General features: G+C 48.6%; 39 protein-coding genes. 12 read left to right on the top strand and 27 right to left on the bottom strand.

What is annotated here, in order from left to right; all coding sequences use genetic code 11:
• Window positions 1-49: 49 nt before the first annotated feature.
• Together CHL74_RS16605 and CHL74_RS09335 are read right to left on the bottom strand one after the other, a co-directional pair.
• Window positions 50-292, bottom strand: a complete 243-nt coding sequence (locus CHL74_RS16605; RefSeq protein WP_176452214.1) for a hypothetical protein — start codon at window positions 290-292, stop codon at window positions 50-52.
• 183 nt (window positions 293-475) lie between these two features.
• Window positions 476-3259, bottom strand: a complete 2784-nt coding sequence (locus CHL74_RS09335; RefSeq protein WP_094880893.1) for a calcium-translocating P-type ATPase, PMCA-type — start codon at window positions 3257-3259, stop codon at window positions 476-478.
• A gap of 256 nt (window positions 3260-3515) precedes the next feature.
• On the opposite strand from CHL74_RS09335, the gene CHL74_RS09330 reads away from it, so the two are divergent.
• Window positions 3516-5396 carry a RelA/SpoT family protein gene (locus tag CHL74_RS09330; RefSeq protein WP_254923261.1) on the top strand — a complete coding sequence of 627 codons (1881 nt, stop codon included), beginning with the start codon at window positions 3516-3518 and terminating at the stop codon, window positions 5394-5396.
• Between the two features lie 63 nt (window positions 5397-5459).
• Here CHL74_RS09330 and CHL74_RS09325 read toward each other — a convergent pair whose 3' ends face one another.
• Both CHL74_RS09325 and CHL74_RS09320 read right to left on the bottom strand, forming a co-directional pair.
• Window positions 5460-7271: a chloride channel protein gene (locus tag CHL74_RS09325; protein WP_094880891.1), complete on the bottom strand. Its 1812-nt coding sequence runs from the start codon at window positions 7269-7271 to the stop codon at window positions 5460-5462.
• A 1-nt stretch (window position 7272) separates the two neighbouring features.
• Window positions 7273-7842: an L-threonylcarbamoyladenylate synthase gene (locus tag CHL74_RS09320; RefSeq protein WP_094880890.1), complete on the bottom strand. Its 570-nt coding sequence runs from the start codon at window positions 7840-7842 to the stop codon at window positions 7273-7275.
• A gap of 150 nt (window positions 7843-7992) precedes the next feature.
• On the opposite strand from CHL74_RS09320, the gene fmt reads away from it, so the two are divergent.
• Complete coding sequence (gene fmt, locus CHL74_RS09315) at window positions 7993-8976, top strand: methionyl-tRNA formyltransferase (protein WP_094880889.1); 984 nt, start codon at window positions 7993-7995, stop codon at window positions 8974-8976.
• A gap of 98 nt (window positions 8977-9074) precedes the next feature.
• On the opposite strand, the gene CHL74_RS09310 is transcribed toward fmt, so the two are convergent.
• Together CHL74_RS09310 and CHL74_RS09305 are read right to left on the bottom strand one after the other, a co-directional pair.
• Complete coding sequence (locus CHL74_RS09310; protein ID WP_094880898.1) at window positions 9075-9764, bottom strand: porin family protein; 690 nt, start codon at window positions 9762-9764, stop codon at window positions 9075-9077.
• Between the two features lie 166 nt (window positions 9765-9930).
• Complete coding sequence (locus CHL74_RS09305; RefSeq protein ID WP_094880888.1) at window positions 9931-11070, bottom strand: AAA family ATPase; 1140 nt, start codon at window positions 11068-11070, stop codon at window positions 9931-9933.
• 149 nt (window positions 11071-11219) lie between these two features.
• Here CHL74_RS09305 and CHL74_RS09300 point away from each other — a divergent pair, with 149 nt between their 5' ends.
• Entirely contained in the window at window positions 11220-12503 is a 1284-nt protein-coding gene (locus CHL74_RS09300; protein ID WP_094880887.1) for a Y-family DNA polymerase, read from the top strand.
• 484 nt (window positions 12504-12987) lie between these two features.
• Here the strand turns inward: CHL74_RS09300 and CHL74_RS09295 are convergent, their stop codons facing one another.
• From CHL74_RS09295 to rfbA, 9 genes are all read right to left on the bottom strand, one after another.
• On the bottom strand, window positions 12988-13389 hold the full coding sequence (locus tag CHL74_RS09295) for an MmcQ/YjbR family DNA-binding protein (protein ID WP_254923260.1): 402 nt from the start codon (window positions 13387-13389) through the stop codon (window positions 12988-12990).
• Complete coding sequence (locus CHL74_RS09290; RefSeq protein ID WP_094880896.1) at window positions 13377-14936, bottom strand: ATP-binding protein; 1560 nt, start codon at window positions 14934-14936, stop codon at window positions 13377-13379. The genes CHL74_RS09295 and CHL74_RS09290 overlap by 13 nt, the downstream gene beginning before the upstream one ends.
• 100 nt (window positions 14937-15036) lie before the next feature.
• The gene (gene cls / locus CHL74_RS09285; protein ID WP_094880886.1) at window positions 15037-16467 is read right to left on the bottom strand and encodes a cardiolipin synthase; all 1431 of its coding nucleotides are present in this window, start codon (window positions 16465-16467) and stop codon (window positions 15037-15039) included.
• A gap of 38 nt (window positions 16468-16505) precedes the next feature.
• Window positions 16506-17075 (bottom strand): 7-carboxy-7-deazaguanine synthase QueE, encoded by a 570-nt coding sequence (locus CHL74_RS09280; RefSeq protein WP_094880885.1) that lies wholly within the window; start codon window positions 17073-17075, stop codon window positions 16506-16508.
• A 15-nt stretch (window positions 17076-17090) separates the two neighbouring features.
• The gene (gene queD, locus CHL74_RS09275) at window positions 17091-17426 is read right to left on the bottom strand and encodes a 6-carboxytetrahydropterin synthase QueD (RefSeq protein ID WP_094880884.1); all 336 of its coding nucleotides are present in this window, start codon (window positions 17424-17426) and stop codon (window positions 17091-17093) included.
• Window positions 17427-17543: 117 nt separating this feature from the next.
• Window positions 17544-19532 (bottom strand): DNA primase, encoded by a 1989-nt coding sequence (dnaG, locus tag CHL74_RS09270; RefSeq protein WP_094880883.1) that lies wholly within the window; start codon window positions 19530-19532, stop codon window positions 17544-17546.
• A 22-nt stretch (window positions 19533-19554) separates the two neighbouring features.
• Window positions 19555-19986 carry a BT0820 family HAD-type phosphatase gene (locus CHL74_RS09265; protein ID WP_094880882.1) on the bottom strand — a complete coding sequence of 144 codons (432 nt, stop codon included), beginning with the start codon at window positions 19984-19986 and terminating at the stop codon, window positions 19555-19557.
• Window positions 19987-20124: 138 nt separating this feature from the next.
• On the bottom strand, window positions 20125-22656 hold the full coding sequence (locus CHL74_RS09260; protein ID WP_094880881.1) for a GumC family protein: 2532 nt from the start codon (window positions 22654-22656) through the stop codon (window positions 20125-20127).
• Between the two features lie 78 nt (window positions 22657-22734).
• The gene (rfbA, locus tag CHL74_RS09255) at window positions 22735-23613 is read right to left on the bottom strand and encodes a glucose-1-phosphate thymidylyltransferase RfbA (RefSeq protein WP_094880880.1); all 879 of its coding nucleotides are present in this window, start codon (window positions 23611-23613) and stop codon (window positions 22735-22737) included.
• A 250-nt stretch (window positions 23614-23863) separates the two neighbouring features.
• Between rfbA and CHL74_RS09250 the strand changes: the two genes are divergently transcribed.
• The 4 genes from CHL74_RS09250 to rny all read left to right on the top strand — a co-directional run bounded on the left by CHL74_RS09250 (window position 23864) and on the right by rny (window position 26840).
• Entirely contained in the window at window positions 23864-24496 is a 633-nt protein-coding gene (locus CHL74_RS09250) for a hypothetical protein (protein ID WP_094880879.1), read from the top strand.
• A gap of 110 nt (window positions 24497-24606) precedes the next feature.
• A complete protein-coding gene (locus tag CHL74_RS09245) occupies window positions 24607-24909 on the top strand; it encodes a hypothetical protein (protein WP_094880878.1) in 303 nt (100 codons plus the stop codon).
• A gap of 28 nt (window positions 24910-24937) precedes the next feature.
• Entirely contained in the window at window positions 24938-25234 is a 297-nt protein-coding gene (locus CHL74_RS09240; RefSeq protein ID WP_094880877.1) for a cell division protein ZapA, read from the top strand.
• 67 nt (window positions 25235-25301) lie between these two features.
• The gene (gene rny / locus CHL74_RS09235; RefSeq protein ID WP_094880876.1) at window positions 25302-26840 is read left to right on the top strand and encodes a ribonuclease Y; all 1539 of its coding nucleotides are present in this window, start codon (window positions 25302-25304) and stop codon (window positions 26838-26840) included.
• A gap of 62 nt (window positions 26841-26902) precedes the next feature.
• On the opposite strand, the gene CHL74_RS09230 is transcribed toward rny, so the two are convergent.
• The 3 genes from CHL74_RS09230 to CHL74_RS09220 form a co-directional block, all read right to left on the bottom strand.
• Entirely contained in the window at window positions 26903-27382 is a 480-nt protein-coding gene (locus CHL74_RS09230) for a LexA family protein (RefSeq protein WP_369597364.1), read from the bottom strand.
• Between the two features lie 132 nt (window positions 27383-27514).
• Window positions 27515-28819, bottom strand: a complete 1305-nt coding sequence (locus CHL74_RS09225) for a hypothetical protein (RefSeq protein ID WP_141241282.1) — start codon at window positions 28817-28819, stop codon at window positions 27515-27517.
• Window positions 28820-28982: 163 nt separating this feature from the next.
• Window positions 28983-29609: an epoxyqueuosine reductase QueH gene (locus CHL74_RS09220; RefSeq protein ID WP_094880874.1), complete on the bottom strand. Its 627-nt coding sequence runs from the start codon at window positions 29607-29609 to the stop codon at window positions 28983-28985.
• A 62-nt stretch (window positions 29610-29671) separates the two neighbouring features.
• Between CHL74_RS09220 and CHL74_RS09215 the strand changes: the two genes are divergently transcribed.
• Window positions 29672-30472 carry a TrmH family RNA methyltransferase gene (locus tag CHL74_RS09215; protein WP_094880873.1) on the top strand — a complete coding sequence of 267 codons (801 nt, stop codon included), beginning with the start codon at window positions 29672-29674 and terminating at the stop codon, window positions 30470-30472.
• 14 nt (window positions 30473-30486) lie between these two features.
• Here the strand turns inward: CHL74_RS09215 and CHL74_RS09210 are convergent, their stop codons facing one another.
• The 9 genes from CHL74_RS09210 to CHL74_RS09175 all read right to left on the bottom strand — a co-directional run bounded on the left by CHL74_RS09210 (window position 30487) and on the right by CHL74_RS09175 (window position 36201).
• Window positions 30487-30894 (bottom strand): PIN domain-containing protein, encoded by a 408-nt coding sequence (locus CHL74_RS09210; protein WP_094880872.1) that lies wholly within the window; start codon window positions 30892-30894, stop codon window positions 30487-30489.
• Window positions 30891-31160: a hypothetical protein gene (locus CHL74_RS09205; protein WP_094880871.1), complete on the bottom strand. Its 270-nt coding sequence runs from the start codon at window positions 31158-31160 to the stop codon at window positions 30891-30893. Before CHL74_RS09205 ends, CHL74_RS09210 begins: the two co-directional genes overlap by 4 nt.
• Before the next feature lie 77 nt (window positions 31161-31237).
• The gene (locus tag CHL74_RS09200; RefSeq protein WP_094880870.1) at window positions 31238-31645 is read right to left on the bottom strand and encodes a hypothetical protein; all 408 of its coding nucleotides are present in this window, start codon (window positions 31643-31645) and stop codon (window positions 31238-31240) included.
• Between the two features lie 347 nt (window positions 31646-31992).
• The gene (locus tag CHL74_RS09195) at window positions 31993-32373 is read right to left on the bottom strand and encodes a GxxExxY protein (RefSeq protein WP_254923259.1); all 381 of its coding nucleotides are present in this window, start codon (window positions 32371-32373) and stop codon (window positions 31993-31995) included.
• A complete protein-coding gene (locus CHL74_RS15805; protein WP_176452213.1) occupies window positions 32357-32521 on the bottom strand; it encodes a hypothetical protein in 165 nt (54 codons plus the stop codon). The genes CHL74_RS09195 and CHL74_RS15805 overlap by 17 nt, the downstream gene beginning before the upstream one ends.
• A gap of 44 nt (window positions 32522-32565) precedes the next feature.
• The gene (locus CHL74_RS09190) at window positions 32566-34692 is read right to left on the bottom strand and encodes a Tex family protein (protein ID WP_094880869.1); all 2127 of its coding nucleotides are present in this window, start codon (window positions 34690-34692) and stop codon (window positions 32566-32568) included.
• A 235-nt stretch (window positions 34693-34927) separates the two neighbouring features.
• Entirely contained in the window at window positions 34928-35509 is a 582-nt protein-coding gene (locus CHL74_RS09185; protein ID WP_094880868.1) for a hypothetical protein, read from the bottom strand.
• 10 nt (window positions 35510-35519) lie between these two features.
• Window positions 35520-35849, bottom strand: coding sequence for a protein-export chaperone SecB (locus tag CHL74_RS09180; protein WP_254923258.1), 330 nt, complete (start codon window positions 35847-35849; stop codon window positions 35520-35522).
• An 88-nt stretch (window positions 35850-35937) separates the two neighbouring features.
• Window positions 35938-36201: a recombinase gene (locus CHL74_RS09175; protein ID WP_094880866.1), complete on the bottom strand. Its 264-nt coding sequence runs from the start codon at window positions 36199-36201 to the stop codon at window positions 35938-35940.
• A 1531-nt stretch (window positions 36202-37732) separates the two neighbouring features.
• Here CHL74_RS09175 and CHL74_RS09165 point away from each other — a divergent pair.
• The 4 genes from CHL74_RS09165 (at window position 37733) to CHL74_RS09150 (ending at window position 41846) form a co-directional block, all read left to right on the top strand.
• The gene (locus CHL74_RS09165) at window positions 37733-39001 is read left to right on the top strand and encodes a hypothetical protein (protein WP_094880864.1); all 1269 of its coding nucleotides are present in this window, start codon (window positions 37733-37735) and stop codon (window positions 38999-39001) included.
• Window positions 39002-39112: 111 nt separating this feature from the next.
• Window positions 39113-40390, top strand: coding sequence for a leucine-rich repeat protein (locus CHL74_RS09160; protein WP_094880863.1), 1278 nt, complete (start codon window positions 39113-39115; stop codon window positions 40388-40390).
• Window positions 40391-40487: 97 nt separating this feature from the next.
• The gene (locus tag CHL74_RS09155) at window positions 40488-41060 is read left to right on the top strand and encodes a hypothetical protein (RefSeq protein ID WP_094880862.1); all 573 of its coding nucleotides are present in this window, start codon (window positions 40488-40490) and stop codon (window positions 41058-41060) included.
• Between the two features lie 147 nt (window positions 41061-41207).
• On the top strand, window positions 41208-41846 hold the full coding sequence (locus tag CHL74_RS09150) for a WG repeat-containing protein (RefSeq protein WP_094880861.1): 639 nt from the start codon (window positions 41208-41210) through the stop codon (window positions 41844-41846).
• Window positions 41847-41870: the final 24 nt, after the last annotated feature.

Here is a 41870-nt window from a genome sequence, read left to right as displayed (position 1 = left end):
GAATCACTCAACTCCAAGCTTAAGGCATTTAGAGGCCAACTGCGTGGAGTTAGGGACATACCGTTCTTTTTCTATCGTGTATCGTTGATATTTGGGTAGGGATGCCACGGACTTTATCGGATGAGCCGAGAAGTCTTGCCGATTCTAACTTATCATATTCAGAATCACTCCATTTCTTGCTTAATGGCAATATTGCAGCATAACGCATTAACTCGATTTCCTGCATCATATATCCAGTTTGCTTTGCAACAGACATGGCGCGTTTGTACAGATACTTCTTGATGATGTTCATAGTCTCTTTTTTTTGTTTATGAATTAAAGAGTGATAAAGTAACCGTTTGCTTTCATAAAAGTTTGGCTTTTTTATAGTATCGGACAGAAAAAGAAATAAGGAGTTAAGCCACATGCTTTATAGCTTGAGATTTTAGCTAAAAGCAAAGGCTTAACTCCTTAAGACTATAGGAAGCGAAGATGCTTAGGCGTGATGTTGTCTTTGAACCATACATCTTCTTATATCCGGCATGATGAGAACGGGCGATGTGATGAGCAGCAGCCATCCCCAATCGTTTAGTGACAGAGCGGAGACGTTGAACATTTCGCCCAAGAATGTCACGATAAGCACCTGTCCTATCAAGATGACCAATGCAATGTAAATGAAGCTGGCGCTGAACGAGCTTTCGGCTTCCTTGTCCTTTCTGAATGCAGCGGCGATGTCCTGGATAAGACTGCGGGAGGTCTTGAAATACTTGGCATTAAAGAGATTCCAGAACTGCAACAGCACGAAGAACGTGAAGAAGACGCTTAGCTCGTAGGTGCTCAGATGTTGCTTGTTCTTGCTGAAATCGAGCATTCCGGTGACGAAGAGCTTGAGCTTTTCGGTGTCGAAGAGGTCGGATACGGACGAAATGTCGCAATGCCATAGCAGCTGCCACAGTCCTGCCAGAAGCAGGAAGAACGTCAAGCCGACGCCTACGGTCTGCCATGCCATGCTCTTTGTGATGATGTGGCTTTGCGGATTTCGCGGCTTCTCGTTAAGCACATTCTTGTTGGCTGGCAATGATGACAATGCCATAGCAGCGAACGTGTCCATGATGAGGTTCACCCACAGCATCTGTGTGACGTTGAGCGGCGAGTCGAGACCAGTGAATGCTCCGATAAGGACGATAAGGCATGCGCAGATGTTGATGGTCATCTGGAACAGAATGAATCGCTGTATGTTCAGATAAAGCGAGCGTCCCCAGATGATGGCCTTGACGATGCTGCCGAACGAATTGTCCAGAATGGTGATGTCGCTCGCCTCTTTCGCTCTTGACGTGCCGTCGCCCATAGACAGACCCACTTGAGCCTTGCTCAGAGCGGGAGCGTCGTTAGTGCCGTCCCCCGTGACAGCCACCACCTGATTCTGCTTCTGCAGCAAGGTCACCAGTCGTGCCTTGTCGTCAGGACGAGCTCGTGAGATAATCTTGAAGTTCTTGTCCGCAATGAGCGTCATGGCTTCATCGTCCGACATCTTTTCGAAGGCGTCGCCGGTGACGGTCTGGTTATGCTCGTCATTGTCCAGCAAACCAATCTGTCGTCCTATCTCGTTAGCCGTGCCTGAGGTGTCGCCCGTAACGATAATCACTCTTACTCCAGCCTTCTGTGTGCAGTCTGTAATGGCTTCACGTACGTCTTCACGTACAGGATCGGCAATGCCGACAATGCCGTCGAAGGTGAGCGGACTCCACTTACCGTCCTCTTCGTGCTGTGAAGCGAACGCCAATGTGCGCATGGCTTTGGCTTGATATTCCGCCAAGGTCTGCATCACGTGCGCCTTGTCCGTACTGCCGGCTATGGCTTCGCACATGTTGAGCAATACCTCCGGCGCACCCTTCACGTATCTGACATGCTGTTCGTCCTTCGGAATGTCTTTGCCTTCGCGACCATCGAACTCCATTCTCATATACTTCTTCTCCGTAGAGAACGGCTCGCCCTGTCCTAAGCCGTAAAGATGGCGAAGGGTTTCGTAGTTGACGCCTTTGGCTTTCAGCCACAAAAGCAGTGCTCCCTCAGTGGGATTGCCCAATGGCTTTTCCTTGCCGTTGTCGTCGATGGATATCTCGGCAGTGGAGTTGAGAGCCACGTTGAGCTGTATTCTGTGTTCGGCGTTATCTCCATAGAACTCGTGTGCCACGACCGTCATCTTGTTCTGCGTGAGTGTTCCTGTCTTGTCCGTGCAAATCACGGTGGTGGCGCCCATCGTTTCGCAAGCGTGCAGCTTTCGCACAAGATTGTTCTCTTTCAGCATCTTACGCATGCTGAGAGCCAGACTGACGGTGACGCTCATAGGAAGTCCTTCGGGAACGGCAACGACAATCAAGGTGACGGCAAGCATGATGGAACCTAAAGCAAAGTCGGCTATTTCGATCAGCGAATGGTTGTTGGCGGCATTTCCGTCGAAGAAGAAAAAGTAGACCATGCGACCGATGACAATGAGTATGGCAACGATGAAGCTGAACTTGGATATCATCTTGCCCAAAGTGTCGAGCTGCTGGTTGAGCGGCGTCTCCACCTCTTTGCCCTCATGCGTCTTAGCCACGCCCTTTCCTTCGATGGTGTCCATGCCAATCTTGCTGACATGGAAGATGGCGGTGCCTCCGATGACGGTGGAACCGCGCAGTACCATATTGGAAGGGAAGGTGGCTTCCTTGTCAAACTCTTCCTTGTAAGCTGACTTTCGGGCGTATTGCTCTCCCGTGAAGTTAGATTCGTCCACGATGAAGGAGTTGGTCTCGTCCAGATATCCGTCCGCAGGAATCTCGTCACCGTTCTCAAGATAGACATAGTCGCCGACGCATACGTCATGCTTCTTCACCTCACGTATACGTATCTGCTCCTTGCCGTCCTCCATAAACTTACGGTATACCTTTATGGGACGTTGGTCCTTGACGGTGTTGAGCACCTCAAATTCTTTCTCTGCTTTCACCTCGAAGATGAATCCCACGCCCGTGGCAAGCAATAATGCGGACAGGATGCCTATCGGTTCGAACAGTATCTTCGTGCCTTTATCCATATAGAAAGCCTCATACAAAGACACTATTACGGAGAAGAAGAACACCACTAACAACACGATTATCAGTGGATCCTTAAACTTCTCCAGATAAGCTTTCCATAAGGAATCTCTTTCTGGTGGCGGGATGAGGTTCTTTCCTCTGCCGTCAGTCGTCTGCTGTGAATTGTCAACCAGACATTGATGTAAGAACGATCTTTTCTTATGCATTTCTATATAAATGTGTTTTTTTTTATTATGATGCAAAGGTATGAAAAATCAAAGTCTAAACTACATTTAAACCATAAAAGTCGCTTAATTTTAATATTATTGTTACCTTTATGAAACATTTAAAAACTACGACTCAATGAAATATGAAAAAAACTTGATAGTTTTTGTGGTTATTTCTTGCTCTATGTTGTCATAAACGATAAAGACAAAATAGAGAGATGTAAACTGAAAACAACAACTTTAAAAATGAGTGATTATGACAATGACAGACATGTACAGAAAGAAGATACAGGCCGACGTGGATGTTATCTTCTCGTTGTTGGCTCAACGTGTGGACGAGAAGCAGTTGGCATTGACGCGTGAAGCATACCGATTTGCCGAATTCGCGCATCGTGATCAGAAGCGCAAGTCAGGCGAACCATATATCAGTCATCCGGTGGCTGTGGCACGCATCATAATTGAGGAAATGGGATTGGGAGTCAATCCTGTAATGGCTGCATTCCTCCACGACACAATTGAGGATTGCCCTTATTCTATTGACGAAATCCGTGAGCGTTTCGGCGATGATGTGGCGTTCCTTGTAGGTGTGGTGACAAAGCTGAAGAAGGAGAAATATAAGCATTCCAAGCAGGTGGACAACTTCCGTCAGATACTCTCATCTGTGGAGTACGACGTGCGTGCCATCTTGCTGAAACTGGCTGACCGCCTCCATAATATGCGCACGCTGAGCAGCATGCCTTCCGCCAAGCGTATGAAGATAGCTTCGGAAACGGAGTATTTCTATGCTCCTTTGGCTAACCGTCTGGGTCTGTATGACGTGAAGAGCGAGCTTGAAAACCTGTCGTTACGTTATCGCTGTCCAGCCGAATACCAGAAGCTGGAGAAGCTCTTGGCGGACCTGCAAGAGTCGGAAAAGCCTACCGTGGACGCCTTCATCGCCAAGGCGCAGGAGATATTGGACGCCAATGGGGTGGAGGTTCGTATAGAGTTGCGTATGCGTTCGCCTTACAGTGTATGGCGCAAGATGCAGACCAAGGGCTGCGACTTCTATCATGTTGACGGCAAGCATTATGTCCGCATTATTTATAAAGCGGAGGGTACGAAGGAGGAGAAGGAGGTCTGCATGCAGATATACAGCTTGCTGACCGAGTATTTCAAGGAGATGCCGTATTCCGTTGTAAACTATATCAACACTCCAAAGGATAACGGATACAGAAGCTTCCACATGAAGCTGCTCAATATGCGCGGCAAGTGGGAGGAGGTGCACATATCTTCAGAGCGCATGGTTCGTAATAACCGTCTCGGTTGTACGGCTGAGCGTACGGACGAGAACGTCATGGAATGGTTGCAGAACTTCAAGGAGGTGCTTAAGGACATCGCTTTCCATTCCGACGATAATGACTATCTGGAATATGTGAAGTCTACGTTCTATAATGACAACATCATTGCGTTTACGCCCAACGGCGATAGTGTCAAACTGCCAAAGAACGCCACGGCTCTGGATTTTGCCTTCGACATACATTCCGAAGTGGGACTTCATGCTGTCTATGCACGTGTCAACGGCAAGCTGTGTTCGGTGAAGACGGTGCTCCATCGTGGCGACTGCGTGGAGATAGGGGTGGACAAGGACGCGAAGCCTGAGGCTGACTGGTTGGGTCATGTGCTTACTTACAAGGCAAAGAGCAATATCAGCCGCTTCCTTTCCAACCGTCCGAAGTTGGAGTATCAGCGTTGTCAGTGCTGTCATCCTCTGCCGGGAGACGAGGTGGCAGGCTTTAAGGACGCTGACGGCAACATCACGCTCCACAAGAGCAACTGCCCGGTGGCAATAAAACTGGCTTCGCAGCAGGGCGACTCTATTGTGGATGTCTGCTTTGAGGAGAGCGAGGATTTTCTCTTTCCTGTGCGTATCTGCATCCGTGGTGTCGACCGTTTTCATCTTCTTACTGATGTGGTGGCTTGCATTACGGAGCAGCAGAATCTGTCAATCTCAAAGCTTGTCACGGAGACCAAGGACCGTATAGTGGAGACCATAGTGGACTTTCAGGTGCATTCCGCCAAGGAACTGCAACATGCCATCGACAGCATCGAGCATATTAATAATGTGGACGAGGTGGCAAGAGTGGACATTGAGTAACCGAAAATGAAAGTGGCGCTTCAGGAGAATAATCCTGAAGCGCCACTTTTCATTTCGGTGTGCTTATTCGGCTGAGAAGTCAGCCACCATCTTGCGGTACATGCTGTAGGCACGTGTGCGTGAGATGTAGCCCGTGAGGTGTCCGGCGTTGTTTACCACGGGAAGATAGCGGGTGCCCTTAAGGTCGAACTTTCGCATCACTTCCTCCATCGAGTCGTTGACGCCCACCTTTGCAGCGACGGGCTGCATGAGTTGTCTTACAGTCAGCTTGTTGTAGAGTTCGGCGCGGAACATCACGTGTCTTATCTTAGTGATGTCAATCTCGCCGAGTATGCTTCCGGCATTGTCGAGCACGGGGATGAAGCTGGTGTGGCTCTTCGATATGGCGTTAACCAGTTTGCCGAGCGGCATGTCGGGCTGAACGGACGTGAACTCGTGCTCCACTACGCTTTCCATGCTCATCAGCGTGAGCACCGAACGGTCAGTATGGTGGGTGAGCAGCTTTCCCTCGCGAGCCAGTCGCATGGCGTAAATGCTGTGCGGCTCGAAGATGCTGATGGTCATAACGGAGCAGATGCTCACAATCATGAGCGGCATGAAGAGATTATATCCGTTGGTGATTTCGGCTATAAGAAAGATGCCCGTGAGCGGGGCGTGCATCACTCCTGCCATCACTCCTGCCATGCCAAGCAGCGTGAAGTTCTTCTCGGGGATGTAGACGCCCACCTGATAGATGTTCCAGAGGCGTGCGAAGAGGAATCCGCTGAATGCTCCCACGAAGAGCGAAGGTGCGAACGTACCACCGCAACCGCCTCCACCGTTGGTGGCAGCCGTGGCGAATGTCTTGGTGAGGACCACAAGGGCGATGTAGAGGATGAGCAGATGGCCGTGACCATAGAAGAGCGAGTTCTTGAGCAGCTCTTCCCAGTCGGCTTCACTAACGCCGTTGAGCAGGATGTTTATGGCGGAATAGCCCTCGCCGTAGAGTACGGGGAAGACGAAGATGAGCGAGCTGAGCAGCACGCCTCCCAATGCCAACTTGGCGTAACGCTTTTCCTTCAAACGTGCGAAGAGACCCTCGCAGGCTCCCATGGAGCGGATGAAGTAGAGGCTGACGAGTCCGCATACCACGCCGAGCACAATGCTTGCCGGTATGCGTTCGATAATCCATTCGCCGTCCAGATGGAAATTGAAGAGTGAGTCGCTTCCCATAAACATATACGTAAAGCACGTGGCGGTGACCGCTGCAGTAAGGATGGGCAGAAGCGATGCCATGCTGAGGTCCACCATCAGCACCTCCAGCGTGAACACCAGTCCGGCTATCGGCGCCTTGAAGATGCCGGCGATGGCAGCTGCCGCACCGCATCCCACAAGCAGCATCAGCGTCTTCTTGTCCATGCGGAAGTACTGTCCGAGATTGGAACCGATGGCTGAACCGGTAAGCACGATAGGTGCCTCGGCTCCTACTGATCCGCCGAATCCGATGGTTATGGCAGATGCCACCACTGACGTCCAGCAGTTATGGCGTTTCAGTCGCGACTGCTTGGAGGAGATGGCATACAGGATGCGCGTGATACCGTGCGATATGTTGTCCTTCACCACGTATTTGACGAATAAGGAAGTAAGATAAACGCCAATGATAGGGAAGATGAGGAACGTCCAGTTGAACGAGTCGGACGTGATGCCCGTTCTGAGCAGCGTCTGTATCTCGTGTATCAAGGAGTGGAGCAGGAAGGCAGCCACCGACGCGAGAAATCCGATGAGGAACGCCAGTATGATTGTGGACTGGCGTTCGGACAGATGCGTGGTGCGCCATTTATAGAGGCGGTCTGCCAGCGTCTCCTTAGGCTCGTTTATTAAGACTTCGGGTTCCATGTCATTTTCTGATGATGGTTACTTGTCCGTCTCGTGTGAGCTTGATGATGCTGCTCGGTGTGTGAGGCTTGTGCTCCTGACGTCTTGTCCAGCAAACATAGTCGACAGCTTCGAGCAGTTCGGGCGCGATGTCGCCATAGTTCTGTGCAGCAGGTTCGCCGCTTATGTTGGCGCTGGTGCTTACGATGGGCTTCTGGAAGCGGTAGCACAGCTCCTTGGAGAACGGCTCGTTGGTAATGCGCATTCCGATGCTTCCGTCCTCGGCTATGAGGTTAGGCGCGAGGTTTACGGCGCCGTCCAGTATCACGGTGGTGGGTTTCTCCGCCAGCTCCATGATGTCCCATGCCACATCGGGCACGTCCCTAACGTAGCGTTGCACGCGGTCAACGGAGTCGGCGAGGCATATCAGCGCCTTCGAGTCGTCGCGGTGCTTTATGGCATATACCTTTGCTACGGCTTCGGCGTTGGTGGCGTCGCAGCCAATTCCCCATACGGTGTCGGTGGGATAGAGTATCACTCCACCCTTGCGCATTGTCTCTACAGCGTTCTTGATGTCTTCTTTCTGTGTCATCTCTGATATTCTGAATTTTATGTTGTTACTTCAAATGAATGTAAATACAAAGTTACGTTTTTTTTCGTTTTGTGAAAAATAATAAGGCAACGTTTATTTCCCACCCTTGTTTTTTCGTAACTTTGTACGAAAGAATAGATATAAAACAAGATGGAAAAGAAAGATTTGCGTATTGTCTTCATGGGAACACCCGACTTTGCTGTCGGCTCATTGAAGCGACTTGTGGAAAACGGATATAATGTTGTGGCTGTGGTCACTCAGCCTGATAAGCCCGTAGGACGTCACGGTTCGGTGCTGCGTGCATCGGCTGTGAAGGAATATGCCCTGGAGCACGGGTTGCCCGTTCTCCAGCCGGTGAAGATGAAGGATGAGGCTTTCCTTGAGGAGCTGCGTGGCTATGATGCCGACCTGCAGGTGGTGGTGGCTTTCAGAATGCTGCCAGAGGTGGTGTGGGCAATGCCCCGCTTCGGCACCTTCAATGTGCATGCCGCCCTTCTGCCGCAGTATCGCGGTGCTGCCCCGATAAACTGGGCTGTCATCAACGGCGAGACAACGACAGGCGTGACGACGTTCTTCCTCGATCATGACATCGATACTGGTAAGATAATCATGCAGCGTGAGTTCGCCATCCCCGACGATGCTGACGTGGAGTATGTATATGACGGTCTGATGGAGCTTGGTGCAGGTATCTGCCAGGACACCGTGGACCTCGTTATAGAGAAGGACGGCGACGTTCCTGCACAACCGCAGCGTGAGGACCTGCCCTTGCATGCGGCGCCGAAGATATTCAAGGAGACTTGTGAGATTGACTGGACGTTGCCAGCCAAGCGTGTGTACGACTTCGTGCGCGGTCTGAGTCCGTATCCCGGCACGTGGACAACGCTCTCGCCCCGTGGTGAGGCGGAAGGAAAAAATGCTGCGTCTGTATTGAAGGTCTTCCGCACGGCAAAGACGAATGTTGCTACTGGAGGAGCCGCTCCCGGCACGTTAAAGGCAGAACACGGACGTCTGCTCGTTGCCACAGGAGACGAATGGCTTGAGATAGTTGAGCTGCAGGCTGCAGGAAAGAAGCGTATGGCTGCCCGCGACTTCCTCAACGGATTTAAGAATGTGGAAGAACATAAGGTGAATTAGGAGTTTTGATTTATTCAATTTACAATTCAAAACTCCTAATTGCATAAAACACAAAAGCGGAATCCCGGCTTTGGGGATTCCGCTTTTGTGTTTTATGCTTAGAAGTTTACTCCTAAGCTGAGTGTCCAGCATCTGTTGTGTGATGCGTCGAACTCGTCGTGAGTGATGTTGGAAAGTCCGATGTCGTAGCCGAGATCAACGTAGAACATGTCGTATGCGGCACCGCAACCGATGCGCAGACCACCGTCGAAGCGCTGGAAATACTTGTGTGAGAACGAGCTTTCGGAAAGGCGGTCGCCATAGTTCTTGATCTTTCCTCCGACGCCACAGGCAAGGTAGCCGCCGAAGAAAGGCTGTACGGAGAAGTCGCCGTCAATGTCGATGACATACTTTGCCACGATAGGAATCTGGAGATAGTTGAGGTCGTACGTCATCTTCTTGCCCTCGAAGACGTTCTTTCCGCCCTTCTCAACGTAGAAGAGTCCGGTTTCGAGGAAGAGGGGAGTGGTGTCGGACAGTCCGAATCCTATCACGGCTCCAAGATTAAGACCCGTCTGCGAGTCGCCTCCGTCGAGAGCCTGGTCGTCTGAGTTGACCGTAGAGAAGGCTGGTCCGAGACGCAGTCCGTAATAGACGTCGCCCGTACCGATTACGCCGTCATGATGATGATAGGTATACTCCAGTCTGCCGGTGCTATTGTTGTAATAGCGGCTGTCACGATAGGCTTGTGCCTGTGCTGACAGGGTGAGGGTGATAATCGCCATTGCGATTAGGAAAATCTTTTTCATAAGCGTTTTTTTACTGTTTGTGGGAATGTTTATACATCTCTCTTTGAGCTGCAAAATTAGTATTTATCCTTTAGCCAGCAAAAGGATATGCCCTAAAAATCGGGGGAAAATCCCTATATACCATTTCTTTGGATTTTTATACGACGATTATTTTATGCAATCTCCGTCAATAGCTCCTCCTTAGCCATAAGTTCATAAAGAGGTCGTAAACGACGTATCCCTCAGGCTTACGATATACCAGTTCTTTCTCTTCGAGCACTTTCAGCGCCGCCTTTGCGCTGCTTGCTCCGCTAAGCCCGTGCGCCTTAATGAACTTTCCTGACGTGGGCTGCGAAACGATTCCTTCTTTGGCAATAGCCTTGAGCAGGGCAAACTGATTCTCCGTGAAGAACTGCACCATGCTTTCGTATTGCGCTTCGCGTCCGGCAAGAGCCGCAAGGATGGCGCTGTTGGCTTGCTGTATGCTGTCCACCTCCGTCTCGTTCTCGTACAGACGGTTCATAATGGTCTGCACATACCAGGTGTGTCCCTCAAACTCGTCATATATATACATAAACACTTCCTCGCTGAGCGCTCCTCCCTTCTTCACGAAGAAGTTGCGGCAGAAGTCGTAATAGACGTCACTCTTAAGAGGCTTCAGCCCCATCATCTCCGTGCTTTGATAGAAAGGATGTTTGGGCGAGCCGAATATTTCTGCCATAAGATGATGTTTGCTGCCTGAGAAGATGAAGTGGACATGCTGCGCAAACTGGATGTAGGAGCGCAGCATTGCTTCGGTGCCGCTTTCGGGATATTCGCCAATCTGCTGAAACTCGTCGATGGCTACGTAGACTTCCCTGCCGCTTTCGTTAAGATAATTGAAGATGCTGCGAATGGTAAGGTCTTCCTGCGACTGCTCCACGGTGATGCTCACACTTGGTTCGCCGGTGAGCGGGTCAAGGCTGAAGACAGGACGCAGCGATGCGAAGAACGTGAGCACCTTGTCCTTCAACGATGCGTTCTTGCGTACAAGGTCGTTGATGACGGTTATGCCCAACTGCTCCACAAAGTCGCGCAGGTTCTTCGTGGCGTATATGTCAACATACAGGCACACGGCGTCCTTATCGGCTTCAAGCAGATGATAGAACGTGTTCTTTATAAGTCCGGTCTTTCCGATTCTTCGTGGTGATATGAGCGTCACGTTCCTGCCGTTCCTGAGATGAGAAAGGAGCGTGGCTGTCTCTTCCTTACGGTCGCAGAAATATTCCGGACTTTCGTATCCCTGCGACACAAACGGATTGGTCAATGGTCTGAGTATGTGTGTCATAACGTGATTGCATTAATGTTGTTACAAGAATGTTGTAATGCAAAGGTAGTGAAAACCGTGCGCATTACAAAGCGAAACACGTGAGACTTTTGATTTTATTGCAATAAATCACCCTCACTATACGTTATTAATATATACGTATAACCAGCATGAAATATTACGCCATTTGCGACTGCGACAACTGCTATGTCAGTTGTGAGCGCGTCTTTCGTCCCGACCTTGAAGGCAAGCCGGTCGTCGTTCTCTCCAATAACGACGGCTGCGTTGTCGCGCGTAGTGCTGAGGCGAAGCGGTTGGGCATAAAGGCTGGCACGCCTTACTACCAGCTCGGAAGGATGTTCCCAGGTGTGAAGATTGAGGCGTTCTCGTCCAATTACGAACTCTACGGCGAGATGACGGGGCGCGTGATGACCATCATACGCGATATGGCACCGGAGTGTTTCCGCTATTCCATAGACGAGGCTTTCGCCGTGCTCGACGGGTTTAACGTGGACGAGCTGCACGAATGGGGCACGGCGCTGCACGACCGTGTGATGCAGTCGGTGGGCATGCCGGTGAGCATCGGCATCGCACCCACGAAGACAATGGCGAAGATGGCGTCACACTATGCCAAGAAATACGCCGGATACGGTCATTGCTGTGTCATCGACACCGAGGAACGGCGCATAAAGGCGGAGCAACTCTATCCCATCGGGGAGGTGTGGGGCATAGGCAGACGTTATCAGGCACGGCTCGAGAGCATGGGCATAAGGACGGCGTACGACTTTGCCTCTCATGCCCGATCGTGGGTGAGCGCCACGTTCCGTACCGTAATAATGGAGCGCACGTGGGCTGAGCTTAACGGTGTTGACTGCATTCCGGACGACATTCCTGCCAAGAAGAAGAGTATATGCACGAGCAGGAGTTTCCGCGATATGACCTCCGACTTCGACACTCTCCACACTCACATCGCCAACTTTGCCGCCCGTTGTGCGGAGAAGGCGCGTCGGCAGCGGTCGGTGGCTACGGTGGTGGGCGTCTTTGTGGACACCAACCACTTCCGTACTGACCTGACGCAATACTGGAACATGACGGAACAGACGCTCCGCATGCCGTCAGCGTCAACCATCGAAATCGTGAAAGCTGCCACGGCATGCCTGAAGCGCATCTATCGTGCTGACGTGATGTATAAGAAGGCGGGCGTGATATTGATGGGAGTGGTTCCGGACAACGCCATTCAGACCGACCTCTTCACCTTCGATGCTGACCGTCACAGGCAGATGCAGAGCCTGGACAGTGCCGTAGACAGACTTAACAAGGTGGAGGGTACGGAGACGGTGGTGCTCAGTTCGCAGCAGTATGGCAAAGGGCAGAAGTTTGCGGATGCTATCAGAAGGGAGCGTAAGAGCCAATGCCCGACAACAAGGTGGACGGACATTATAAAGCTGAAATAGGAAAGACTAAAACAAATAAAATATCAAGAAAATGACAAAATTCAAAATTCCTAATTCGGACGGCATGCCGTCCGCTATGCAAATATCGTCTAAACGGTAAAAACATGTTACAAAATAAAAATTGATTCTAGAGTTCCGATTTGCTGTTTTTACGGTGTTTTGTTGTGCAAACAGCACCCGTGCTTAACAATAGCGCACTTTTACACTACAATAGTGCCACTATTAGAGTGTAAAAGTGGCGCTATTGCATGATAAAAGTGGCACTATTGTAGTGTAAAAGTGGCGCTATTGTAGCAAAAAACGGCTTTTTTGCGAGTCTGATTTCATAAAGTTTCTTCATAAAACCGCATAATCCACTGTGTATGAATATATTGTCTCTAAACGCTCAAAACTCAAGAATTTCGCACCAAAGATTTTGTTGTGCGCCGGGCTAATAGTATTGAGCATCAGAAATGCAAATATTGTCTTTGTCAGAACCGCCGTCCTAATTCGTCTTTTTGAATTTTTTTTCTCTTACAGCTTTGGGCAGCTTGCTGACGATCAGTTCGTACGACTCTTTTATTAATGTCATCACGAGTTCTGGCTCAAGCTGCTCATAGAAGACGTCGCTCCAGTGTTTCTTGTTCCAATGAAAGGCAGGAGTGACGGCTTCGTATTGTTCGCGCAGTTCCTCGTTTCTCTCAGGACTCAGCTTGCATGCGAATCTCCTCATCCCGTCCCTCGTCTCATATCGCCCGCTTCCCAGCCAAAGGCAAAGAAAAATCTTGCCTTCAACACGGAAGGTGACGTTGTCGTCGCCAAACGGCTGGTCTTCTGTCACGCCGAATAACGACAGCGTGAAGTCTCTGACTTGTTCGATGTCCATAGCAGTTGTTATCTTATCCATTCCATCATGATGTTCTTATTGGTGTCCACTTCGAAGCTGATGCCCATCTTCACCACCTTCTTGTCACTCATAGCAAAAGCCTTGTCATAATGCTTAGCGTTTATTTGGTCAAGAGCATCCTGTGCAGACTTTCCGAACTTCAATTCCATAATATATATGGTGTCGGACGTTTCCATTGTTATGTCAGTTCTGCCGTTGAATGTATGTTGTTCCACCTGAATGCGAAAGTGTGAGAGCAGGGCAAAGATTATATACATGGCTTGCTGATAGTGGCCTTCGTAGTCAGTGTTGGCACAATAAGGAACTGTCTCCCAGAATGTCTTGAGAAGCTGCATCGCGTCGTCAATCATTCCACGTTTTATAAGAGAGGACATTCTGGCAATAACCACCCTGCCCGCGTCTGTATCGCGGTCAAGATAATAAGGTAAGAGGTTTTCGTACAATCCTATTCTTATTTCCATGTTAGGAATGTCGAGATGGTAAAGCTCGGTTTCCTTGTCGTAGTCCTTGATTGTCACATATCCGCTTTGGTAAAGCAATGGTGTGATGGTGGCCATTCGTTCCGTAGGAGCATCGAATGCTGTCTTAGGAGCATAGAAGTCGCCTATTTTAGATGGTGCAACATCATATTTACGGAGCATTTCCAACAAGTAAGTAGGAGTTCCTGAGGCAAACCAGAACGCTTCGATGTTTTGCTTGGCGAAACAGCTTAACAGGCTGAACGGATTGAATACGTCAGGCGAAGGCCACGTGAAGTGATAGCCATCATAATATTCTTTCAGCTTGGCTATTGTCGATTCTCGGTCAGCTCCCATACTCTCAGCCAGTCTGTCGATGTCGTCGCTCATCTGTGTGAGCAACTCGTCTTTTGTGATGCCGCAAATGCCTGAATATGGAGTGTCCATACTTATGTTTGCGATATTGTTTAATTCGCTGAATATGCTAAGTTGTGAGAATTTTGTAATGCCGGTAAGTAATACAAAACGCAATTTAGGGTCGCAGTCTTTCAGCGGACTGAAGAAATTACGCATCACGCTTCTCAATATTTCGAGGCTGTTGTCTTCGTGTACCACGTCAAGCAATGGAGCGTCGTATTCGTCAATCAATACCACCACCTGTTTGCCCGTAATCTCGTACACCTTATTTATAAGATTTAGGAGGCGTACGTTTGGGTCCGGCGAATCGCATGTAATGCCAAAACGTTCTTCGTTGTTGTGTAAGAGGAATAAGAGATAGCGTTCAAGTTGTTCTTTCTCCATGTGCTTGCCACCTGCAAAACTAAAGAGAAGAACAGGATATTCTTTCCATTCTTTCTCCAGTTTCTCGATGGCAAGACCTTCGAACAATTCGCGCTTGCCCTCAAAATAACTCTTTATGGTGGAGACAAGAAGCGACTTGCCAAAACGGCGCGGCCTGCACAGGAAAAAATACTTGCCGTCCGTATGGGTTATACGGTAGACGTATTCCGTCTTGTCGATGTAGAGGTTGTCGTTTCTGCGTATCTCCTCAAATGTCTGAATGCCTATCGGATATAATTTTCTTGCCATAATGGTGCGCTTTATTGTCTGTGTTGTCAAAGTTAAGCATTATTCGCGACATTGCCAAATATAATAATGTTTCCAAATGTAAAAAGGTATGTATTCACAGTTATAGCAGCGGAGCCAGCAGACGGAAGAGCGATTCGGTTAAGCGGTGGAGGTATGGTCGGTGTCTTAGGGTGTCTACGTCGTTGAAGTCGACGGATTGTGCCTCGTCTGCCATATACAGCTCTTTTATGCGCAATGCCATTTGGCGGTCGTAAAAGAAGACGTTCGACTCGAAATTGTTCTCGAAGCTGCGGAAGTCGATGTTGGTGGAACCGCACGTGCTGACTTCGTCGTCGGCTACGAGCAGCTTGCTGTGATTGAATCCGCCCTCGAAGAGCTTTATCTTCACTCCCGCTGCAAGCGTCTCCACCACATACGACAGGCTTGCCCATTCAAGGAGGTGGGAGTCGCTGTGGCGCGGCACCATGAGGCGGACGTCCACGCCGGCGAGAGCGGCGGTGCGCATGGCGAAGAGCACGGGCTCGGTGGGCAGGAAGTAAGGCGACTCCATGTAGACGTAGCTCTTTGCCTCAAGCAGGATGCGCACGTAGCCCTGCATGATGTCGGGCCAGGGCGCAATGGGGCTGCTCGTCACCATCTGTGCCAGGCAGTCGTTGCTGATTTTCCACGGCATCGGAGGATAATACTTGCGGTTGGTGACAAGTGTGCGGTCGACGAAATACCAGTCGACGAGGAAGGCGCGTTGCAGGGCGTAGACGATGCTGCCTCTGAGTCGCATGTGCGTGTCGCGCCACGGCAGCGTGCCGTTACGCATGCCTTTCACGTAGCGCAGGGCTATGTTTATGCCTCCGGTGAATCCCTCTATGCCGTCGATTACGCAAACCTTGCGGTGGTTGCGATAGTTCACTTTGCTGGTGAAAGCAGGGAATTTCACAGGCATGAAGGCGCAGACGTCAATGCCAGCCTTCTTCATGCGTTCGAAGAAGGCACTCGGCACACGCCAGCAGCCCACGTCGTCATAGATGACGCGTATCTCGACGCCTTCCTTTGCCTTCTGTATGAGTGCGTCGGCGATGAGGCGGCCCAACGGGTCGTCGTCGAAGATGTAGGTCTCAAGATGGATGTGATGTCGGGCGCGGCTGATGGCTTGCAGCAGCGCAGGGAAGAATTGATAGCCGTCGGTATAGAATTCCGCTTCATTGTCCTTGAAGGGTAAGGCGAGGCTTTGGTTGGTGAAGAGGCGGACAAGCGACTGGAATTTGTCGGGCATACGCAACTCGCGCTGCTCGACAAATTCCAGCATCTGCCGCTTTGACAACTGGTCGAGCGACCGCTGTGAGATAAATCGCATCTTCCGCGTGTTCTGTCCGAAGAAGATGTAGAGAATGATGCCCGCAACAGGGACGAAAAGGAGCACCATCACCCAAGCCATCGTCTTGGCTGGTTGACGGTTGTCCATGAGTATCGTAACAATGATGCTTACGATAACCATGATGTAGATAAGCAGGAATATCCAGTGGATGTATATCATATCCTTTACTTCTTTCCGGCGAGCATTTCTTTTGTTTTTTACTTGAATCCGGCAAGCTTATGTGTCTGTAGTGACAGACGCCATTCGGGGTGTTGCAGGATGTAGTCGAGGCAGCGCTGTATGATACGTGCGTTGCGCTCCGCGTCGCCGACGTCGCATGGCTGCAGATAGCGATAGCGCGACTGTATGCCGTGGTCGTCGGGGGTAGTGGTTGTCTCCTCGAATATCACCTTCAGCTCGTCGCAACTTTTTATGTTGGTGACGCCTTTCGGGGAGCATGTGGTCCAGTCGATGCCTGCGGGGACGGGATGTGTGCCGTTGGTTTCCATGGCTATTTCGTACCCGTGGGCATGCAGCTTGTCAATGAGGGGCTTGTCTGCTTGCAGCGACGGCTCGCCTCCGGTGAGAACCACGAAGCGCGAAGGGAAGTCCTTGATGCGCTCGATGATGTCGTCATCGGTCAGTTCGTCGTATCGGGAGAAGTCGGTGTCGCAGAACGGACATTTGAGATTGCATCCCGAGAAGCGTATGAAGATGGCGGCGCGTCCTGTGTTGTGACCTTCGCCTTGCAGCGAGTAGAAGATGTCGTTAACTCTCTTTTTGTTCATCTTTCGTTCCTCCGTCTATTCTGTTGCGTCATAAATGGCTTTGTTGCCCTCGCTCTCCTGCACCATGCAGCGGTAACACTGCGGAATCTGCTCCGTCACCCAGCGTGCGATGTTCTCTGCCGTGGGGTTGAAGGGCAGCACTTCGTTGAGGTTGGCGTGGTCGAGGCGGTCGCTGACAAGGCGCTTGATGTGCGTGAAGTCGACAACCATTCCGTCCTTGTTGAGTTCACTTGACTTACAGTAGACTGTGATAATCCAGTTGTGACCATGCAAGTTCTGGCACTTGCTTTCGTATGAGAGTTTCAGGCAGTGACATGCCGAAATCTCCATGGTCTTTTCGATGTAATACATATAAATACGTGTTGTTTTGGTTTGATATTCATGGCAGCGCAGGATTACTCCGACCTGCGCCGCCAAGTGTATGCTTTTTTATAGTCTTTATTATCCGGCTTTTAATGGCCTTTCCCGTCAGACGATGATGTTGTTGCCGAGCAGCTTAGCCACCTTCGACCTCAATTCGTGCATCATCTTGTATTCCTCAAGCAACTGCTGCAGACTGACGGGATCGGCTGCGGCTTGTGTTATCTGACTCTGAAGCTGCTTCATTCGCTGCTCCACGTAGTCCATGCGGAAGTCGTTGAGCAGGTGTTCGGTCTGCTTGCGAAGGTCTGTGATGCGGTTTTCTGCCTCCTCTCGCTTCTCCTCATTGCTCTTCTCTTCGTCCTGAGACGTCTTCTTACGTTCCTCAAGAAGGCGATACTGGTCCATACAGATGGACGTTGCCATGCGCGAAATCTCGATGTCCTCATGGTTGAGGAAGAACTGTTCGGCTGAGAACCCCTGGTCCTGACTGTGCTCCACGGCGTCTTTCAGTACGCGAGCAAAGAGAGGATTCTGGAAGCTGAGGCCGTCAATGCTGAGGTTATAGTCGATGTATTGGGCGATGTTGAGGCTGACGGTCTGACCGTCCTCCGTCTCCACATTGTCGAATATTACGGTTTCGCCATGACGGATGATCAGTTCGGCAAGCATACGCTCCACCTTTGATGCCTGCTGCACAGGGGTGACGTCCTGCACCACTTGCGGTTGTGCTGTCGCTTGCTGCTGTGCTTGCGGGTCGCGTGCCGCATCTGGGAAGCGGTTCTCGCGGTTATTGCGTATGAAATTGTTCAGGGTGTTGATGAGTGTGGCCTCGTTGATGCCCATTCTTACGGAGCAGTCGTGGAGGTAAGTGTCGCGCAACACCTGATTGGTGACGAACGATATGCTTCGTACTACGGAATTGATGGCCTCCGACCGTTTCAGCGGGTCGCGCTCGTTCTTGAGCAGAAGGTCTGTCTTGAACTGTATGAAGTCGGTCTGATGTTCCTCTATGTACTTACGGAAGTCAGCCGCCGTATGCTTGCGTGAGAACGAGTCGGGGTCGTCGCCGTCGGGGAGAAGTAACACCTTGAGGTTCATTCCCTCGGCAAGCAGCATGTCGGTGCCTCGCATGGCAGCGTGAATGCCGGCTGCATCGCCGTCGTAGAGCAGGGTGATGTTCGACGTAAAGCGGTGAAGAATGTGAATCTGGTGTACGGAAAGAGCCGTACCCGAGTTTGCCACGACGTTCTCAATGCCACACTGGTGCATGGAGATGACATCCGTATAGCCCTCCACCATAAACACGCGGTCTTCCTTGGCAATGGCTTTCTTAGCCTGATAGATGCCGTATAGCTCGCGGTCCTTGTGGTAAATTTCCGAATCGGGCGAGTTGACGTACTTCTGGTTTACGCCCTTGGTGCGCGAGTCGAGCAGTCGTCCTCCGAATCCCACCACCTTTCCGCTGATGCCTATCCACGGGAAGATGACACGTCCTGCATAGCGGTCGATAAGGTCGCCGCGGTCTGTCTTATAGCAGATGCCGGTTTTGAGAATAAACTCCTCCTTATAGCCTTTGCTTAACGCTTCCGTGGCAAGAGCGCGTGCGTTCTGCAGGTCGTAACCGAGCTTGAACTTCTTTATGATGTCGTCTCTGAAGCCTCTGCTGCGGAAATACTGCATGCCGATGGCGACGCCGTCTGGGTCGTTGTGCAGCTTGTCGCTGAAATAGCCCATCGCCCATTCGTTGACGATGAACATACTCTCACGGTCACTCTGCTCTCGCTTCTCCTCTTCGGAAAGCTCGCGTTCATGTATCTCGATGTGGTATTTCTTTGCCAGCCATCTCAGTGCCTCCACATAGGTCATCTGCTCGTGCTCCATGATGAAGCTGATGGGATTGCCTCCCTTTCCGCATCCGAAGCAATGGCAGGTGCCGCGTGCCGGCGAGACGATGAAGGACGGTGTCTTTTCGTCATGGAACGGACACAGTCCCTTATAGTTTGCTCCGCTGCGTCGCAGCGTTACAAACTCGGACACCACGTCCACAATGTTGGCGGCGTCCTTGATGCGTTCTACGGTGGCGCGATCAATCATATATTATCTGTCTCCGTATTTTTTAGAACAGTCCCCACTTCTTCTTGCGCTTCGGTGCGTCCTGCGAATTAAGTCCTGACCTTGCGCTTCTCATAAGGTCAGCCCATGTAAGATGTTCGCGAACCATGCGATAGATCATGCCCCAGTCAGGCAGTCCGCCCAAGTTGCGGTCGTCGATGAAGAGGTCTGCTTTCAGTTTGCGGGAGAAATGGTTGTTGTTTTGGGTGGTCTCCTCTGGATAGTCGCGGTTGATGGCATAGAACTCCACGCCGCGCTCACGGCACCATTCCACGGCTTCGTCCAGCAGCTTGCCTTCGCGTACGCTCCAGAGGATGAGCTTGTGGTGGTCGTTGATGAGCATGCGCAGTGTTTCGGTGGCAAACGGTATCTCTTCGCCTATCTTGGGATATTCGTGCTCCACTATTGTTCCGTCAAAATCTACTGCTATTACCATGATAGTTTTTCTCCTGTATTAATATAATGTATATATAGGGGTGTTCTCTTTAAGAAATTAGAGAAGCTCCTGCCTGGGCAAGAACTTCTCTAAATTCTCTTGTTCGTTAATGTTTATATGAAGTCTGTTTCTATAGACTTACACCTTTATCGAGTTGTCGTTACGGTTGCCGTAGCCGCTATTGGCATAGTTGCCGTAGCTACCGTAGTTGGCGCCATAGCTGCCATAGCTATTGCCGTAGTTACCGTACTTGCCGTAATGTCCATACTTACCATACTTGCCGTACTTGCCATAGCCATAGTAGTAGCCGTACTTCTTCTTCGCCATGTCGATGCCGTTGATAACGATGGTCATATTCGGCATCTTGTTTTCCGCGTTTAGAGAGTTGATGAATGCGAAGCTTGACTTCGGTGTGTAATCAGCACGACACATATAGACAGTAAGGTCGGCTACGCGTGCTATCTGCTGTGTATCGGTAACCAAGCCGACAGGAGCGGTGTCGATAATGACGTAGTCGTAATGCTCCTTAAGCTGGTCGATGATGATGTCAAGCGACTGGCGCGAAACAAGCTCTGACGGGTTGGGCGGGATAGGTCCTGCCATGAGCACGTCGAGGTTGTCGTTTACGCCTGAAGGCAGAATTTGCTTCTTGATGTCCTCCATTGTCGGGTTCTCCTTCACGAGAAGGTTGGTGATGCCCTGATGATGGTTAGGTATCTCGAAGAGTTCGGCGAGACGTGGCTTACGGATGTCCAGACCGACGATTACCACCTTCTTGTCCAGCAATGCGAAGCTCACGGCAAGGTTGGCTGCGGTGAACGTCTTGCCCTCACCGGAAGTAGTAGACGTGAACATGATGGTGTTCTCTCCCTTCTTGAGCATAAACTGTATGTTGGCACGTATGGAACGGAACACCTCCTCCATGAGGTTGTTCTGGTTGGCGTGCACCACGATGTCCGCCTTTGTCTTTGCCTGGTCGCTGGCGATTGCCACGTCACCGATGATAGGCAACTTGGTAAGAGCGGCAACGTCGTCATGTCCCTCAATCTTGTAACGGAAGAACTCGATGAGGAAGAGGATGCCTGCGGGGATGGCAAGACCGAGGACGAGAGCGATGAGCATAATCATTGACCCTTTGGGGCTAACCTTTCCAATGAGCAGCGGGTCGTCAATGAGCTTGCCCTTGTCGGCTGTGGCTGCAAGAGAGATAGAGTTCTCCTCGCGCTTCTGGAGAAGCATAAGGTAGAGTCCTGATTTCACCTCCTGCTGGCGACCTATCTGTGTAAGGATGCGCTCCTGCTGCGGGGTGGAGAGAATCTGCTGGTTGTAGAGGCTGAACTGACGCTGCAGGTCGTTATACTGTATCTCTGCTGTCTGATGTGCCTGCTTGATGGCGCGGCGGATGCTTAAGAGAAGCTCGTCGAGCTGTGCTGTAAGAGGCGTAACAACGGGGCTGTTCTCGCTTGAGGTGCGAAGCAGGTGTGTACGCTCCAGTGCCACTTCGTTGTACTTGTTGATGAACGCACTGGCTGAAGCGTCTGCCAATCCCACGTTGGAAGGAAGCAGCTGGTATTTGTTGGCAGGCTCATTCATAAACTCGCTGATGCTCTTGAGCAGCTCCATCTGGGTTTTGAGCTCAGATATCTGCTTTGCGTAAGCATCTGAGTTAGAGAGTGACATCGTTGAGTTAGCCTCAGTATTCACGATACCATACTGGCGCTTTGTTGACTCAAGATTGCCTTCTGTCTGACCAAGTTCGTTGTTGATCTTCTCCAGACGGCTGTTGATGAATCTCTCTGTACGAATGGCTATCTCGTTCTTGTCCTCGTTGGCCTGGCGGTTGTAGCAGACTGCGAGCTGCTTGAGATAGTCGCATGAGCGTTCCGGCACCTCGTCAGCCAATGTCATGTCCACGATGGTGGCCTTCTTATTCTCTTCCGCTACGTCAAGCGCTGCTACGTACTTGGCAGCTGCCATCTGTACAGGAAGGATGGTTACCTTCAGCTTCTTCTCTTCAGGAAGCATGCTGACGCCGTTGTGCGAGAAGGTGAGTCTGCCGACGCTGGTGTTGAGCGTGAAAGGCAGATCCTTAACGGTACGGTCGATGGTGTATTCGCTCGGCAACTTGTCCTGGTCAGAGGGTACATACGTATACTCGCCCGTGATGTGGAACGATCCTTCCTCGCGTGTGATTTCGAGCTTTATCGGCGCCTTGAGGTTAGACAGGCTGCTGCTGTCGATGTCGACAGTGATGGGCTGGTTCTTATAGAGAAGGTGGTCAGCCACGCGACCCTTCATCTTGTACGACACATAAAGCTTGAGATCGTAGATGGTCTGTCCGGCAAGGCGAGATGACTTGAGAAGCACCATCTCGTTGTCGATACCCGTTGAGTTGGATACGAGACCGAGCGTCTGCGAGTTAAGGAGTGCGTTCACTCCGTTGGATTTGTTTGTGTTGTCGTCGTCCTTGATAAGCAATTTAGCAGCCGACTGGTAAACTGGTGTCTTGTATCTAAGGTAAGCGTAAGCTACGCCCAGACACAATGCTAAAGACAGAACGAACCATTTCCAGTTGAGGACCACCATCTTGTATATCATCCCAAAACTAAGAGATGACGACTCTTCGTTTTCTTGCTGAGTGTTGTACAAATCTTGGTTATTTACTTCCATTTTCTTTAACTAGTGACCTTTTGAAGTGTTAAAATAAAATCTTATCAATCAATCTTTTTTCTTTCTTTTTCCTTTTCTTTACAGTCCGTCAGCAAGTCTGAGGAGATACTTTCCGTACTCGTTCTTTGCCATCGGCTTTGCCACTTCACGGAGACGCTCGCTGTCTATCCAGCCCTTCTTGAAGGCAATCTCTTCCAGACATGCCACCTTCAGACCCTGACGCTTCTCTATCACCTCGATGAAGGTGCTGGCCTCCGAAAGGCTGTCGTGTGTGCCGGTGTCAAGCCATGCGAATCCGCGCTGCAAGGTCTGAACCTTCAGGTCGCCGCGCTTCAGGTATTCCTGGTTTACGGTGGTTATCTCCAGCTCTCCGCGAGCGCTGGGCTTGATGTTCTTGGCTATTTCAACTACGCTGTTCGGATAGAAATAAAGTCCCACAACAGCATAGTTGCTCTTCGGGTGCTCCGGCTTTTCCTCGATGCTGAGGCAGTTGCCCTCTGCGTCGAACTCTGCCACGCCGTAGCGTTCCGGGTCGTTAACGTAATATCCGAAAACAGTGGCCTTACCGTGCTTCTCCACATTCTCCACGCTTTCCTGCAGCAGCTGTGTGAAACCAGCGCCGTAGAAGATGTTGTCGCCAAGTACGAGGCAAGCGCTGTCATCGCCGATAAACTCCTCGCCGATGGTGAAAGCCTGTGCCAGGCCGCCGGGATAAGGCTGCTCTGCATACTCAAACTTCACTCCCATGTCGCTACCGTCGCCAAGCAGACGCTTAAACATCGGTAAGTCAGTAGGTGTAGAGATAATGAGGATCTCCCTTATGTTGGCAAGCATAAGTACTGAGATGGGGTAATATATCATGGGCTTGTCGAAAATAGGGATGAGCTGTTTGCTGATGCCCTTTGTGATGGGGTAAAGACGTGTGCCCGACCCTCCTGCTAAAACTATACCTTTCATGTTTCTAAATGTTTGAGTGTTTACTATTTCGTTAACTAAGCAAAAAATAATATATTATTAATTTTGCAAAGTTACTAATAAAGACCGATACACGAAACCTTTTTTCTCTTTTTTGATTTGCCGAAGTGTTATTTTTGTATTATAAAGCCTTATTACTATAATGTATAGATAAATGTTTGGGCAAATTAGGATTTTTTTGTAATTTTGCAGAGATATGCTTTTAAAATCAAAATAATAAAAAAGAAAACAAATGGGATTTCTATCAAAACTTTTCGGAAAGAAAGACGACAATAACAAGACAGGAGGAATGGAAGACTACATGCAGCTTGTGCGTGTGTATTTCCAGGCATCGATAGCTGCCAATGTGGGTATCGCAAACCTTGCCGCTCTGCCTGACCTTCGCGTATTCAAGACCACGCTCCACGTTCCGACCGTCAACAACAAGCTCGGAGTGGGAGAGAAGACAGCTTGCCGTAAGATGCTCAAGGAGATATACGGCACGGACGATCTGTTCTTCAAGGAAATCGACCAGAGCATCCGCAAGAACTGCCGCAAGATGCAGGACGTTCAGACTTACCTTGTGCAGTTCCAGGGATTCACACAGGATTTGATGATGCTTATGGGCAACCTCATGAAGTTTAAGCTCCGCCTTCCTTCTTTCTTCAAGAACGCGCTCTACAAGATGACGGAGAAGACCGTGGGCGAAATCTTCACCAAGAACGACTACAGCGACGCCGCTACTCTTAAGACCGTCGTGGCTATCCGCCAGTATAACCATCGCCTTGGTTTCTCACAGAAATGGATAACCGACTTCGTCTATCAGGTGGTGATGCTCGCAAAGAAAGAGCCTAAGCCTGCCGACGCAGCCGACGACAAGAAGTAATAAGGAGGCATTACAGTGCGTAAAAATCGTGACTGTCAGTGCATAAAATCGCAATAATAATTTGCGACATTCGCCAAAATCATATAATTTTGTAACCCAAACGTAGCATTATGGACGCAGACGAGACAGCTATTGACGTCTTTACCACCAGAGTGAGACAGATGATACTGCAGTATAAGGAACTCAAGCTGCAGAACGCCCAACTGTGTTCCGCCATCGACGCTCTCAAGGCTGACGTCAGCAATCTTGAGGAACAGCTCAGAAAGCAACGCGAGGAATACACTAACCTGAAGTTGGCGAGGATGGTGGCAATAACAGACGGCGACATGGAGGCGGCGCAGAAGCGAGTCTCTCAACTCATACGCGACGTCAACAAGTGCATTGCGCTTATCAGCGAGAAGCACGACGAATAAGTGACCCCTTAAAGTTATTACCACGATAATGGCAGAAGACAACAACGAGAAACTACGCATACGCCTACACGTCTACGACACGGACATCCCCGTAAACGTCCGCCCAGAGGACGAGCCGCTCTATCGCGACGCGGCAAGCCTTATCACGCAGACTGTCAACGCATACGCATCCAGATACAAGGGCCCCAAGAACGAGAAGGAAATTCTCTACATGGCGCTCATCGAGATAGCCCTGCGCTATGTAATGGAGGCGAAACGCAACGACACGGCACCGTTCATGGACATAATAGGCAAGCTGAAATCCGAAATTGAAGAAGCATTGTAACTATCCGAAACGGAAGAATCAGAAACATCAACATCATTCTAACGATCACATTTTTACATAAATATATATGTTATCAGGTATATTAATCACAGCCATTGTTGCTCTCGTCGTAGGCGGAGCAGCGGGATATGGCATTTTCCGATATGTAATAAAGGGAAAGTATAACGAAATGATAGCAGCCGCCAACAAGGAGGCTGAAGTAGTAAAGGAAAAGAAGCTCCTTGAAGTAAAGGAGAAGTTCCTCAACAAGAAGTCGGAGCTGGAGAAGGAGGTGCAGCAGCGCAACCAGAAGATTCAGCAGAACGAGAACCGACTGAAGCAGCGCGAGATTTCGCTCAACCAGCGTATGGAAGAAATCGGACGTCGCAAGCAGGAGGTGGAGCAGGGACAGCAGCGCATCGAGAACGAGAAGAAGCTCATCGCCCTCAAGCAGGAGGAACTCGACAAGATGCAGACCAAGGAGCGCGAGAAGCTGGAGGAACTCTCTGGTCTTAGCGCTGACGAGGCTCGCAACCGACTCGTGGAGAGCCTCAAGGACGAGGCACGCACCAATGCCGCTTCATACATCAATGAGATTATGGACGAGGCAAAGCTCAACGCCAACACTCAGGCTAAGAAAATCGTCATCCAGACCATACAGCGTGTAGCCACTGAGACGGCTATCGAAAACTCTGTAAGCGTCTTCCATATCGACAACGATGAAGTTAAGGGACGCATCATCGGTAGAGAGGGTCGCAACATCCGCGCTCTTGAGGCTGCCACAGGAGTGGAAATCGTAGTGGACGACACTCCCGAGGCCATCGTAATCTCAGCGTTCGACCCCGTTCGTCGTGAGGTTTGCCGCTTGGCTCTCCATCAGCTCGTGGCCGACGGTCGTATCCATCCGGCACGTATCGAGGAGGTTGTGGCAAAGGTGAAGAAGCAGCTCGACAACGAGATAATCGAGACTGGTAAGCGTACAGCCATTGACCTTGGCATCCACGGTCTCCATCCCGAGCTTATCCGTATAATCGGTAAGATGAAGTATCGTTCGTCTTACGGACAGAATCTTCTCCAGCACGCTCGTGAGACAGCCAATCTCTGTGCTGTAATGGCTGCAGAGCTGGGACTGAATCCTAAGAAGGCTAAGCGTGCCGGTCTGCTCCACGATATTGGTAAGGTGCCTGATGAGGAGAGCGAATTGCCCCACGCACTTTACGGCGCCAAGATTGCCGAGAAGTATAAGGAGAAGCCGGAGATATGCAACGCCATCGGTGCTCACCACGACGAGATGGAGATGAACACGCTCCTCGCTCCGATCGTACAGGTATGCGACGCCATCTCAGGTGCACGTCCCGGTGCACGTCGCGAGATTGTGGAGGCTTACATCAAGCGTCTCAACGACCTTGAGGCCATCGCAATGTCTTATCCTGGCGTTACTAAGACTTACGCCATCCAGGCTGGTCGCGAGCTTCGTGTCATCGTCGGAGCGGACAAGATGGACGACAAGGAGACGGAGAAGCTCTCTGGCGAGATAGCCAACAAGATTCAGACCGAGATGACCTATCCGGGTCAGGTGAAGATCACCGTTATCAGAGAGACTCGCTCTGTGGCTTACGCAAAGTAAACGAACATACACATTTATATATAGTAAATCCTCAAGCGGCTTACCACTGCTTGAGGATTTTTTTATTTCCATTGCTTTATGGTCCATACCACTACGCCCCACACACGGAAGTTGTCGGTGCCGTCAATGCGTATTGGTGAATAGTCGGGATTGGCAGGTTGCAGCTCGATGTAGCCCTCCTCCTTATGCGTAAGGTCGAGATACTTGATGGTAAACTCCTCGTTGACGTATGCCACGATAACGTCCCCGTCCGTTGGTTGCAGCGATCTGTCGATTACGGCAATGTCGCCTTCATTGATGCCTGCGTCCCTCATTGAGTCGCCCGACACGCGTCCATAGAACGTGGCCTCAGGGTTCTTTATAAGGTCACGGTTGAAGTCGAGGCTGTCACGAAGGTAGTCGTCAGCCGGACTCGGAAATCCCGCCTTGATGTTAGGTGCCAGAGCCAGTGGCAGTCTGCTCAGCCATTCCCCCTTCAATAGTTTTATGTTCTCTATAGTGCCCGTCCCTGACGACGTGTTATTATCCTTTGCTTTATTCATAAATCAGTATTCAAAAATTACGTCTGCAAAGTTAGCAATTTTACTCTAAATTCCTTATAGTCCACAAAAAAACGCCCTGCAAGTTTTTCTCCTTGCAGGGCGCTATAGCCTTAATTGTTTATTCGCTGTCTTTTACTTCTTCAGGTTCTTCACAGCCTTACCGTTAGCGAGGCGGTTGATAACCAGACCGCGCTGAACCTTTGTGCGGTTTACGCGCTTTCCGTCAGTAGTGTAAGAAGCCACCACCTTTGAAGCCTCTGAGTTAGCCACACCCTCGATGCTGTTAGCCACTTCCTCGCGGTCGAGACACCATGTTACGATGTAGTCGTTATTCTCGTCCACCGGCTTATAACCGAAACCAGTTACGTAGCGGCCGTCAGGAGTGATGGCGCAAGCTGTGTTGAGGTTTTCCTCGTCCATAGTGAGGAAGTCGGTTATTGTAGGATAAGCCTCAGAGAGATACTTCACCTCTTTCTCGCCAGCAAGGCAGATGACACCTCTTCTTGACTTTGTGTCCAGATCCTGTGTGTATCCAATGACAGTACCGTCGTTGGCAATGCCGGTAGAGTAATAGAATGTAGAGCTGTTTACGTCCGGGCAGTCGAGAATCTCAATCTCCTCTGTGTCCACGTTGAAGCGAGCCATCTTCAGACCAGACTCAATGTCCTTATTCAGGATGTTCATGGCAATCCACTTGCCGTTGGCGCTTACGTTTCCGCCCTCAAACCAAGCGTAAGGCTGAGCCTGATTAAGCTCGTAGCTTGCGTCGAAGAAGCGCTTGCTCGGAGTCTGTACAGAGTATGTCTTGCCGTCTCTGTTGCGTACCCAGAATATGAGCGGATATGTGGAATAGTTGTCAATGGCACCGCCTACGATAAGCGAACCGTCGTTGCTGATATAGTTGGCCATAAAGCCTCCGGTCTCGAAGCCGAGCCATTCGTCTGTAGGAGTGGGAAGATCCGCCTTCTCACCGTTTACGTATACGTAAGGCTCCTGCTTGTACGAGGCGTCGTATGTTACGCCGCACTGGTATGCTCCGTCAGGAGTGGTCCACTTTGCGTTGGCGTTCTCTTCTTCTGCGTTCTCAAAGATAGCAGTATACTTGCCAGTGGCGAAGTCGAAGTCAGCGGCTTGGCCTAAGATGTAACCAGCACCAACACCCTCGTTTGTTACAGAACAAATCTGAGCCTCGTCGTTATCCGTAGCTTCGTTGGTGCCAAGGTTAGGCGAAACGAAGTATTTAATCTGACCATCCTTTGTGTCATAGATGAAGCCGCGTCCTTCAGTGTCGCATCCGCCGATGTAACGACCGTTCTCCGAAATACATCCACCCATCATCAAAGCGTTATCGGTGTAGGGCACGTAGCTGAGTTTCTGTGCGGAAGCGCCGCAGCAAGCAGCCATTACAAAAGCTGCAGAAAGTAAAATTTTCTTCATGTGTTTATACCTATTAAAGTTTGTAACTTCGTATTTTATAGGCACAAAGTTACATATAATAAATGAGAAAACGGAGGCGTTGGCTGCAATTTATTGTTTTTTTAACACTATATGGTAATAATGTGGAATATTTATGCACGTTTTCGCTAACAATTCTTAATCTCTAATTTCTAACTTCTGATTCGGGCGTCTCCTGTTCTTCCTTCGGCATGTGTCCGGCTGACATGCTGAATTCGCATCCGCAGTAGCGCTGGTTATAGAAGTTCCATTCCTTTATGAGGCAAGCCCTGCGTTCGGTCAGTCCGCCCTTGCGCCAGTTCTGGTCCCACCATATTACGTCATCGTAAGCCTCTGCAGCTGCTGTTCCCGCTTCGTTTATCTGTTCCAAGCTTTTCCATCTTGACGAAGCCAATGTGGTGGTTATCACGCTGTAGCCGTGCTTGTGGGCGTATTCTGCTGTCTTCTTCAAGCGCATTCGGAAGCATTTCAGGCATCTTCCTCCGCGTTCGGGTTCTGCTTCCAGTCCTTTCACGTGGCACAGCCAGTCCTCATGGTCGTATTCCGCCTCCACCATCTCCAGTCCGAGTTCCTTGGCGTAACGCTGGCATTCGTCGCGACGGATAAGATACTCGCTTTCGGGATAGATATTGGGGTTGCAGTAATATATTGTGGGCGTTATGCCGTGCTGCATCATACATTCCACAATGGCGGAGGAGCAGGGTGCGCAGCAGGCATGCAGCAACACCTTCGTCGACCCGTCGGGCACCGTTATCTCGAATTTCTTTTTCATGTTTCTGTTTTTTTGTATAATTTTGTAGGCACATTAATTCTTTAAACCCATTCCTGACTATTATGCCAATCGTAAATATCACATCCCTGACACATCCCGGAGTTGAGGTTTTCAGCTCTCTGACCGAACCACAGTTGCGCAACAGCCTCGGCAAGGACCGCGGGCTCTTCATAGCTGAGAGTCCCAAGGTCATTGATGTGGCGCTGCGTTCGGGTTATGAGCCGGTGTCGCTGATGTGTGAGCGCCGTCACGTAGAGGGCGACGCACGTGCCATCATAGAGCGTTGCGGCGACATCCCCGTGTTTGTCGGCGACCGCAATCTGCTTGCTTCGCTGACCGGTTATGCTCTTACGCGTGGCGTGCTTTGCGCCATGCGCCGTCGTCCGTGTCCTTCTGTTGCTGACATCTGCGGTGATGCCCATCGTGTGGTGGTCATCAACGGCGTTGTCGACACCACCAACATCGGAGCCATCTTCCGCTCAGCGGCAGCTCTTGGCATTGACGCCGTACTGCTGACGCGCAATTCCTGCGATCCTCTCAACCGCCGTTCCATCCGCGTTTCGATGGGCTCCGTCTTCCTCGTGCCGTGGGCATGGACAGACAGTCCCGAGGCTGACCTTCGTCCGCTCGGCTTCAAGACGGTGGCAATGGCATTGACCGACAATTCTGTCAGCATTGACGACGCCAAGCTATGCGCCGAGGACCGTCTCGCTATTGTCATGGGAACGGAAGGCGACGGTCTGCCGCAGGAAGCCATCGCCGCCGCCGACTATGTAGCCCGCATCCCAATGTCGCATCAGGTGGACTCGCTAAATGTAGCCGCCGCTGCAGCTGTAGCGTTCTGGCAGTTGCGAAAGAAATAGGGACGGGGGAAGGTTTATTTGAAATTCTCGAATAGTTCCGAAATTGTATAAACAGGCAATGATGAACCCTTAAAGTCTTTCTTGTTGCGTGTTACTATACAATCGGCCATTCCTATTAAGGCTGTCTGATTTTGTGTGGCGTCTTCATAATCTTTCCATGCTGAGGAAAGCATATCCACAACAACACTTGCTTTAATATCAAGTATATCTACAAACTTAGATACTGCAAGAAGCGATTCTTTTACATTCATATAATCATATTTATGTGCAACATACATTGTTGTCACATATGAAAGTGCAGAAGTTTGTAAATGAACCTTCCCCATATAGCCCAAAGCGAAAAGGTTGTCAGCATCATCGCTAAACCCAATTCTTTTACAGACAAAATCTATTAAGATGTTTGTATCTACAAATACTCTCATAGCTTGTATTTTAAATCAGTTAAGGCTTCAAGTCCATTTTCGTTTTCAGGTACAGGTTTGCCATTTTGGGCTTTTAAGGTTCTTACATAAGCAAGGGCTTCCTTAAAGCCTGTGGTTTCTTTTACATCTGTATTTTTGGGAGCTAATACTTTGCCTAAGAGTAAAGACACTCCTCTTTCTATAACGTCATTCACACTAATATTGTGTAATTTGGCGTAATTCTCTACACTTTGGTATATATTGCTGTCAATTGTTATTGTATTCATGATTTCTTATATTTATATTATGCCCCAAATTTACATATTTATTTTAAGACTACAAGAATTTGAATGCAGAAATCTTATTAAAGCTTCACTTCCTCCACGCCACTAACAAGCGAGTCGGTGCCGTTGAGCAGATAGAACCTTACTCTTACCACTCTGCCGAAGTCGGCGCTACCCTTTACTTTTACGTGTCTGGTCTTGCCGTACACCAGTGTGTCGCGCTTGGAAGGGTAGGAGACGAGTTGGAGGAACTGTCTGTTCGATCCGTCTCCGACGTAATAGATGTCGGCGCTGTCCTTCACGATGGCAGCAGCCTTTGCCGCAGTGTGTCTGCGTTTCGTCGCCGTTATGGTGGTGTCCTCCGGCTCAAACACGGATGCCGCCACCGTATCGCCGTCCTCGTACGACTTGGCGAACCTGCATCCCGTCATTGCCGATGCCATGAAAAGGATGGCAAGCAAAGGCACAATAAATAATATCTTCTTCATTTCTTTATATTTTAAACGCTTCTTCTTTTTTAATATAATTCTGCTTGAGAATGATTCGCCCACAGATTACGCGGATTTTCACAGATGCATCTTGAGATTATTCTCCCACAGATTTCACAGATTTTCACAGATTTTATATATCCCAGAATCCGTGTTCATCCGCGCTATCTGTGGAAAACTTCCCCGCACCCAATATCCGTGTTAATCTGCGATATCTGTGGGAGATTTCCTCTGCTGCTTGAGATTAATTCTCCCACGGATTCCACAAATTTCACAGATTTTATATATCCTACGTGCTATCTGTGAGGAATTCATTTTTAAGATGTATATGTGGGAACCTGACGAAATCAATAGCCATTGACTTTTCTAACGATACTATCATTAATGTTATCTGTATTGAAATTAACAAGGATACCGACATGCTTTTTGGCGAGGCGAAGATAAGTAAGCAATTGCTTATGATGTACTGGTTTTAAATCTTCTACTGACTTCAACTCTATTATGACTGAGTTCTCTACAAGAATATCCATACGATAATCCACAGGAAGAACAGTACCATCGTAAACAACATCAATCTTTACCTGTTGACCTACATTCAAACCCTCTTTCCGTAATTGATAACATAAAGCTGCCTCATATACGGATTCAAGTAGTCCTGGTCCCAATGTGTTATACACCTTATATATAGCACCACGTATCTTAAAGGTTATATCATTCTCTTTCATCATGTGTATCTTGGAAAGTTTCTTTATTGATTTTTGCAAGCATCTGTGATTTTCTGAGATCTGTTGGAGATAGCCTCTGCTGCTTGAGATTTATTCTCCCACGGATTCCACAGATATTCACAGATTTTATATATCCAATATCCGTGTTCATCTGTGCTATCTGTGGGAGATTCCTTCGCACGACGATGGAAGCTCTTATTCCTTCATCGACAGCGAGATGCGGCCTCTGCGCTGATCCACTTCCGTCACTCTCACCACCACGTGCTGGTGTAGCTTCACCACGTCATTCGGGTCCTTTACGTAGCGGTCGGCGAGTTGCGAGATATGCACCAGTCCGTCGTGATGTACACCAACGTCCACGAAGCAACCGAATGCCGTTATGTTGGTGACGATGCCGGGGAGGAGCATTCCCACCTGCAGGTCAGCCACCTCATGCACACGCGGGTCGAACTCGAAAGCCTCCACCTCCTGTCGCGGGTCGCGTCCTGGGCGTTTCAGCTCCGCCATGATGTCCGTCAGCGTTGGCATGCCCACCGAGTCGCTGACGTATTGGTCCAGACGGATGGTCTTCTGCATCTCCTTGTTGTCTATCAGCTCGCGCACCGTGCAACCCTTGTCCGCTGCCATGCGCTTCACGATGTCATAGCTCTCGGGATGCACAGCGCTGTCGTCAAGCGGATTGCGTGCGCCCGGTATGCGGAGGAATCCGGCACATTGCACGAACGCCACCGGTCCGAGGCGCGGCACCTTCTTCAGCTCTGCACGCGAATGGAACGCACCGTTCTTCTCACGATATTCCACGATGTTCTTTGCCGTTGTGGCGTTCAGACCGCTCACATACATCAGCAGGTGACGGCTTGCCGTGTTGAGGTTTACGCCCACCGTGTTGACGCACGACTCCACCACCATGTCCAGGCTCTTCTTCAGCTCGCCCTGGTCTACGTCGTGCTGGTATTGTCCCACGCCGATGCTCTTCGGGTCTATCTTCACAAGCTCCGCCAGCGGATCCATCAGACGTCTGCCTATCGACACCGCGCCGCGCACCGTGACGTCCTTGTCAGGAAACTCCTCACGTGCAGCCTCCGAAGCCGAGTATACCGAAGCGCCGTCCTCGCTTACCACGAAAGTCTTAATGTCTTCATTCAGCCCTATCGACTTGAGGAACGCCGATGTCTCACGGCTTGCCGTACCGTTGCCCACGGCAATGGCCTCAATGTCGTAACGCTTCACCATGTCGCTCACCTGACGAGCCGCCTTCTCACGCTCGTTCTTCGGCGGGTGCGGATAGATGGCTTCGAAGTGGAGTAGGGTGCCCTGACTGTCCAGACACACCACCTTACATCCCGTGCGGAATCCTGGGTCAACACCCATCACGCGCTTCTGTCCGAGAGGAGCTGCCAGCAGCAGCTGACGCAGGTTCTCCGCAAAGACGCTGATGGCAGCAGCCTCCGCTGTCTGCTTGCTCGAGAGCGCAAACTCCGTCTCCACGGAAGGCTTGAGCAGGCGCTTGAAGGCGTCGTCGGCAGCTTCACCCACCAGGCGGCTACATTCTCCGCGTCCCAGCACATACTGGCGTCTTACCTTCTTCTTACATACGTCGTCGTCAGCCGAGATGCTCACGCGCAGAAAGCCCTCCTTCTCGCCACGGCGCATGGCTAACAGTCGGTGTGACGAGCAATGGCGTAGAGGCTCGGAAAAGTCGAAGTAGTCGCTGTATTTCTGCGCACCTTCCTCTTCCGCCTTCGTCTTCACCACCTTCGACGTGATGACCGCCTCGCGCTTAAACACTCCGCGCACGGCACGTCTGACCTTCTCGTCCTCATTGATGGTTTCGGCTATGATATATTTGGCACCCTGCAAGGCATCCGCCGCCGACTTTACGTCACCCTTGACGAAGCGTTCCGCCTTACCCTCCGGGTCGTTCTCGCGCTGCAGGAGGATGAGTTGTGCCAGCGGTTCCAGTCCCTGCTGGCGAGCGATGTCCGCCTTCGTGCGTCGTTTTGGCTTGTAAGGCAGATAGATGTCCTCCAGCTCCGACATATTCCAGCATTGGTCAATGCGTCGGCGCAGCTCGTCAGTCATCTTTCCGAGGTCCTCAATAGTGGCTATGATGGTCTGCTTACGCTTCTCGATGTCCATCAGCTTCTCCCTCATCAGGGCGATGTCCGACACCTGCACCTCGTCCAGTCCTCCCGTCCGCTCCTTGCGGTAACGGCTGATAAACGGAATGGTGCAGTTCTCTTCCAGTAATTCCAGGGTGTTCTCCACGCCGCGCTCAGGAAGCGAGAGGGCGTCAGCAATTATCTTAGTAAAAATATTCATCTTCTTTGTTATTGTCTGTAAACTCTAAAAAAATGCAGACGTAAAATTACAACAATTCTTTTAAACCTCCAAGGAAGACGGAAAAGAATTGGACGATACCCATTGCTTGCCACTCGCTATCCAGTACTTGCTGTAGTACCATCTATGAGAGCGGAATGCGAGATTTTTTTAACTATGTTTGTCAGGAAGAAATAAAACCCCGATAAGTGATTTGACTTATCAGGGCGTGTTTATATTATATAGTCTGATTTGCAGTAAAAGCCTTTTTCCCGACAATACGATAGGGTTCTGTAAGTAAAGTCTTATCGAAGAAACATATTTGTATCTTGTCGGGCTTGCACAAAACCACCTTAGCGTCTGGAAACCTAATGGGTGTTTTTTCAAAGGTTTTGGGGTGAGGCCAAACCCTTATTGCCTTATAGTTGAAATCAACATTTTCCTTTTTCATATAGGCGAGTACAACAGGAAACTTTACAGTCTTAAGATTCAGCTTTTTCTTTATAAGTTCCGCACAATCTATGAACTCATCAAACTGCCGTATGTCGCCCACCAAATCGTAGAGCAAGGGTGAATTTTGGTCGTAGGTCGTTTTACAAATGATATACCCTTTTCGGCTGTAAACAGTATCGCCCCACCATCTGGCATCTGCTATTCTCGTATCCCAGAAATAATAACCCTCACCCAGCCACGGCTCTTTTGTACCGCTTTTCAAAATGCCATTGGCATATCGCTCAGAACAGAAATACGGACCGTGGTCTTCCACCTCCTCATCATTCTGCCTGTCTTCGAGTGTCTGGTATATATCCGTGGTCTTCATACTCTCCGAACTATTCAATAACGGTTGTCTTTTCTTTCAGTTCCTCCGTGAGCCCCATGAGGTTGATTGTAGGCAATACTACAGGTTGCATATTAGCCTGCAAGGTTATTGTGCTTACAAAAGCCCTGACGTATGGAAATACGATGGCAAGACTGTTAGGGTAGAAGTATTCGGGAATGTCGGCAATAGTAATGCCACCGCCAAACGAAAACGAAGCCACACACGAAACCTTTACAACCTCCGTGTTAGTCTCTGTGCATCCTACCATAACGTCAAAGTCCAATTCATAGCGTGCTTCCTTTGTGTGAAATACTCCCTTAGGACTGAAAGATATATTCAACTCGGCATTGTTCGGAATGTTAAAGTCCAAGGATGCCTTAGTGAAACGATAATTATCTAATTTAAAAGTTGCTTTTTCCATGATTGCCTTATGCTGCCAAACAATACTTTGCGTCTGCTGCAATGCCATTCTCCCATGCGCTGACAGACACGTCATATCTGTGTGTTTCCTCTTTCTCCTTGGTATTGGAATATGACATGGCTGTACCGAAATACTCCCTAACGAATTCGGCGTACTCAATGACATCGGGGCCAATCTCATTGAGATATTCTATTTCTCTCCAATCATTCTCGATTACATCATTAGGGGTGTTCTCGAAATAATCTTTGAGACTTTCAAAAAGATTTCCCATAATTCTTATATTTATTTAAATGATTGTTATTTAAATGATTGTATTTTTAGACTGCAAAATTATTATTTTTAATTCAAACGGCAATGATTTTTGCCCGTTAGCTACTTACTTATACAAATATTTAACACTAATCGTCCTAAAAAAAACTCATTTTAAGTGCATTTACGACCTACAGGGTCGCCGTGTGAACGCACCGCAAAAGGGCATCAGCATCGTGAAGCATGGCAACAATACAACGAAAATGCTCGTGAAGTAAAACAAAATAGTGACCTTATTCACTCAAAAAAGTCGCTTTTGCGCCATGCAAATATCGTACAAAAGAGTAAAAACATGTTACAAAATAAAAATCAATTATAGAGAATCAAAAAGCTGTTTTTATGGTGTTTTGCTGTGCAAACAGCACCCGAGCTTAACAATAGCGCCACTTTTACACTACAATAGTGCCACTATTAGAGTGTAAAAGTGGCGCTATTGCATGATAAAAGTGGCACTATTGCAGTGTAAAAGTGCCACTATTGCAGCAAAAAACGGCTCTTTTGCGAATCTGATTTCATAACATTTCTATAGAAAGCCTCATAACATGCTGAGTATAAGTATGTTGTCTCCAAATGCTCAAAACTCAAGAATTTCGCACCAAAGATTTTGTTGTGCGCTCAGCTCATAGTATTGAGCATTAGAAATGCAAATATTGTCAGGCAAACTAACCGCCAAACAGGAATTTTATCAGCGAAATCCGGTTAGGCAGGGCTTTGACAAAAACCTTACTCCACAGTACGCGCCCATAATCGGAAAAACATATAAAAACACAAGGTTTTGTATGTTATAATTATGTATGTACTGTTATTATATTCGATTCAAGTAAACATACAACAGTTTGTGTTTTGAACGGTTTTTCCGTTTGTGCTTTTCGAGAGAGGCGAAAGCCTCTCATTCATTTATGGTATATATGGGCGTGAGAACTTGTTCTCATAAGACCATATATACCATAAATGAATTGCCGAAGGCTCGAGAAGCATAAGCGGATTGTGGATAAAGGTTTTTGTCAAAGCCCTGCCTACCATAGCTGACTCACCGATAAACTGCAATTTACAGCTGTAAAGGCAAACTTAGGAGGCTATGGCGTCTCGCCGTAGCCACGCACCCACCCATAGCAGAACCTACTATCATCCTCAACATCATACGGGATGCGTCAGTCCCCCTCCGGGGAACTATATATAGGTGGAGGTATCTTATGTACCCACAGCTGCGCTGCTTCGCAGCTTGCAGTGGGTTTTCATTATATAGGTCCCGCTCCGCGGAACCCGCAGCTCAAACTCAATCTGCTGGTCGTTCGTGGGTGCGTGGCTACGGCGAGACGCCATAGCCTCCTACGATTACCATTTTTCTGCAGAGCAATTTGAAGATATTGTGGCTTTCGAGATTAATTCGGTCATTACAAAAAAATCGAACATTGATTTTGTCTTTTAATCATTATTTTGTAATTTTGAACATCTTTTCTACGATTTATACGTAAACAATTAAACCAATAACTATGAAAACAGCAATAGAAGTGTTACTGGACGCTTTTGAAAATAGCATGTGTAAAGATGCTAATCAAAAATCGAGAAGCCAGTATCGTAGTGTAATCAATGCCTTAGGGAAGGATGAAGTATTCAAAACCGATGCTGAAAAGAACTTTCTTACTCTGGTTATCAAGCTTATAGCGAACAATCGCGAAGACGAATGCATAAAGTTGATAGGCATATTAAGATATTCGGTATGCGTCTACAATTGGGGCAGCCTGAGAAGCTACGAAACTTACTGCAACAAGTTTACAGACTTTCTGGAGAAGCTGCTTAGTTCTGAAGCAGCAAGTAAGAAAAGCATAAAGAAGAAAATAGCTTCAGCTTGTACGACACCTACACTTAGTGATACGGAAGAAAGCTGGCTTAAAACGGCTTTTGCAAATCGTACCGTATTTCTGCACGAACAACTAATGACGAAGTTTATGGGTCGTCTACGTCGTCAGGACCGCATTTCCGGTAATAAGGTATGGTTGCCTTTAAGCTATATAGCGAAGCTCTACAAGAAAGCTGGCAAGACCAAAGAATTCACAGATTGGTTGAGAAAGCTGGCAGAAGGCATTTTTGTGCACTATGAGGACGACAACAAAGAGATAAAAAGCGTACAGTTTAAAGCTCAGCAGGTGTTTCTCGTCTTTGAGAAAAAGGAAAACTCTGACGGCACATACAACGTTAAAGTCGCTTTGTCTGCATCCAATAAGTGCTATACGGCATATACCCCAACCGGAGAGGGCAATACCAAAGTCCCCATGATCGTGAAGGACATATCCGATATAGCCATAGACCATGTGAAGCCTATCGACCTGACTCTAAAAGAACTGGGCGACAAAGGCAGAATTCCAAATCTGAAAATGGTTTCGGATTCTTTTAGGGATATGATGGGAAGACCTGAGAAGGCAGACAAAGACATTGAAGACGAATCGCTTGACCAGTTATATAATAATGTAGACATCTGTGAACTTACCGACGAACTTAATCTTATAAGAACAGACGGCGTACTTAGACTTATGGTTTCTGAATATAACGGCAAGAAGAGCAACTCTACTGCATACGACAAGATAATCAAGATAAAGGGCAAAGGAGAATACTTGGGCTTGCTGGGAGAAGCACTTTTGGACGATGAGACAATCTATCTTTATCAGCGTCTCAATGAGCGTGACGCTAAGACACGAGCTTCAAGGGAAGAACCGAAAGGCACAAAAGTAAAGATATCCAAGAAGATTATTAACCTGATTTGACATTCCTGATTTTCCGACAACGCATTCCGGCTCTTCCGAATAGCGATATAGGGTGCAAAGGCTAAAAACTATTTATCTTTGCACCCAGAATTACAACTAAAAATAATAAATATGAATACAGGATTGACAAAAGAAGATCAGGCAATAATCAAGAAAGCCAGACGCAATAAGTGTTCTGGACCAATCTACAGCGAGGATGGACTTCGTTTGTTGAGAGTACTCGGCAATCCTGAGTACCTTGAAGTGAAAGACGGTGTGAAGGCTATTTGCGATGACGCATGCCAAGGACTTGACAATCTTCATGAGGTGGTATTGCCAGCATCAGTTACCGACTTGGGCACAAGAGCTTTCGCAAGCTGCATAAAGCTCTTCAAGATAACAATGCCTGGAGTAGATTTCATCGGAATAGAGAGTTTCGCTCATTGTGAAAATCTGAAGGAAATTGCCTTGCCAGAAACTTTGGGTAAGATTTGGAAAGCAGCCTTTGCTGACTGCAAAGCTTTGGAAGAGATAAATATTCCAAGTCACCTGAAGATTATCGACAAGTCTGCGTTCAGAAATTCCGGACTGAAAAGTCTCAACATCGTGATAAGTGATGACTGCGAATGCTGTATTTATGACAAAGCCTTTGCAAGTTGCAAGCATCTGGAGTCTGTATATCTAAACAAGAATGTGAAGATTGTGGAGCGAATGGCGTTTGCTGGCTGCACTTCACTAATGGCGATTGAGTTTGAGAATCCGTCATTGACAGGTCCTATTGGTGAATTCAACGCGCTTACAAAAGATGAAAAGGAACTGATTGCTGCAGAACTACAGGCAAAGTATGACTTTGTAGGAGATTTCTATCCAAAATGTATAGGATACGGAATTTTCTTGTACAGGATTACCCGATACGCAAAAGGCGAGATATGCGATATAAAATACGGAATATATAATAGCGTAACAAAATTATTGGGTCCGTGCGTATATAATTTTCTCTGGTCCTTTGAAGAGGGCGGAATAGCTCGAGCTAAGCGGAATTTCAAATATGGATGGATTAACATGAATTCAGAAGAGATAATTCCTTGTAAGTATTGTGATGTGTCTAACATGGAAAATGGATACGCCCACGTCAAGGAAAACAAGGATGACACATGGGGATTAGTCAGAATGACTGGCAAAGTTGTCGTTCCTTGCAACAAGTATGAAGACGTAAGGATGTTTAAGAATGGATATGCAGGTGTCAGGCTAAACAATCTTTGGGGCTTCGTGAATGAAGAAGGAGAAGAAGTAATTCCTTGTCAGTATGTTGATGTAAAGAAATTTACTGTAAAAGGATTTGTGAAAGTCTTGCCTCTAAGAGGTGATTGGATTACCATTGACAAAACGGGTAAGCAAGTGACAAAATAACAAGTAACAACAGAGGAAGCCGAAACGCTGGAAAGGGATATGCTGTTCTGACTATGCGCTACAAAAGAAAGTCACATTAAAAAAAGAATCATGCTTTATGGAGTATTTGACCACAGTATACTATCGCATTGAAGGCAAACCAAATGACCTTCAAGAGATATATGACCAGTATAGGACGCTTCTAAACAAGAAACTGCTTGAAGAGGGTAAAGACAAGTCTGTATCTTACGCAAGTATGGTGTATAGTCTCGGAGTAGATACCAAAGAACAATATCTTCGGGGCAACATTATAAAATGTGAGTTCGTAGATAATTCATTGAGTATTGAAGCCGAGGAAGATCGGGTGACGGCAGACTTCCGACATCCGCTTGAAAGCCACTATGAAGGTATGACCATATACTATATGGTGGAAAGTTATTGCGATGAGACTTATGCAACAAATGATGCAGAGGGGAAATATTTTCCGACACGCGTCAGTGTGGACTTTCATTTGAAAGAACCGGTTTTGTGTGGTTACGAGCGGTTCAACAGTATGGATGAGGCATTAGCCTATTTCGCACGTGTCTTAAAACGTGACACTCTTACTGTTGATGACATCCACAAGTGGAACTGTGAGCATTGGAAGGACGGCTTCATCTATTTCAATGAGTATGAGGTTGATTTACGATGATGCAGTTGTCGAGATAATAACAGAGGAAGCCGAAACGCTGGAAAGGGAGTAGGCAAAACTTTTTAAAAGACATGAGACATGTTTCTCTTTATATGCGGATTCATAAAAGAGAGCAACAACTAATAATCAATTTAATTTTTAAATAATATGGCTAACAAAACAGCAGAAAAAATAAGCCCAGATGCATTCTTGAACGAAATGAATGCTATCAACGATAAAGCCAAAGATGCCGTTATCGACTTGCTGAATAAACAGGGCGACAAACGCTACATAGCCGTGCCCGATTGGGAAGACGAATGTGAAGGCGATGATGGTGACGGATCAGAATTGTCAATATTCGGTATTGGACTGGATGACGATGATGAGATTTGTATTGCTGCAGTTGTTGACAATATCGGCAATGGTCATGGCCCTGACGATTTTCCACAGGAATGGACCAAAGCCACAGAACTTTATGAGCCAAACTATTGTGCCTTCTATAGATTCGTAGCCAACAACATTGAAAAGGCAATGACAAAGGAAGAAGCCGACGAACTGGCAGATAAATATTGGAATGGAAATGGTTGCGACTATGGCAAGTATGACTGGCATGATGATTGTATCTGTAATGGTTTGATAAAAGTAAGACTTGACGGAAAGTATGGTTTTATCAATAAAGACGGTGAAGAAATAATCCCTTGCAAATACGAAGATGCTGATGCTTTTTCTGACGGATTAGCAAAAGTAAAGTCTGCAGAAGGTTGGGGATTCGTCAATGAAAATGGAGAAGAAATAATCTCATTGTAAATATGAAGAGCCCATTATTTTGGT

Source organism: Prevotella sp. 885 (genome assembly GCF_002265625.1).
Lineage (GTDB): Bacteria > Bacteroidota > Bacteroidia > Bacteroidales > Bacteroidaceae > Prevotella.
This window is presented reverse-complemented; position numbering and strand designations above follow the sequence as displayed.

Coding starts and splice junctions, on each gene's coding strand:
- CHL74_RS09260 (WP_094880881.1), bottom strand. CDS start 22,656: ATGGAAGTAAATAACCAAGATTTGTACAACACTCAGCAAGAAAACGAA.
- fmt (WP_094880889.1), top strand. CDS start 7,993: ATGGAAAAGAAAGATTTGCGTATTGTCTTCATGGGAACACCCGACTTT.
- CHL74_RS15805 (WP_176452213.1), bottom strand. CDS start 32,521: ATGAACACGGATATTGGATATATAAAATCTGTGAATATCTGTGGAATC.
- CHL74_RS09210 (WP_094880872.1), bottom strand. CDS start 30,894: ATGAGAGTATTTGTAGATACAAACATCTTAATAGATTTTGTCTGTAAA.
- CHL74_RS09205 (WP_094880871.1), bottom strand. CDS start 31,160: ATGAATACAATAACAATTGACAGCAATATATACCAAAGTGTAGAGAAT.
- CHL74_RS09290 (WP_094880896.1), bottom strand. CDS start 14,936: ATGGCAAGAAAATTATATCCGATAGGCATTCAGACATTTGAGGAGATA.
- dnaG (WP_094880883.1), bottom strand. CDS start 19,532: ATGATTGATCGCGCCACCGTAGAACGCATCAAGGACGCCGCCAACATT.
- CHL74_RS16605 (WP_176452214.1), bottom strand. CDS start 292: ATGAACATCATCAAGAAGTATCTGTACAAACGCGCCATGTCTGTTGCA.
- CHL74_RS09295 (WP_254923260.1), bottom strand. CDS start 13,389: ATGGATAAGATAACAACTGCTATGGACATCGAACAAGTCAGAGACTTC.
- CHL74_RS09155 (WP_094880862.1), top strand. CDS start 40,488: ATGGAGTATTTGACCACAGTATACTATCGCATTGAAGGCAAACCAAAT.
- CHL74_RS09200 (WP_094880870.1), bottom strand. CDS start 31,645: ATGAAGAAGATATTATTTATTGTGCCTTTGCTTGCCATCCTTTTCATG.
- CHL74_RS09300 (WP_094880887.1), top strand. CDS start 11,220: ATGAAATATTACGCCATTTGCGACTGCGACAACTGCTATGTCAGTTGT.
- CHL74_RS09225 (WP_141241282.1), bottom strand. CDS start 28,819: ATGAAGAAAATTTTACTTTCTGCAGCTTTTGTAATGGCTGCTTGCTGC.
- CHL74_RS09175 (WP_094880866.1), bottom strand. CDS start 36,201: ATGGGAAATCTTTTTGAAAGTCTCAAAGATTATTTCGAGAACACCCCT.
- CHL74_RS09325 (WP_094880891.1), bottom strand. CDS start 7,271: ATGGAACCCGAAGTCTTAATAAACGAGCCTAAGGAGACGCTGGCAGAC.
- CHL74_RS09240 (WP_094880877.1), top strand. CDS start 24,938: ATGGCAGAAGACAACAACGAGAAACTACGCATACGCCTACACGTCTAC.
- CHL74_RS09195 (WP_254923259.1), bottom strand. CDS start 32,373: ATGATGAAAGAGAATGATATAACCTTTAAGATACGTGGTGCTATATAT.
- queD (WP_094880884.1), bottom strand. CDS start 17,426: ATGTATTACATCGAAAAGACCATGGAGATTTCGGCATGTCACTGCCTG.
- CHL74_RS09250 (WP_094880879.1), top strand. CDS start 23,864: ATGGGATTTCTATCAAAACTTTTCGGAAAGAAAGACGACAATAACAAG.
- CHL74_RS09230 (WP_369597364.1), bottom strand. CDS start 27,382: ATGAATAAAGCAAAGGATAATAACACGTCGTCAGGGACGGGCACTATA.
- CHL74_RS09305 (WP_094880888.1), bottom strand. CDS start 11,070: ATGACACACATACTCAGACCATTGACCAATCCGTTTGTGTCGCAGGGA.
- CHL74_RS09280 (WP_094880885.1), bottom strand. CDS start 17,075: ATGAACAAAAAGAGAGTTAACGACATCTTCTACTCGCTGCAAGGCGAA.
- CHL74_RS09190 (WP_094880869.1), bottom strand. CDS start 34,692: ATGAATATTTTTACTAAGATAATTGCTGACGCCCTCTCGCTTCCTGAG.
- CHL74_RS09150 (WP_094880861.1), top strand. CDS start 41,208: ATGGCTAACAAAACAGCAGAAAAAATAAGCCCAGATGCATTCTTGAAC.
- CHL74_RS09165 (WP_094880864.1), top strand. CDS start 37,733: ATGAAAACAGCAATAGAAGTGTTACTGGACGCTTTTGAAAATAGCATG.
- cls (WP_094880886.1), bottom strand. CDS start 16,467: ATGATATACATCCACTGGATATTCCTGCTTATCTACATCATGGTTATC.
- CHL74_RS09320 (WP_094880890.1), bottom strand. CDS start 7,842: ATGACACAGAAAGAAGACATCAAGAACGCTGTAGAGACAATGCGCAAG.
- CHL74_RS09160 (WP_094880863.1), top strand. CDS start 39,113: ATGAATACAGGATTGACAAAAGAAGATCAGGCAATAATCAAGAAAGCC.
- CHL74_RS09220 (WP_094880874.1), bottom strand. CDS start 29,609: ATGAAAAAGAAATTCGAGATAACGGTGCCCGACGGGTCGACGAAGGTG.
- CHL74_RS09245 (WP_094880878.1), top strand. CDS start 24,607: ATGGACGCAGACGAGACAGCTATTGACGTCTTTACCACCAGAGTGAGA.
- CHL74_RS09335 (WP_094880893.1), bottom strand. CDS start 3,259: ATGCATAAGAAAAGATCGTTCTTACATCAATGTCTGGTTGACAATTCA.
- rny (WP_094880876.1), top strand. CDS start 25,302: ATGTTATCAGGTATATTAATCACAGCCATTGTTGCTCTCGTCGTAGGC.
- CHL74_RS09185 (WP_094880868.1), bottom strand. CDS start 35,509: ATGAAGACCACGGATATATACCAGACACTCGAAGACAGGCAGAATGAT.
- CHL74_RS09310 (WP_094880898.1), bottom strand. CDS start 9,764: ATGAAAAAGATTTTCCTAATCGCAATGGCGATTATCACCCTCACCCTG.
- CHL74_RS09330 (WP_254923261.1), top strand. CDS start 3,516: ATGACAATGACAGACATGTACAGAAAGAAGATACAGGCCGACGTGGAT.
- CHL74_RS09265 (WP_094880882.1), bottom strand. CDS start 19,986: ATGGTAATAGCAGTAGATTTTGACGGAACAATAGTGGAGCACGAATAT.
- CHL74_RS09215 (WP_094880873.1), top strand. CDS start 29,672: ATGCCAATCGTAAATATCACATCCCTGACACATCCCGGAGTTGAGGTT.
- rfbA (WP_094880880.1), bottom strand. CDS start 23,613: ATGAAAGGTATAGTTTTAGCAGGAGGGTCGGGCACACGTCTTTACCCC.